The organism is Paracidovorax cattleyae (assembly GCF_900104515.1).
Taxonomy (GTDB): Bacteria; Pseudomonadota; Gammaproteobacteria; order Burkholderiales; family Burkholderiaceae_C; genus Paracidovorax; species Paracidovorax cattleyae.
On record NZ_FNJL01000037.1, the window covers coordinates 1 to 45,974 of the forward strand.

Genomic DNA, 45,974 nt, shown 5'->3' on the forward strand with positions numbered 1-45,974 from the left:
ATCCGGGCCAGGGTGGAGCACCCGTTCCGGGTGATCAAGCAGCAGTTCGGTCACGCCAAGGTGCGCTACCGGGGCCTGGTCAAGAACACGGCGCGGCTGCAGGTGATGTTTGCGTTGGGCAATGTGTGGATGGCACGCCGGCAGTTGCTGGCGCTGCAGGCATGAGTGCGCCTGGAATGCGCCCAAGAGCCGCTGCACGGACCCAATCTGCCTGCTGAATGGGCATTTCGCGCGAGAAATCAGTCTGATCTCGCACATCGCTAGAAGTCGCCCCCGATTCATCCCCGCCGCAGGGCATAGGAAAGGGGTTTTGCAGACCTTCCCTAAGTCGGACCCTTCACATAGGCAGGCTGGCTCAGCGATAACAGTGATTGGCAATGTTCGCCTCATGGGACCGCCGCGGTCAGAATCCGGCCATATCATCGACCGTTTGCAGACCGTCTGGTGTGGCGTGCGGCGCCGCCGACTTGCAGCTACGCCAGTCTTTCTTCAAGCCATTGGAGTTCTCGGCGATGCAAGGCGATGTCTGCAGCGTCTACGGCCTTTGCGTGCGCATCAGGGCGATCATTGAGAAGGTCCATTGCCGATTCAAAGCGGCGCTTGTCGCCAAGAACCTTCTCAAAGTGCGCCCAATGTTTCAGTATTACCACACCAAGTTCGCGCCAATACAACTTGTTTAACAGTGCGTCCCCGGATAAAGACGCTAGTTCGATTCGCTGCTTCTCGGGAAGAGCCCTGAGAACCGCGTCTACCCAGTTTTCTCCAGCCTTGGCCGCAAACTTCAGCGAGAAATAAATGAACTCCCGAAGCTTGCGTTCCATTAAGTTTCGCCTTCTATTAATAACAGAGAGTTCCTCTGCCCACTCTTGAGGCGCCAGCGCTAGCGTGGTGCTGGCATCCTCAAGTTCGAGTGACCGTTGTGCTTGAGGGGCAACATCTCCAAGGGCTGAAAGCCCGGCCTTGATCATGGCACTTGTGACTGACACGCCAACGGGCTTTTGGGTAGCAAGGCCATATCTAAGAAGAAGTTTTCCTTCAATGAGCGGGAGATGCGTAGTTGCTGCGGCCCGCTCCAACAATTCGATTGGTTCCGCAGTCTTTCGTCGCAAATCCTCAAGAGCTACCTTGGCTACATCGACGCCTTCCGCGTCTACAAAGTCCTTGAGCAGGCTTGCCACTAGCTCGGTCTCAAGTGTGCGAGGGCGCCCCTGGATATCTACAGCATGATGCAAGTACGACCCTGCAAGTCGAATCCAATAGGGGAAATCGGCGCAAGTCTCGGCCATGATATCTTGATTCTGATCCGATAAAATCAATCCGCATCTTTTGCACAGATCCTTAATCATCTGTTTTGAAGCGTGGCGGGCGAACGGCGCGAGATAGCCCTCAGGTACGAAGTGGAGAACTGAATTCTCAATTCCGTCGAAACTTTCCACTCTAAAAGCTTGAGACGATACTCCGGATACCAGTACTGAAAGAGGAAATCCCATGCGCTGTGCTTCTTGATAGGCTACCCTAAATTCCCGCCAGAATTGGTTGAATTCCTGTCGCCAAATGGGTCGTGTGGGCGATGCCGGAGTAATATAGTCAATCTCGTCAAAGATCAATGCTAACGGCTTAGGGTCTTTCGTAGACCATAGGTCGTCGAAAACCGGAACCAATTCCTTATCGCTGCGCTTTAGGGCCTCTGTGATGTGTGCGTAGCCGCGCGTGGAGGCCATTTTTGCCACTTTTGCGATGGCTTTAAGTGCATCTCCTGCAGACAGCTTATTGAAGCCATCAACAGAGCAGTCAATCATGGCGATCCTTAGATCGCCACTTTCACGCGCCGCTGCAACAATTCGATTTATCAGGGAGGTTTTTCCAAGTTTTCGAACTCCAAAGATTGAGATGATTCGACCGCTCTGAAGCTGTCGTAGCGTCTCAATAGCTGTATTTCTGCGGCCAAAGAAGTCCGTATCGGAGAGTACCGGACCAGTTAACGAAAACGGGTCGTAAGCAAAAAGATCACGAGCGAGGTTCCGGCGAAGTGATTCCGTTGGTGGAATTGCTCCTGCGGATGGGCGAAAAATAGGAATGATCTTGTATCCCAGCTCGCGTCCCCAGTTACGGAGCTTTTCGTCTCCCGATGCGTCTGCGTGGACGATGATCATGAACGCAGGATCGAGACGTCCTGCACTTTCTGCAATTAGATCTCGTGCGGCGTGCAGCGTACGAACCTGAAGTTCCTTGACATTGATTGCCAAACCGAGCACCTCGCGATCCAATAAAAGGGAATCGGAAATAGTCCTAGTCGGCTTGCAGTGCAGCACTACGTGGTTCTTTCCGTTTGCGGCATGCGTCTTGAAAAACTCGATCGTGAAAAGACCGTCGAGTGCGTTGCAGACTTCCGACGCTAATGAATTGCGTGCGACGTTTGCGCGTATTTCTTCTTTGACATTAAGTAAATGAGCCATTTTTTCTCCCTCACGTGTTAGTGGAATAATGGTATTGATGAGCCTGCGGTGAAAGAACGCCACCGAGATCTGTAGACAGGATGATATGCAAGCCAACGGCCTGATACGGATCTACACTAATTTCCTGTCGAAGCCCCCTTCCGTTGTGAGAATTGATGAGCGACCTGATAGCGATCTTATCGACTGCTCCCAGGCGGACTTTGTCGATTCGGCCATCACTGTCGAATGACGGCTTTCAGCCTGAAGCACCAGTTCAACGTGGCTTCCCACATGCTCTTCAATCCCTCTTCCCCTCCACCACCTTCACCAACACCCACAACGCCCGGTTCACCGGCGTCCCCACCCCCACCGCCTTCCCCCGCGCCACCACATACCCATTGAGGTGATCGATCTCGCTCGGCTTGCCTCGCGCCAGGTCCTGCGCGGTGGACGACATCTGCCCCGGCATGGAGGCCGCGATGCGGTTCACCGCCGCACCCACGTCGCCCGGAATCTGGATGCCGTCCGCTTCGGCCACGGCCAGGCATTCGGCCACCACGTCGGCGATCACGTCCGCCACGCCGGGCGTCTGCACCAGCCGGCCGTAGGGCTGCTGCGCAATCGCGGAGATCGCGTTGTACGCGCAGTTGAGCACCAGCTTGGCCCAGAGCGCGCCGCGCACGTTGTCTGAAATCTCCGTGGCGATGCCGGCGGCGCTGAACTGCTGCGCCACCGTGGCGCTGCGGGGCGAGGGCGCGATCACCAGTTCGCCGCGCCCGTGGTGGCGCACGTGGCCGGAGCCGGCCATTTCGGTGGCCACATAGACCACGGCGGCGGCGACGGGATGGGCGTCATCACCGCCCAGCACGCCGCGCACGCGCTCGTCGTTGTCCACGCCGTTCTGCAGCGTGAGCACCAGCGCGCCGGGGGCGAGGTGCGGCCGGATCTGGCGTGCCGCGTGTTCGGTGTCGGTGGATTTCACGCAGAACATCACCACGTCCGCGCCCCGCACCGCGGCGGGATCGATGTCGGCCGCCATGGGCACCTGTTCGTCGAGCGTGGCGGTCTGCAGGCGCAGGCCGTTCGCGCGGATGGCCTCGACATGCGCGGGCCGGCCGACGAGCGTGACCGCATGGCCGGCGCGCGCCAGCAGGGCGCCGAAGTAGCAGCCGACGGCGCCGGCGCCCATCACGGCGATGCGCAGGGGCGGGGCTGCCGGATCGGGTGGCGATACAGGCAGGACTCCGGCAGGGGCTGCCGATGGGGATGCAGTCATGCGGTTCTCTCTCTCTATCTTCTCTGTCGAGCATGGTACGTGCGGCTGGGGCTGCTGCCTCCAGGGGTTTGCACGATAGGGAGGGCGGATGTGTCATGGCCGTTCATTCGCAGTCGATATTCGTCACCCGATGCCCTTGTCAAGGCGAAAAGGGGCTGCTGTACTGATCGTTCTTCCAGGCGGAACGCTTCCTGGAAACGTCGTTGGGTTAACGCATTGTTGCAAGCGAGCCGATTGGGCAAACCTAGCATTCGCCCCCATCGAAAACGCGACAGCAGGAGAGGAACCATGAGCGCGGAGCTCGCAGCGACGTTTTTCAATATGGGCTATGCCCAGTCCGTGGCGCAGTCCATGGAGCAGAACCGGGTGGATGTGCTGGTGCTCACCCAGGGCCAGTACATGGGCATCCTGCAGGACAAGGCCCGGAACAACCCGGCGCTGGAATTCAGCCTGCGCAAGATCCTCGCCAGTTCAACATTCGGCCAGTACTGGCAGTGCACCTTCAGCCCCAACGCCAGCGAGCCGTGGGTGGGGCCGGCGGCACATGGCGCCAACGATGCGATCGCCATCACCCGCACGTTGAATGCGATCGGCATGTCGGGCATCACCAGCTATGTGAAGACCACCGCGACCGGCACCTACATCATCATCAAGGGCTACTCGGCCCGCCGCAGTTCCGCGCTGCAGGGCACGCGCTACCTCGCCACGCACCCGAAAATGATCCAGCTGGGACTGGGCATGAAGAGCCTGCAGGGCATCGCCAAGGGCGGGTTCATGCTGGGCGTGGTCGTCTCCAGCGGCATCGAGTTGATGGACTTCATGTTCAACAACGAGAAGACGATGTATGACCTCGTGGGTGGGATCGGGGTGGAAGCGGTGAAGGGTGGGTTGGGGGCGTTGGTGGCCTACTCTGCGGCCGCTGCTTTCAGCGGCGTCACGACAATCGCAGTGGCGCCCCTGGTAGTCATGGCGGTGGTCGCAGTCGTTGCCGGTATCGGGATCAATTACTTGGACAACCAATTCGGCGTGAAGGGCAAGTTGGTTGCAGGCCTCAAGATGGTCCCGGAGCAGGCTTCGCAAGGCTTGTACTACATCGACACACAATCCCAAGCGTGGTTGGACGATCTTCGATCCGCGATGGAGCAAAGAAAAGAAGAGCTGAGCCGCTCCATCGAGCGTGGCATGAGGGAGTGGCTCTGCCGAATAAGCTGCGTGCTCTATCACGCGCCTCACCGAACTGATCACATCGCCAAGTCATCCATGCACGACATTCATCAAATCCGAAAGCTTATTCGGTGGGGCATTCCGCTGTATCTCGGGCTCGTGGCATGCGCGTTGCTGATGATCCGCAATGCCTTGGTGCCTATGGTTCACGACATCCTGTCGAAGGCGCGTGTAGTGCGGATCACGCCGGGGATGCACCTCATGCTGTGCGTTGTCGCTTTCGGCTCACTGGCAATCGTCGTCATGGTGATGCGGGCGATCCCTTGCCGCCCCAGCCTCATCAAGAAGTTCGAGCTTGCGGCCAATTTGGCGGTCGCAGCCAGCGCCATTGCGCTCCTGCTGGTCCCCGTGGTCTCCATCGCCCAGCGCTACTACATGCCCAGCATCGGCTACACCCAGTGTCACGTCCTGCAGGGCCAGCCCACGCTGTGGTTCACGGACTGGGTTCGCGATCCGGCATGGTGCGTGAAGGGCAAGAGCCCGGATTGGTTGAACGAGCAGGCGCAGCGGTCCATGTCGCTCGCGCCTCTGTGAACGGTCAAATGGCGCTTGGTGTGCCAGAACAGGTATAGGACTCGATCACCCCGATCTGCCCTCCATGCGTGACGTTGCCGGAATTCGAAAAACTCTGATCTGGGGTATCCCGCTGTACCTGGGAGTGGCCATAGGTTCGATCCTGATGGTCGCCTACATCATGGTTCCGACGATAGAGGGGGTTGCCGAACGCGCCCCAGTAGTTCGCATCGGACCAGCCGTGCTGGTAGCGCCATTTGTCGCTGCGTTTTGTCTCCTCGGCGTCGTCGTCGCTTCCATGCGCGCGATTCCCTGTAGCGACCGCATCATCAAGCCTTTCGAGCGTGCGTTCATCGCCACAGTGCTGGCGGGTGTAGTGGCGATGCTGTTGATTCCGGTCACCGCTGCGTTGGCACGATCGCAGATGCCGAGCATCGGCTATACCCAATGCCATGTCCTGCAGGGCCAGCCCACGCTGTGGTTCACGGACTGGGTTCGCGATCCGGCATGGTGCGTGAAGGGCAAGAGCCTGGATTGGGTCAACGGGCAGGCGAGGGCGCCTGCGCCGCATGGGGCTCCCTGAACCGGGTAGCGGAGCCAGGGACGGGCTGGCCTGGTTTCCTGGATGTGCTCCGGGTGCCCTGCCATCAACCCACCAAACCTGAAATGCATGACATTCCCGCGCTGCGTAAAACCATGCTTTGGAGCACGCCGCTCTTTATCGGTATCTCGGCGAGCTGCGTGTGGGCCACCTTGCATGGAGTCGTGCCCGTGTTCCAGGGTATCGCGGCAAGGGCTCCGGTCGTCCGGATTGCGCCCGCTGCCCAGCTGGCACCGTTCGTTGCCGTCGTCTGCACCATGGCCATTGTGCTCGGCGCCATGCGCGTCGCGCTGTGCAGTGAAGCCGCGATGGCGAAGTTCGAGCGCGCTTTCACCATCGCCGTGCTCGCCAGTGGCTTGGTGATGGTGCTGATCCCTGTGACCTCGTTCATCCAGCGTGTTTACATGCCGAGCCTCGGCTACACGGCGTGCTACGAACTGCAAGGCAACCCGACCCTCTGGTTCACGGACTGGGTGAAAGATCCTGCGTTTTGCGTCAAAGGCAAGAGCCTGGAATGGGTGAACGGGCAACCGCGGGTGTCCACGTCGCGCGCAACTCCCTGACCACTGGAACTGTCTCCCGGTAACCGGCCACCCATGCACGACGTCCATCACATCCGGAAGCTGATTCGGTGGGGCATTCCTCTGTATCTCGGGCTCGTGGCAGGGGCGTTGCTGATGACCCGCCATGCCCTGGTGCCCATGGTTCAAGACATCATGTCGAGGGCGCCCGTGGTGCGGATCACGCCGGGCATGCACCTGATGCCGTTCATCGTCGCTTTCGGTTCGCTGGCGATCGTCGTCATGGTGATGCGGGCGATCCCCTGCCGCAATAGCCTCATCAAGAAGTTCGAGCTCGCGGCCAATCTGGCGGTGGCTGTCAGCACCATCGCGCTCATGCTAAAAAGCCCGCCGTCGCGCACGACAGGCAGGCTTCGTTCGGAGTGCGGCAGCGGGGCCGGGTGGGGCGCGCCGAGCCCAGCGCCGGATCAGCGTTGCGCAGGCAGCGCGTAGGCGATCACGTAGTCCCCCCGGTCGGGCGACTGGCGCGCGCCGCCCGCGGTGATGACCACGTACTGCTTGCCGGTCTTCGCCGACTGGTAGGTCATCGGGCCGCCCTGGCTGCCTACGGGTAGGCGCGCCTTCCAGGCCTCCTGGCCGTTGCTGCTGTCGAAGGCGCGCAGGTAGTAGTCCTGCGTGCCGGCGATGAAGACGAGGCCGCCCTGCGTGGCCAGCGTGCCGCCCAGGGTGGGCATGCCGATGGGGATGGGCATGCGCATCTTGATGCCCATCGGGCCGGTGTCCTGCACCGTGCCCACGGGCACCTGCCAGGCGATCTGGCGCGTCTTCAGGTCGATGGCCGTCAGCGTGCCGTACGGCGGTGCCTGGCAGGGAATGCCGGCCACGGACAGGAAGCGGTTCTTGTTCACCGCGTAGGGCGTGCCCTTGAGCGGCACGGCGCCCATGCCGGTGTTCACGGCCTCGCCGCCCCCGGAAGCGGCACCGCGGTTGGCCGAGGGAATCATCTGCACCCACAGGCCCAGGCGCATGTCGTTGGCGAACAGGAAGCCGTGGACCGGATCCACCGACAGGCCGCCCCAGTTCATGCCCCCCAGCGACCCGGGAAAACTCAGCGACACATCCGTGCCCGGCGCGGTGTAGAGACCCTCGTAGCGCATCTTCTTGAAGGCGATGCGGCACAGCATCTGGTCGAAGGGCGTGGCGCCCCACATGTCGGATTCGGTCAGGGTCTGCGCGCCGATCTGCGGCATGCCCACCGAGCGCGGCTGCGTGGCCGAATACGGCTCGTTCGGGATGTCGGCCTTCTTCACGGGCTGTTCCTGCACGTCGGTCAGCGGTTTGCCGGTGGCGCGGTCCAGCACGTAGATCTGGCCCGCCTTGGTGCCGATGGCCAGCGCCGGCACGGTGCGGCCGCCGTCCAGGGGGAAGTCGATGAAGCTCGGCTGCATCGGCAGGTCGAAGTCCCAGAGGTCGTTGTGCACGGTCTGGTACACCCATTTCTCGGCACCCGTGGTGGCATCCACCGCGAGCACGGAGGCGCCGTACTTGTGGTTCAGCGCCGTGCGCTCGGCGCCGTACAGGTCGGTCGAGGGGCTGCCCATGGGCAGGAAGACGGTGTTCATCGCCGCGTCGTACGACATCGGCGCCCACGAGTTGGGTGTGCTGCGCACGTAGGTCTTGCCTTCGGCGGGCGCCTTCTTGTCCTCGGGGTTGCCCGGATCGAACGCCCAGCGCATCTGGCCGGTCACCACGTCGAAGCCGCGGATCACGCCACCGGGCATGTCGGCCTGCACGTTGTCGGCCACGCGGCCGCCCACCACCACGGTGGTGCCTGCCATCAGCGGCGGGGAGGTGAGCTGGTAGAACGGATCGGGCGAGGCGCCCAGGCCGGCCTTCAGGTCCACCTGGCCATTGGTGCCGAAACCCTGGCAGAAAGCACCTGTGTCGGCATCGACTGCGATCAGGCGGGCGTCGATGGTGTTGGTGAGGATGCGGCGCTGGCAGTTGGCGCCGGCCGGCAGGGCCACCGGCTGCACGGGCGTGGCGCCCGCGGCGGTCACGGCCGGCAGCGGCGCGGCCGCGTCGAAGTAGGCCAGGCCCCGGCAGCGCTGCCACACGGACGATTGCGCGCTGATCTCCCGCTTCCAGATCTCGCGGCCGGTGTCGGCCTCCAGCGCGATCAGGTTGTTGTGCGGGGTGCAGAGGTACAGGCGTTCGCCGATCTGCAGCGGCGTGGTCTGGTCTTCCGCGCCGTTGCCGTTGCTCACGGCGATGTCGCCCGTGCGGTACGTCCACGCCACCTCGAGCTGGCCCACGTTGCCGCGGTTGATCTGGTCCAGAGCGGCGAAGCGGCTGCCGCCGCTGGCGTTGCCGTAATGCTGCCAGTTTGTCTGCGCCTGGGCCGGATCGACAGGCGTCAGGCCCGGGCCGCTGCCGCTGGCGGCCACGGTGGGATGCGGCACGAACATGCCGCCGAAAGCCGCCGCCAGCGCCACGGCCAGCACGGCTGCCAAGCCATAGGCTCCGCGGCCGCGCGGTGCGGCCAAGCCGGGATAGGCCAGCGCCACCAGCAGGCCGAGCACGCCCAGGGCGAAGAGGCGCGAGAAAAGCGGCCAGAACGACCAGCCCGCATCGGCGAGGGCCCATGCCACGCTGGCGATCAGCGTCACGGCATAGAGCCAGGCGCCGGCCGTGCGCCCGCGCCACAGCAGGATGCCGGCCACCAGCATCGCCAGGCCGGCCGGCGCGAAGTACAGGCTGCCGCCCAGGGTGGCCAGGGTGATGCCGCCCGCGAGGAAGGCGAGGCCGAACAGCACGGCCAGGGCACCCACGACCCTGCCGGCCCAGCGCGAACGCCCGGGCCGCGCCGGATCGAGTTTTGCAGTCATTGGAATTCCTTGTTGATGAACGTCAATGGTATTTTCCCGCAAGAGGTGTAACTCTGCTGTAGGCAGGGTCGGCCCATGAAAAAAGCCCCGGCGGGTGGGCACGGGGCTTGAGGGGGAGGGCCGCCGGACAGGGCGGCGGCGCGGCTCAGAGCGAGTCGATGAAGCTGCGCAGCTTGTCGCTGCGGCTCGGGTGCTTGAGCTTGCGCAGGGCCTTGGCTTCGATCTGGCGGATGCGCTCGCGCGTCACGTCGAACTGCTTGCCGACTTCTTCCAGCGTGTGGTCGGTGGACATCTCGATGCCGAAGCGCATGCGCAGCACCTTGGCTTCGCGCGGCGTGAGGCCGTCCAGGATGTCCTTGACCACGTCGCGCAGGCCGGCCTGCATGGCGGCGTCGATCGGGGCGGTGTTGGCACCGTCCTCGATGAAGTCGCCCAGGTGGCTGTCGTCGTCGTCGCCGATCGGCGTTTCCATGGAGATCGGCTCCTTGGCGATCTTCATGATCTTGCGGATCTTGTCTTCCGGGATCTCCATCTTCGCGGCCAGGATCGAGGCGTCCGGCTCGAAGCCGAACTCCTGCAGATGCTGGCGCGAGATGCGGTTCATCTTGTTGATCGTCTCGATCATGTGCACCGGGATGCGGATGGTCCGCGCCTGGTCGGCGATCGAGCGCGTGATGGCCTGGCGGATCCACCACGTGGCATAGGTGGAGAACTTGTAGCCGCGGCGGTATTCGAACTTGTCCACCGCCTTCATCAGGCCGATGTTGCCTTCCTGGATCAGGTCCAGGAACTGCAGGCCGCGGTTGGTGTACTTCTTGGCAATGGAGATCACGAGGCGCAGGTTGGCCTCGATCATTTCCTTCTTCGCGTCGCGCGAGGCCGACTCGCCCTCGTTCATGCGCTTGTTGATGTCCTTGAGCTCGGACAGCGGCACCACCACGCGGGACTGCAGGTCCATCAGGCGCTGCTGCAGCTCCTGCACCGGCGGGATGTTGCGCGCGAGCACGGCGCTCCAGGGCTTGCCGGCGGTGGCCTGCTTCTCGACCCACTGCAGGTTCAGCAGATTGGGCGGGAAGTCCTTGATGAAGGTTTCCTGCGGCATGCCGCACTTGTCCACGATGATGCGGCGCAGCTCGCGCTCCTTCTTGCGCACGTCGTCCACCTGGGCACGGACCATGTCGCACAGCTTCTCGATGGTCTTGGCCGTGAAGCGGATGGTCATCAGCTCGGCCGAGATGGCGTGCTGGGACTTCATGTAGGCCGGCGTGCCATAGCCTTCCTTGTCGTAGATCTTGTGCATCTTCTCGAAGAGCCCGCGCAGGTTGTCGAACCGGCGCAGCGCTTCGTTCTTGAGCTCTTCCAGCTTCTTGGTCAGGGCCTTGGAGCCGCCCTTGCCGTCGTCGTCGTCCTCTTCATCGAACTCGTCGAAGTCTTCCTCGGCCACGTAGTCGTCGGCCTCGTTGGGGTTGGAGAAGCCGTCCACGATGGTGGAGATGACGACCTTGCCCTCGCGGATCTCCTCGCCCATCGCCAGGATCTCGGCGATGGTGGCGGGCGATGCGCTGATGGCTTCCATCATGGCCTGCAGGCCGCCTTCGATGCGCTTGGCGATCTCGATCTCGCCCTCGCGGGTGAGCAGTTCCACCGTGCCCATCTCGCGCATGTACATGCGGACCGGGTCGGTGGTGCGGCCGAATTCGCTGTCCACGGTGGAGAGCGCGGCCTCGGCTTCTTCCTCGGCTTCCTCGACGGTGGTGGCCGTGGGCGTGACGTTGTTCTGGAACAGCGTCTCGGCATCGGGCGTCTGCTCGTACACGGCCACGCCCATGTCGTTGAGCATGGTGACCACGACTTCCATGGTCTCGGCATCGACGAGCTTGTCGGGCAGGTGGTCGGAGATCTCGACCTGCGTGAGGTAGCCGCGCGTCTTGCCGAGCGTGATCAGGGCCTTCAGGCGCGAGCGGCGCTTGGCCAGGTCTTCCTCGGACAGGACGGTGTCGTCCAGGCCGAATTCCTTCATCAAGGCGCGTTCCTTCGCCTTGCTGATCTTCATGCGCAGGGGCTTGACCTTCTCGGCGGCGGGCGCCGCCGCTGCCTCGGCCGGTTCGGCCTCGACTTCGCCCTCGAGCTCGGATTCGATGTCCGACAGGTCGGCGTCGTCGCCCACGGCGCCGTCCTCGGCGGCCTTGGGCTTGCGGCCGCGCTTGGCGGGGGCCTTGCCGGCGGCGGTTGCGGTGGCGGCCTTGGCCGGGCGGCCGGGGCGCTTCTTGGGCGTTTCGTCGTCATCGGCCGCCGCAGGGGCCGCGGCCTTCGCGCGGCTCGCCTTCCTGGCGGTGGTTTCTTCGGAGGCTTCGGGCTTGTCGGCGGACTTGTTCACGGGCACGGATGGAGCTTTCTTTGCGGCAGGAGCGGCCTGGGTCGCGGTTTTCGAGGAGGAGGCGGCCTTCGCGGCGGTATCGGGGGCGGACTTGGGCGACTTCGCGGACTTTTGAGCGGGCATGGACGACCTCAGATTCAAAAACGGACACACAAAGGAAACGCAAGCGCCTCGGTTACCGGCGCGGGTGGCATGGCGAAGGTGGTGCCTCCGCGGTTCGAGGGGCGGGCCCCCGTGGGCAAGATGTGTGGGCGATCATTTGGTGTGCAGTCCTTGCGGTGTGGGGGCGGTGGTGCGTGCGTGTCACGGTTGCCCGGCCCGGAGGTGCTGCTGTCGCTCTTGCCGATGAACCCTATATTATAGCCCGCCCGGTTTTTTCAAGTTCGCGGGCGCGATGCCCAGCAGCGCCTGCCGCCGCTGCTGCAGCGCGCGGTACTTCTCCAGCGCGGCCGGATCGGTCGCCGCCTGCAGGATGAGTTCCTTCTCCTGGCGCTTGATGTCTTCCATCAGCATGCGGTCGAGCAGATCGCGCAGCTCGGCCCGCAGCTCGGCCGCATCACCCTCGGTCTGGGCGTGCGAGCCGGTCATCACCCGCACGGCCAGCGCCTCCGCGTCATGGCCGCGCAGGCTCTCGCGCAGCACCGCCCAGGCCTGCGGGCCGTGCTCGTGCCACTGGGCCTCCAGCCAGGTGAACAGGGGGCCGTGGGGCGCGGGCTGGGCGCAGAGCGTGGCGTGGTCCTCGTGCGAGAGGTCTTCCAGGAATTCCATGTGCGAGAGCAGCAGCCGCGCCGCGTGGTCGTCGCGTCCCGCGGCGGGCGTGGACGGCAGGCGCGGCTGGGGCGGTCGCTCGTCGCGATCGCGCCAGCGGCCCTTCTTCCAGTCGCCTCCGCCGCTTCCCTTGCGCCAGGGCTGCCTGGGGCCCAGGGAGGGCGCCGGGGCGTGGCCGTAGCCGTCTTCTCTCTGGGGCGCCCAGCCGCCGCCGTCGGAAGGGCCGCCCCAGGGCGGAGCGTCATCGTGGGCCGGTGCGCCGGACGGGCCGGAGCCCGCAGCGGCCTGCCGCCCACCGCCGGCCGGGTGCGCCGGCGCGGCCCACAGCTCCGACAGGTCGCTGGCCGCGAGCTGGGCCAGTTCCGCCAGTTCGCCCAGCAGTTGGCGCTTGAGCGCGCCGTCGGGTAGGGCGGTCCACAGCGGCCGGGCATTGGCCGCCATGCGGGCGCGGCCTTCGGCCAGGCCCAGGTCGCAGCCCTCGCCGGCGGCCTCCACCAGAAAGCGGCTCAGCGGCATGGCGCCCTGCACGTGGCGCGCGAACGCGTCGGTGCCGTGGGCGCGCACGAAGCTGTCGGGGTCGTGCTCGGCGGGCAGGAAGAGGAACTTCACGCTGCGCGTATCGGTGGCATAGGGCAGGGCGCCGTCGAGCGCCTTGCGCGCCGCGCGCCGGCCTGCCGCGTCACCGTCGAAGCTGAAGACTACCGTGTCGGTGAAGCGGAAGAGCTTGTGGACGTGGTCCGGCGTGCACGCCGTGCCCAGCGTGGCGACGGCGTTCGGGAAGCCGAGCTGCGCGAGCGCGACCACGTCCATGTAGCCCTCGGTGACGAGGGCGTAGCCGTGCTCGCGGATGGCGGTGCGCGCCTCGAACAGGCCGTAGAGCTCGCGCCCCTTGTGGAAGACGGGGGTCTCGGGCGAGTTGAGGTACTTGGGCTTGTCGTCCCCCAGCACCCGGCCCCCGAAGCCGATGCATTCGCCCTTCACGTTGCGGATCGGGAACATCACGCGGTCGCGGAAGCGGTCGTAGCGCTTGCCGTCTTCCTCGTTCACGATGACCAGCCCGCTCTCGTGCAGCAGCGGGTTGTCGTACTCGGGGAACACGCTGGCCAGCGAGCGCCAGCCCTCGGGCGCGTAGCCCAGGCCGTAGCGCTTGGCGACCGCGCCCGAGACGCCGCGCCCCTTGAAGTACGCGATGGCGCGCTGCGAGTCGCGCAGGTGGCGCCGGTAGGCCTCCCCCGCCTTCTCCAGCACGTCGGTGAGCGTGGCCTGTTTCTGGCGCTGCGCCGCCGCGCGCTCGCGCTCCTGCGGCGAGACATCGTCCTGCGGCACCTGCAGCCCCACCTGCTGGGCCAGGTCCTGCACGGCCTCCACGAAGCCCATGCCCGCATGCTCCATCAGGAAGCTGATCGCGTTGCCGTTCTTGCCGCAGCCGAAGCAGTGGTAGAACTGCTTGGACGGGCTGACGCTGAACGAAGGCGACTTCTCGCCGTGGAAGGGACACAGCCCCATGAAGTTGGCCCCGCCCTTCTTGAGCTGCACGTAGCGACCGACCACATCGACCACATCGACGCGCGAAAGCAATTCCTGGATGAAGGACTGGGGGATGGACACGCGGGGATTTTCGCCGGAATGCCGGCGGTCGGCCCGGTGTATGACCGATGCTATTGAATGAATAGCATGAGAGGTTCGCCGGCCTGGTCTGGGGCGGGGTTCCCAGCGTGAAGGCGCCTCGCACGCAGGGCCTCGCTCCACGCGCGGCGGCGTAGGACGCCACCGCTTGCTGCAGCCACGGCGCCCGCACGGGCGCGCCGCTGCACTAAGCTTCCCCTGGACAACTTCCGGGAACACTCCCCTGACTTCCATGCACGCGCACGCCCCCTCCACTCCCGCCTGCTCCGCGTGCCGAAACGGTGCCGCGGCACTGGATTTCGAATTCACCATGGCCTTCCAGCCCATCGTGGACCTGCGCCACGGCGGCAGCGTGTTCGCCTACGAGGCGCTGGTGCGCGGCACGGACGGCAGTTCGGCCGCATCGGTCCTGGCCCGCGTGAACGACGGCAACCGCTATGCGTTCGACCAGGCCTGCCGGGTGCGTGCGGTGGAACTGGCGGCACGGCTGGGAATCGACTGCCGGCTGAGCATCAACTTCCTGCCCAACGCGGTGTACCAGCCCGAAGCCTGCATCCGGGTCACCCTGGAAGCCGCGCGGCGCAGCGGCTTCCCGGTCGAGCGCATCATCTTCGAAGTGGCCGAGCACGAGAATGCCCATGACCGCGAGCACCTCAACCGCATCCTGCGTGCCTACCGGCGCCAGGGCCTGCGCACGGCCATCGACGATTTCGGCGCCGGCTATGCGGGCCTGGGCCTGCTGGCGGACTTCCAGCCCGACATGCTGAAGATCGACATGGCGCTGGTGCGCGGCATCGGCGCCGACCCGGTGCGCCAGGCCATCGCCCGAGGCGTGGTCGCCATGGGCGAGGCGCTGGGCATCGCGGTGATCGCCGAGGGGGTGGAAACCGAGGACGAACTCCGCCCCCTGCGGGCCATGGGCGTCCACCTCTACCAGGGCTACCTCTTCGCGCGCCCCGCGCTGGAGGCGCTGCCGGCCGTGCAATGGCCCCAGGGCGGCGGGTTCGGCGCCGGCTTGAACGATGCCGCTGACGCGTCGCCCGCCGCCGCCGGTGGCACCGCCGCGCCGCTGGCTGCGGCGCAGCGCGCGCTGTGGGGCTCAAAAGCGCGCGGCGGTGCGGGCAGGGCGCTGGGGTTCGGGCTCGGCTGAGCACCCGGTCACTGGTTGGAGATGATGGTCAGCAGGTCGCCCCGCACCTCGGGGTTGTCGGTGTACTTCTTGTAGAGCGGCGCCATGCGGCGCACATAGGGCGAGAAGTCGGGCACGGGGGCGAACTGCACGCCTTCCTTGGCCAGCGCGGTGCGGGCCGCGAGTTCCCGCTTTTCCCAGAGGCTGCGCATCAGCAGCGCGGAGTCCTTGCCGGCCTGGAGGAACACCTTGCGGTCCTCCGCGTTCAGGCGGTTCCACAGCTGGGTGGAGACCACCAGCGCCTCGGGGGCGATCATGTGCTGGTCCAGCAGCATGTATTTCGCGAGCTTGTACTGGCCAGTGGATTCGTAGGAGACGATGTTGCCTTCGGCGCAGTCGATCTTGCCGGTGCGGAAGCTGTCCGGCACTTCCTTGTAGGGCACGACCACCGGCGTGGCGCCCAGCAGCTTCACCATCTCGATGTGCGAATCGACCTGCTGCACCCGGATGCGCAGCCCCGCCAGGTCCTCGCGCCGGGCGATGGGCTTGTCGGCGCAGTAGAACGAGCGGGCGCCGCCGTTGTACCAGCCCAGCACGACATAGCCGGACGCCTTGAGCTTCTCGGCCAGCCGCTCGCCCATCGGGCCGTCCAGGTAGCGGAACATGTGCGCGGCGTTGCTGAACAGGAAGGGCAGGTTGAATGCCTGCAGCGCCGGCACCGCTTCGGCGAGCGGGCCCATGTTGAATTCCGCGGCGTCGATCTCGCCGGCCTTGAGCATCTGCACGGCCTTGGACTGGTCGCCCAGGACGGCATCGGAAAAAAGCTGGATCCGGTAGCGTCCCTGGGTGCCGGACTGCACCTGGGCGGCAAAGCTCTTCATCGCCTCGGTGACCGGGTAGCCGTCGGGATGGATGTTCCACGCCCGCAGCGGCGCGGCGGTCTGGCTGGTGGCGGGCGCTGCCCAGAACGCCAGCACGGTGGCGAATGCTGCCCAGAAACGCTTGCCCATGTGTTCTCCCCGTCCTCGCGGAAATTGGTGCGTGGCGCAGGCCGGTTGCGCAGGCAGCCGCCGTGTCGCCATCGCCCAGCATTCTCCGGGCGACTCTTCCGTGGGAGCAAGCGATTTCCAGGTGGGCACGCGCCGCCAAAACCACAGCCCTGCCGCGCGGGGCTTGGCACTGCACACGCGATGTGCTAGCTCGGCCGTGGCCGGTCAGTCGCCCATCACGATGCCCTCGCGGCGCGGGTCGGCGCCGCCCAGCCACATCGGCTGGCCGTGCACGTTGGCGCGGGTGATGGCCTGCAGTCCGCTGGTCATGTTCATCTCGCGCACCTCGGCGCCGCGCGTGCGCAGCTGCTCCACGGTGGAGGGCAGGAAGCGCTTTTCCTCTAGCATCGTGGGGCCGTTGAGGTTGCCGAAGTTCGGCAGGTTGATGGCCTGCTGCGGCGTCAGTCCCCAGTGGAAGATGCCGTGCAGCGTCTTGGCGGTGTAGTGGACGATGAGGGCGCCGCCCGGGCTGCCGCCGCTCATCGCGAGCTCGCCGCTGGCCTTGTCGAAGACCAGGGTTGGCGCCATGGAGGAGCGGGGGCGCTTGCCGGGCTCCACGCGGTTCGCGATGGGGCGGCCGGCTGCGTCCCGGGGCGCGAAGCTGAAGTCGGTCAGTTCGTTGTTCAGCAGGAAGCCCTTGACCATCTGGCGGGAGCCGAACTGGTCCTCGATGGTCGTCGTCATCGCCACCGCATTGCCGCGGGCGTCCACGACGCTGATGTGGCTGGTGCCGTGCTCGATCTGGTCGGGCATCGGCGCCAGGGCCGCCTTCACGGCCCCCGGCGTGCCGGGCTGGGCCACCTTCAGGCTCTGCGGGCCGATGAGGCGCGCGCGCCGGGCCAGATAGGCAGGATCGAGCAGGCTCGACCAGTTGCCTGCCGGCGGCTGCACGAAGTCCGGGTCGGCCACGTAGAGCCCGCGGTCGGCGAAGGCCAGGCGCGCGGCCTCGTTGTAGTAGTAGAGCCAGTCGGCGCCTGGCTGCAGGTCCTGGGGACCGTTCGGGCCGGCCTGCAGCGGCAGGCCGGCCGCAGGCGTCTGCTGCAGGATGCCGAGGATCTGCGCCACGGCGATCGCCCCCGAGCCGGGCGGCGGAAACCCGCACATGCGATAGGCATGGGCCGCCACGGAATAGTCGCTACACAGGGCTTCGCGCTTCTTCGGCTGGTAGCCCGCCAGGTCCGCCAGGCTCAACTGGCCGGGGTTCGTCGGGTGGCCCTGCACCTTGGCCACGATGGCCTGGGCGACCTCGCCCTCCAGCAGGGCCCTGGAGCCATTCTGCGCGATGGCCCGCAGCACGGCCGCGAGCTCCGGATTGCGCAGCACGTGCCCCACGGGCCAGGGCTTGCCCGCGGGGTCGAAGAAGTAGGCCCGCGCGGCCGGGTCCTGAGCCAGGTATTTCTCGTTGGCGAGCAGGCTGTTGAGCCGGGCGCTCACCTTGAAGCCGCCCTCGGCCAGGCGGATGGCGGGCTCGAACAGCTGTGCCCATGGCAGCACCCCATGCTCACGGTGAGCCAGCTCCAGCATGCGCACGGCGCCGGGCACGCCGACCGAGCGGCCGCCCACCACGCCGTCGTAGAATGGTATTGGCTTGCCGTCCGGGCCGAGGAACAGGTTTTCGCTGGCGGTGGCGGGGGCGGTCTCGCGCCCGTCATAGGCCTCCACCTTGCTGCCCGCCGCGTGCAGCAGGAAGGCCCCGCCGCCGATGCCGCTGGACTGGGGCTCCACCAGCGTGAGCACCATCTGCACCGCGATGGCCGCGTCGATGGCCGACCCGCCTGCCTTGAGCACCTGGTAGCCCGCATCGGTGGCCAGTGGATTGGCCGCGGCGACCGCGAACTGGCGCGTGGCCCATCCCGGCTTCTCCGTGTACCCCGACGACCCTTCGGGCTGGTCCGGCACCGAGTAGGCGAGCTGCGGGGCGGTGGAGCAGGCGGCCAGCAGGGCCGTGGTGGCAGCCAGGGTCAGAACGGTGCGGCGGGTGGATGGGAATTGCATGCGGGTACGCCTCCTTCGTGTCGTGCAGATGGGAAATCGTCGGGGTAACGCCGGGCATCCTATCGGCCCGCCTCCGGCAGCGGCGGCTTTGTTACAAGCGGGTACGTCAGTCCCGCACCGGGCCCGGGCGGCCGTCTTCCACCACGAAGCGCGCCAGGGTGGAGCAGGCGCTGTCCGGCCGCAGCGGGTCGTCCACCGTGCGCAGCACCGTGGTCCAGCGCTGCGGCGTGACGTCGGCCAGGCCCCATCCGCGCAGATCGCTGCGCGCGAGCAGCACGTGGGGGTTGAGCCGCGCGATGGCGTCCACCCGGTCCTGCGTGGTGCCTGCCCGCGAGCTGATGGACGTGCCGCAGAACTCGCTGGCCAGGATGGGGCCGTGCGGCGCGGGGCCGCGCACCTCGCAGACGTAGTTCTGGTGGATGTCGCCGCCGAGGAACACGCCATTGCACGGCGCCCGCTCCGCGAGGGAAGCAAGGAGCCGCTCGCGCGCCGGGGGATAGCCGTCCCAGCTGTCCGTGCCCTGTCGTCCGGCAGGCGTACGGCGCGGCGAGAACAGCGTCTGCTGCGCGATCACGCTCCAGCGCGGCGTGCTTCCGTCGCCGGCCGGCGCGGCATCCTCCGCCAGCCCCGCGTCCAGCCAGCGTTCCTGGTCCATGCCGAGGAAGCTGCGCGCCGGGTCCGCCAGTTCGGCGCATGCGGCGGGCCGCACCGCGCCCGCACCGCCTGCGCCCGGCGGGCGGCAGGCCTGGCGGCTGCGGAACTGGCGCGCGTCGAGCAGGTGCAGCCGCGCCAGCCGCCCCCAGGGGAGACGCCGGTACAGCTGCAGGCCGCCGAAGCCGCCCCGGGCCTGGAGCACCGCCGCGCGCAGCGGCATGTGCTCGTAGAACGCCTGGTAGGCCGCGGCCCGCAGGGCGGCGAAAGTGGCGGCGTCCGGCTCCCGCCCCGACAGCCCGGCGTAATCGTTCTCCACCTCGTGGTCGTCCCAGGTCACGGCCCAGGGGGCCGCGGCGTGGGCCGCCTGCAGGGCCGGGTCGCTGCGGTGCAGCGCGTAGCGGTCGCGGAAATCGGCCAGCGTGCGCGCGTGGCGCAATGCATGCACGCGCGCCAGGCCCGATGGATCGGCGGGGCTCGCGTATTCGTAGATGTAGTCGCCCAGGAACAGCACGAGGTCGGGCGCGTGGCGGCAGACGTCGTTCCAGGCGGCGTAATGCCCGTGCTCCCAGCGCTGGCACGAGGCGAACGCCAGGCGCAGATGCGGCTGCGGGTCTGCGAGGGATGGCGCGGTGCGCGTGCGGCCGGTGGGACTCGAGGCGTCGCCGTACAGGAAGCGGTAGAAATACCAGCGCCCCGGCTCCAGCCCGCGCAGTTCCACGTGCACGCTGTGCGCCAGCTCCGGCAGGGCCATGGCCGTGCCCTTGCGCACGATGCGGCGGAACCGGTCGTCGTGTGCCAGCTCCCACCGCACCGTCGCCGGGCCGGACGTGCCACCGGGCTCCGGCGACAACAGCCGGGTCCAGAGCACGAAGCCGTCGGGAGCCGGGTCGCCGGTCGCCACGCCGAGCCCGAAAGGGTCGTTTCCCCAGCCGGGGGACGACCAGGCCCAGCGGGGCAGGGGGCCGGCCGCCGCCAGCGCGGCAGCGAGCCGCAGCAGCGCTCGGCGGTCGACGGACTGCAGGGGCGGGTCAGGCCGCCATGACACGGTTCTTGCCCGAGCGCTTGGCGAGGTACATGCCCTGGTCCGCCCGCCGGATCGCTTCCACCGTCGTCTCCTGCGGCGCGAGCTGTGCCACGCCGGCGCTGAAGGTAATGAGCACCTTCTCCTGGTCCTTCAGGAAGTAGCGCGTGGTCAGCTCGCGCTGCAGGCGGGCCATGGCCTCCACGCCCTGGGCCAGGGCGGTGTCCGGCAGGATGATCACGAACTCCTCGCCTCCGTAGCGGGCGAGCTGGTCCTGCGGGCGCATCACCTCGCGGGTCACGCCCGCCAGGTGCTTGAGCGCCTCGTCGCCGCCCGTATGGCCCAGCCGGTCGTTGATGGCCTTGAAATTGTCCAGGTCCAGCAGGGCGACGCACAGCGGCGCGTCGTTGCGCAGCGCGCGGGCCACCTCGCGGTCCAGCGCCTCGTCCAGGCCCTTGCGGTTCAGCGAACCGGTCAGCGGATCGTGCCGCGCCTGGGCGCTGGCCCGATCCAGTTCCTCCTGCAGCTTGGCGATCTCGGCGTGCCGGGCCTCGGAGCGCTCGCGCAGTTCCTCCAATTCGTCGCGCGTCAGGCGCGTGTCGAGTGCCATGGCGCGGGTTGCGCCCATCACTTCCTCGAGCAGCGGCGCGATCTGGTCCAGGCTCGTGGCCTGCCCGATCTGCTCGGCGCAGCGCTCCATCTTCTCGTGGTAGGTGCTGCTGGACGCGGTGATCTGCGCGAGCCGCTCGATGAACGTGGCCAGCAGCTCCTTCATCTGCTGCTGTGCCTGCACGGAGCGTTCGCGCGCCTCGTTCTGCTTGAAGATGACGTCCTTGAGCCGGCGCTGCACGTCGTCCAGCCGCCGCAGCGTGAGCGGCGGCGTGGAGGCTGCCTTGAGGGCCTCGGCCTGGCCCTGCAGCCACTGGTCGTCCTGGCTCAGCACCGAGATGTTCTCGAACACCATGTGCAGCAGGGTTAGCAGGCCGGAGCGGATCGCGGCCTGGTCCTCGGTGGCGAAGGAGAGGCGGTAGCTGAAGTTGTTGAGCATCAGCACCAGCGTGGAAACCGGCGGCCCGGGCTGGCGCAGGAACTGCGTGAGCTGCGCCGCGAGTTCATGCACCCGCGCGTCGTCCTCCCCGAGCGCCGGCAGCGTGTTGTCGACCAGGCGGGCCAGCTGCTCCGCCATGTCGTCGGGCAGCACCGTAGCGGGGCCGGCCGGGGCGCCCGTCAGCGGGGCCGGGGCCGTCTCCACGGGGGTGGCGCCGCCGGCATGCAGACCGAGGTTCGCATAGCCCACCAGCACGCCCTGCAGCAGCGACCAGTCCGCCTGATCGATGGCCGCCTCGAACTGGCCCAGCAGCCGCTTCTGGGCAGGCGTCTGGCCGGGGAGCACGCGCAGGATGTGGCGCAGCGGTGCATCGGGGAAGACCGGGGCCGTGCGCGCGCCGGCGATCTCCTCGTACAGCGCCTGGTAGTTGTCCGGCGTGGGGGCGAGTCGGCGGGCCGCCAGCTGTTTGAGTGTTTCTCGCGCGATCTCTGAAGGGGGGCGGTCGGCCATCGGGCGTGCACGGCTGATGAGATGGAGCCCCGAGTGTGACAGACGGCGCAGGCGTTGAACAGCACGGCCCGCGCGGCCTCGCTGCATGCCGCACCGGTTCCGCGGGGTGGCATGCGGCAAGGCCGCCAATCCCCCCGGCTCAGTTCACCAGCACCAGCTTGCCCTGCACGGCCCGCGACGCCATCCGCTCGTAGGCTGCATGCAGCTGGGCCATGGGCATGGTGCGGTCGATCACCGGCTTGACCGCGCCTTCGCCGTACCAGCGTGCCAGTTCCGCCATCATGGCCGCGTTCGCCTTCGGCTCGCGCCGGGAGAACTCGCCCCAGAACACGCCGACGATGGATGCGCCCTTGAGCAGCGCCAGGTTCAGGGGCAGCGAGGGAATCGGGCCGGCGGCGAAACCCACCACCAGATAGCGCCCGCGCCAGGCGATGGAGCGGAAGGCCGGCTCGGTGAAGTCGCCCCCCACGGGGTCGTAGATCACGTCCGGGCCCTTGCCGTCCGTGAGGCCCTTGATCGCCTCGCGCAGGTTTTCGGCGCTGTAGTTGATCACGGCGTCGGCGCCGGTCGAAAGGCACAGCGCGCATTTCTCGTCCGAGGAAGCCGCCGCGATCACGCGCGCGCCCATCTTCCTGGCGATCTGGATGGCCGCGGTGCCCACGCCTCCGGCCGCGCCGAGCACCAGCACCGTCTCGCCGGCCCGCAACTGCGCCCGGTCCACGAGGGCATGATGCGAGGTGGCATAGATCATGATGAAGGCGGCGGCGTCCACGTGCGGAAAGCCGTCCGGCAGCGGCATGCACAGCGCCGCGGGCGCGATGGCATGGGTCGCGAAGCCGCCGGTCCCCGTCAGGCAGGCCACGTTCTGGCCCACGCGCAGCTGTTCCACGCCTTCGCCCACGGCCTGGACCACGCCGGCGTACTCCGAGCCCGGCACGAACGGCGGATCGGGCTTCATCTGGTACTTGTTCTGCACGATCAGCAGGTCGGGGAAGTTCAGGCCCGCGGCGCGGATCTCGATCAGCACCTCGCCACGCTTCGGGACGGGCGTCGGCAGCTCGGTCCAGGCGAGGTTGTCCACGCCCGTGGGCTGGGTGCAAAGCCATGCATGCATGCGGGGTCTCCTTCGGTGGTTGCGCGGGCATCATAGGCGCCCGGTGCGCGGAGCCGATGTCCCTCGAGCGACGGGCACCTGCCGGCGGCCGGCCGTGGGACGGAGCCTACAATCTTCGCGCATTCCGCCCTCAGCGACCCCATGAAGATCCTTCTTTCCAACGATGACGGCTACCAGGCGCCGGGCATCGTGGCGCTCCATGCCGCACTGCGCGAGATCCCCGGCGTCGATGTCGATGTGGTGGCTCCCGAGCACAACAACAGCGCCAAGTCCAATGCGCTCACGCTGCATTCGCCCCTGTACGTCCACCAGGCGGCCAACGGCTTCCGCTACGTGAACGGCACCCCCGCCGACTGCGTGCACATCGCGCTCACCGGGCTGCTGGGCTACCGGCCCGACCTGGTCGTCTCCGGCATCAACAACGGCGCCAACATGGGCGACGACACCATCTATTCCGGTACCGTGGGCGCGGCCATGGAGGGCTACCTCTTCGGCGTGCCAGCCATCGCCTTCTCCCAGGTGGACAAGGGATGGGGCGAGATCGAAGCGGCCGCGCGCAAGGCCCGCGAGATGGTCGAGCAGATGCATGCGCAGCACCTCGTGGGGGAAGTGCCCTGGCTGCTGAACGTCAACATTCCCAATCTCCCGTTCGATCAGCTGCGCCCGGTGAGGGTCTGCCGCCTGGGCAGGCGCCATGCGGCCGAGCGGGTGATCGAGCAGGAGAGCCCGCGCGGCGAGCGCATGTACTGGATCGGCGGCGCCGGCCCTGCCAAGGACGACTCCGAGGGCACGGATTTTCACGCCACCGCGCTGGGCCACGTAGCGCTTACGCCCCTGAAGGTGGACCTGACCGACCACGAGGGACTGGCGTACTGGTCCGACACGGCGGGGCGCCTCGCCCAGCCATCGGCCGAGGCCGCCGGGGCGATCTGATGCAGCGGCGGCCCGGTTTTCCCGCGCGTCTCGACATGCCGCCCGCGCCCGGCGCGCCGCGCTCCGCAGCGCCTGCGCGCGCGCCGCTGGCCGGCGGTGCTCCGGCGGCCGGACCGGTGCCGCACGGCCTGGGCCTGGACTCGGCCGCCGTGCGCGCGCGCATGGTGCAGCGTCTCGCCGCGGGCGGGATCATGTCGCCCGCCGTGCTCCAGGCCATGGGCGCGGTGGAGCGGCATCGCTTCGTGGACACCGCGCTCGTCAACCAGGCCTACGAGGACACCAGCCTGCCCATCGGGCTCGGGCAGACGATCTCCAAGCCCAGCATCGTGGCCCGCATGACCGAGCTGCTGCTGGGCGCCGAGGGGGCCCGCGCAGGCGGCCTGGGGCGCGTGCTGGAGATCGGCACCGGCTGCGGCTACCAGGCCGCAGTGCTCGCCCGGGTGGCGCGGGAGGTGTACACCATCGAGCGGCTGCGCGCGTTGCATGAGAAGGCCCGCGACAATCTGCGTCCCTGGCGGCTGACCAATGCGCACCTGATACTGGGCGACGGCATGGCCGGCTACGCCAGGGGCGCGCCCTATGCCGCCATCATCGCCGCCGCGGGCGGTGAAACCATTCCCGACGCATGGGTCCAACAACTCGCCGTGGGAGGGCGCCTCGTCGCCCCCATGGCCGCGGCGGGCGGGCGGCAGGTTCTCGTCGTGATCGACAGGACCCCCCACGGGCTTCAGCAGAGCGCGTTGGAGGCCGTACATTTTGTCCCCCTAAAATCGGGGATTGCCTGAAGGAATTGCTTATGCTGGTATCGCGTGGTCTTGTGGCTTGGAGTTCGGTGGCGTTGGCGGTCGTGGTGCTGGCCGGCTGCGGAACCCGCGTCAACAGGGCTCCGGTGGAGGACCGCGGCACCGCCGCATCCTCCTCGTCCACATCGCCGCAGTCCGGCGTCGTCGTCGGCACGCCGCCGAAACCCCTCCCCGGGGCGGAGAACGCGGGCAAGCCCGGCTACTACAGCGTGAAGCCCGGCGACACCCTCATCCGCATCGGCCTCGAGTCCGGCCAGGGCTGGAAGGACATCGCCCGCTGGAACAATCTGGACAATCCCAACCTCATCGAGGTCGGTCAGGTGCTGCGGGTCGTGCCACCCGGCACCACGCCGCCCGCGCAGGTGGCATCCGACACCGGCGTGGTCACGCGCCCCGTGACTTCCACGGCCATCGCGCCCGCCCCGGCGGCGTCCGGGGCGAGCGCACCGCGCAGCGGTGCATCCGCCGTGGCGGCGGCCCCCGCTCCGGCGCCCGCCCCAGCCCCGGCTGCCGGCGGCGGCGATGACGACATGGCCTTTATCTGGCCGGCGTCCGGCTCTCTGTTGGCCGGCTTCGACGAGGCCCGCAACAAGGGCTACGATATCGCCGGCAAGGCGGGCGACCCGGTCCTGGCCGCCGCCGACGGCCGCGTGGTGTATGCCGGCGCGGGCCTGCGCGGCTACGGCAACCTGGTGATCCTCAAGCACAACAACACCTACCTGACGGCGTACGCCCACAACCAGACGCTGCTGGTCAAGGAAGACCAGTCGGTGCGGCGCGGCCAGAAGATCGCCGAGATGGGCAGTTCCGACACCGACCGCGTGAAACTGCACTTCCAGATTCGCCGCCAGGGCAAGCCCGTGGACCCGGCGCGCTACCTGCCCGCGCGTTGAATCCCGTCGTGCTCCCATCCGCCAGCGGCCTCCCCGAGGGTCTGGCGGACGATCCGGCCGAAGCGGAAGACGGTTCCGACGGTGCGGAAACCCGGGTCGTGCAGGCATCGCCCGCGCAGCACGGGGTCCGGCTCGACAAGGCGCTGGCCGAGCTGGTGCCCGAGTTCTCCCGCAGCTATCTCCAGCAGTTGCTGGGCGAGGGCGGGGTGCTGGTCAACGGCCGTGCGGCAGCCAAGCCGTCTGCGCGCGTCCAGACCGGCGACGTGCTTTCGGTCGAACTGCGGCCCACGCCCCAGAGCCAGGCATTCCGCCCGGAAGCCATGGCGCTGGACACCGTGTACGAGGACGAGCACCTGCGCATCGTCAACAAGCCGGCCGGCCTGGTCGTCCACCCCGCTCCCGGCAACTGGAGCGGCACGCTGCTCAACGGCCTGCTCGCGCTGGATCCTCGGGCTGGCAACGTGCCGCGTGCGGGCATCGTCCACCGGCTCGACAAGGACACCAGCGGCCTCATGGTCGTCGCCCGCGAGCGCGCCGTGATGGATGCGATCGTGCGGATGATCGCCGCGCGCGAGGTCAGCCGCCAGTACCTGGCCGTGGGTCACCGTGCCTGGCAGGGCCCCCCGACCCGCGTGGTGCAGGAGGCCATCGGGCGCGATCCGCGCAACCGGCTGCGCATGGCTGCGGTGGACCTGGCCGTGCATGCCGGCAAGCCGGCGCGCACCGACATCGCGGTGCTCGACACGCGCGAAGACGGCTGCCTGGTGCATTGCACGCTGCACACCGGGCGCACCCACCAGATCCGCGTCCACATGGCGTGGCTGCGGCATCCGCTGGTGGCCGATGCGCTTTACGGCGGCGAGCCGGCGGCGGGCCTGTCCCGGCAGGCGCTGCATGCCTACCGCCTGGCGTTCGCCCACCCCGTCACCGGGGAGCCCCTGCTTTTCCATGCGCCGCTGCCCGGCGACATGGCCAGCGCGCTCCAGTCCTGGGGCCTACGCTACAATCCGGCCTGAACGCGGCCTTCCGGCCGCCCGGCCTCCTCGGGGCCCTGCCGCGCGCCGCGCCGTCCCGATCGAACGCCCCGCCGCTCCCGCGGCCCACGCCTGCCCCCAGAGCGGCTGACAAAACTGTATCGCTGCCTTCCCGTCCGCACCCTTCGCGGGCCGCGCCCACTCCGGCATGGCCCTGCATGGCGGACCAGCAGAGTTCTGCCAGCCGCCGGAGCCTCCCAACCTCGTGCGGTGCCCCGCGGCCAGCGGCACCGCCAACCGCCATCGCTGAACCATGAATACGGTGGATGCCAAACGGGTCCTCGAAACCGCGCTGATCTGTGCGCCGCAGCCCGCGACGCTGCGGGAGCTGCGCACGCTCTTCCAGGACGCGCTGGGCGCCGACACCATCAAGCAGTTGCTGGTGGAGCTGCAGCAGGAATGGACCCAGCGCGGCGTCGAACTCGTGCAGGTCGCATCGGGCTGGCGGTTCCAGAGCCGGCCCGAAATGCGCGAATACCTGGACCGGCTCCATCCCGAGAAGCCACCGCGCTACACCCGCGCCGCCCTCGAGACGCTGGCCATCATCGCCTACCGGCAGCCCGTCACCCGTGGCGATATCGAGGAGATCCGCGGCGTGACTGTCAACAGCCTGATCCTCAAGCAGCTCGAGGACCGGGGCTGGGTGGAAGTGATCGGGCACCGCGAGACCGTCGGCCGTCCCGCCCTGTTCGCAACCACCCGCCAGTTCCTCGACGACCTGGGGCTGAAATCCCTGGACGAGCTGCCCATGCTCGAGAATCCCGCCGTTCAGTCCAGCGTGCTGGAGGCCCTGGAGCGCGGGGCGGCAGTGCCTGGGGTCGAAGGGCCGCAGGAGCCCGCCGGCAGCGATACCCCCTCCGCAGTCCCGGAAGACGCCGCACCCACAGAATCACCGACGACCGCCGAGGACGATCCGGAGCCCCGGCGCCCCGAACCTCCGGTCCCTCCCGAAAGCACGCCATGAATCCATCCGAGCCCGACAACGACGGGGCTGCCGCTGCCCCGCAACCCGCAGCCGAAGACGCCTCTGCGGCCAGGAAGCCCGCCCGCCGCGCGCCGCGAAAGCGGTCCGCGGCCCCGGCTGCCGAGTCCGAGCCTGCCACGGCTCCCGATCCCGTGCCCGGTGTGGACGCCGGTGGCTCTGCCATCGCCCAGGCCGCTCCCGAACCCGCTCCGCCGGAATCCGACCCGGACGCAGACGGCACCGGTGCATTCGAGGAGCGCTCGGCCGCACCTGCCTCCCGTTCGCCCCGGGAGCGCAGGGAGCAGGCACCGCGCGGGCCGCGCGGCCGCCCGAACCCGGCCGCGCCGGAGGGCTACCGGTTCGACGACGTAGTCTCGGGCCAGCTGGATGCCGATGAAGACCGCACCGATGTCGCGCCCGCCAAGCGCGTGCTGCCGCCACAGGTGGAAATGCCCAAGCTGCACAAGGTACTGGCCCAGGCCGGACTGGGCTCCCGGCTGGAGATGGAGCAGCTCATCCTCGAAGGCCGCATCTCCGTCAACAACGAGCCCGCCCACATCGGGCAGCGCGTCCAGTACGGGGACCAGGTCAAGGTCAATGGGCGGCCCATCCGCTACCGCATCGATCCGCCTGCACCGCGGGTGATCGCCTATCACAAGCCCGTCGGCGAAGTCGTCACCCACGACGATCCCCAGAACCGGCCTACCGTGTTCCGCAAGCTCCCGCGGCTGGCCCATGGCAAATGGCAGTCCGTGGGCCGCCTGGACCTGAATACCGAAGGGCTGCTGCTCTTCACCAGCGCGGGCGAGCTGGCCAACAAGCTCATGCACCCCCGCTTCGGCCTGGAGCGAGAGTACGCGGTGCGCGTGCTGGGCGCCCTGAGCAACGAGGAAAAGCAGCGCCTGCTCGACGGCGTCCAGCTCGAGGATGGCACGGCCGCCTTCGGCTCCATCGAGGACGGCGGCGGCGAAGGCTCCAATTGCTGGTACCGCGTCACCATCTCCGAAGGCCGCAACCGCGAAGTGCGGCGGATGCTCGAGTCGGTGGGGCACGCCGTCAGCCGGCTCATCCGCATCCGCTACGGCTCCATGATGCTGCCGCGCGGCCTCAAGCGCGGCGCGTGGCTGGAACTGGACGAGCGCGACATCCGCGCACTGATGCAGGCCGCCGGCGCCGACATGCCGCGCCCCGCCGGGCCGGGTGCCGCCACGGGTGACCGCAAGGGAGGCGGTCCGCGCAAGGGCGGTGGGCGCGGCCAGGGTGGCCCCGGTGGCCCGGCGCCCCGGGGTGACTATTTCAATCCACCCGCAGGCGGGCGGGGCAAGCGTGCCGAGCCGTCCTCCAGCCAGCCCGATCCGATGAAGACCTCGGTGGGCTACATCGGCAGCGACAGCCTCGCACGGCACCGGCAGGACCAGAAGCAGAAGCGCAAGGCCTTCCAGAAGCGCGGCGGGCGCTGAGTGCCCTGCCACATTGTGGACAAGTCCTGCCGATTAGAATCGAGGGCTTTGTCCACAGGGCAAAAGTCTTTCTCACCATCCAAGGAACAACCATGGCTATCGAACGCACCCTCTCCATCATCAAGCCCGACGCAGTCGCCAAGAACGTGATCGGCCAGATCTACGCCCGCTTCGAAGCCGCCGGCCTGAAGATCGCCGCCGCACGCATGGCCCACCTGTCGCGCCAGGAAGCCGAGCAGTTCTACGCCGTCCACAAGGAGCGTCCCTTCTTCAAGGACCTCGTGGACTTCATGATCTCCGGCCCCGTGATGATCCAGGTGCTCGAAGGCGAGAACGCCATCCTGAAGAACCGTGAGCTGATGGGCGCCACGGATCCGAAGAAGGCCGCCCCCGGCACCATCCGCGCCGACTTCGCCGACAGCATCGACGCCAACGCCGTGCACGGTTCGGACGCTGCCGAAACCGCGCAGGTGGAAGTGTCCTTCTTCTTCCCCGGCCTGAACATCTACGCACGCTGATCCTGCCGGCGGCCCGGCATGGCGCCTGCGCCATGCCCCGGGGCCTGCCAGCCGGAACGGCTTCCCGACGATGACCAAGAACCTTCTCGACTTCGACCTGGACGGGCTCGCCGCTTTCTGCGAGCAGCTCGGGGAGAAGCGTTTCCGCGCGGTCCAGCTTTTCCGCTGGATCCACCAGCGCGGCGCCAGCGATTTCGCCCGGATGAGCGACCTGGCGAAATCGCTGCGCGAGAAGCTCGCGGGCTGCGCCCATGTCGCGGCCCTGCCGGTCATCAGCGAACACGTGTCCTCCGATGGCACCGTCAAGTGGCTCTTCGACGTCGGCGACGGCAATGCGGTCGAGTCCGTGTTCATCCCCGAGGACGACCGCGGCACGCTGTGCATTTCCTCGCAGGCCGGCTGCGCGGTGGGCTGCCGCTTCTGCTCCACGGGGCACCAGGGCTTCAGCCGCAACCTCACCAGCGGCGAGATCGTCGCCCAGCTGTGGTTCGCCGAGCATGCGCTGCGTGCGCGCCTGGGAACCCAGGAGCGCGTCATCTCCAACGTGGTCATGATGGGCATGGGCGAGCCCCTGCAGAACTACACCGCACTGGTGCCGGCGCTGCGCACCATGCTCGACGACCATGGCTATGGCCTGTCGCGGCGGCGCCTGACGGTGTCCACCTCCGGTGTCGTGCCCATGATGGACCGCCTGTCCCAGGACTGCGCAGTGGCGATGGCCGTGTCCCTGCACGCGCCGAACGACGCCCTGCGGGACCAGCTCGTTCCCCTGAACCGCAAATACCCCCTGCGCGAACTGCTCGACGCCTGCACGCGTTACCTGGAGCACGCGCCGCGGGATTTCATCACCTTCGAATACTGCATGCTCGATGGCGTCAACGACCAGCCCGAGCATGCGCGCCAGCTCATCGACCTCGTGCGCCCCCGCGGCGGCGAGGGCGTGCGCTGCAAGTTCAACCTGATTCCCTTCAACCCGTTCCCCGCTTCCGGACTGCACCGTTCCAACCCTGGGCAGGTGGCGGCTTTCGCGAAGATGCTCAGCGATGCGGGTATCGTTACGACCGTGCGCAAGACCCGCGGCGATGACATCGACGCGGCCTGCGGGCAGCTCGCGGGCGATGTGAAGGACCGCACCCGGGCGGCCGAACGCATGGCCAGGCAGCGCACGATCGTTCTCAAACCGGTGGCATGAAGGCCGCCCCGTTCTGGAGGCTTGAGATGGTGGAACCCCGATCGTTCCTGCGGCGTGCATCCCGCGGCGTTCTCGCGGCCGGCGGAGTCCTGTGCCTGGCGCTCGTCCTGGGCGGCTGCGCCGCCCGGCCGGATGCCGGTGCCAGCACGGCGGCCGCCCTGGCGCCCGAGGCCAACCCGTCGTCCGAGGCGGCGGAACTGCGCCGGCGCGCACGCATCCGGCTGGAGCTCGCCGCCAACTACCTGGAAATGGGCCAGACCCAGGTCGCGCTGGAAGAAGTCCAGCAGGCCATCTCCACCGATCCCTCGTTCGGGGACGGCTACAACCTGCGCGGCCTGGTATTCATGCGCCTGGGGGACTGGCCGGCCGCGGACGACAGCTTTCGCCGGGCGCTCGACATCAATCCGCAGGAGCCCTACCTGCTGCACAACTATGGCTGGCTGCGCTGCCAGCAAAAGAACTACGCAGAGGCCGGCCGTTTCTTCGAACGCGCGCTGGCCGTGCCGTCCTATACCGCCCGCGCGAAGACGCTCATGACGCATGGGCTCTGCCAGGAACGCGCCGGGGATGTGGCCGAGGCCGAGAAGACACTGGCCAGGGCCTACGAACTCGACGCCGGCAATCCGGTGGTGGGCTACAACCTGGCGTCGCTGGCGTTCCGTCGCGGTGACGCGAAGCGGGCCCAGTTCTACAGCCGGCGCCTGAACAACAGTGAACTGGCCAACGCGGAATCGCTCTGGCTGGGTATCAAGATCGAGCGCGCCCTGGGCAATGGCCTGGAGATGCGCCAACTGGGTGAACAATTGCACAAGCGTTTCCCTGACTCCAAGGAAGTGCTGGCATTCGATCGGGGGGCATTCAATGAGTGAGCCGGTGGCGCAGGACGCACAGATTTCCAGCGCGGAAGTGGAGCGGGCCTTGGCGGACGCCGCCACGGCGGGGGCGATGCTGAGGCAGGCACGCGAGCAGGCGGGCATGCATGTGGCCGCGCTGGCCGTGTCGCTCAAGGTGCCGGTGCACAAGCTCGAGGCCCTGGAGGCCGGCAACCTTGGCGTGTTCCCGGACGCCGTCTTCGTGCGTGCGCTGGTGTCCAGCATCTGCCGGACCTTCAAGATCGATGCGACGCCCGTGCTGGCGCTGCTGCCGCAGAACCAGGCACCCCGGCTTTCGTCCCACGAGGGCATCAACGCATCGTTCAAGCCGGGGTCCGCCAAGCTGGCCTCCTCGTCCGCCGCGCCCGGTTCGCGCAAGGTTGCCTTCGCCGTCGCGTTCCTGCTGGTGGCTGCCGTGGCCCTGGTCTTCGTTCCCCGGGAATGGTTCGACCGGCTGCAGGGTGGAGCGTCGGCCATGAGCGGCGAGTCATCCGCGGATGCGCAGGACACCGCGCAGGCCGGCGGCGCGCCTGCAGCACCGGCCGGGAGCGTGTCCGAGCCGGTGCTGCTGCGCCAGGAAACCCTGGTGGGCGGCGCACCGCTCCCGCCCGCCGCCGTTGCGTCGTCGGTCGTGGCTGCGTCCAGCGCACCTGCCGCGGCGCCGCTCATCGCTGCCGCCCCTTCGGCACCCGCCAGCGCCGAGGCAGCGCAGAGCGCGCTCGTCATCCGTGCGCGTGGAGACTCCTGGGTCCAGGTGCGCGCGGCGACGGGCGGCACCGTCCTCCAGAAGCTGGTGCGCGCCGGAGAAACCGTGGCGGTTCCCGGCTCGCCCCCATGGTCGGTCGTGGTCGGCAAGGCCGACGCCACCGAGGTCCTCGTGCGTGGCCAGCCCATGGACCTGGCGCGTGTCGCGCGCGAGAACGTTGCCCGGTTCGAGGTGAAATAAGTGATCCACACTCCCAACGCCGAATCCCCCATTCCCATGGCATCGCCGCTTCCGCGGCGTTCGCGCCAGGCCCGCATCGCCTGGGGCGAACGGGTGGTGACGGTCGGTGGCGATGCGCCCGTGCGCGTGCAGTCCATGACCAACACCGACACCGTGGATGCGATCGGCACGGCCATCCAGGTCAAGGAATTGGCGCAGGCCGGCTCCGAGTTCGTGCGCATCACCGTCAACACGCCCGAAGCGGCGGCTGCCGTTCCGTACATCCGCGAGCAGCTCGACCGCATGGGCGAGACCGTGCCGCTGGTGGGCGATTTCCACTACAACGGACACCGCCTGCTCACCGAATACCCGGATTGCGCCCAGGCGCTCTCCAAGTACCGCATCAACCCCGGCAACGTGGGCAAGGGCGACAAGCGCGACCGGCAGTTCGGCCAGATGATCGAGGCCGCCATGCGCTGGAACAAGGCCGTGCGCATCGGCGTGAACTGGGGCAGCCTCGACCAGGAGCTGCTCGCCGGCCTGATGGATGCGAACAGCCGGCGCGCGGTCCCCTGGGATGCCCGGCAGGTCATGTACGAGGCCCTGATCACCTCCGCCATCGAATCGGCGCAGCGCGCCGAGGCCATGGGCCTCGATGGCAACCAGATCATCCTGTCGTGCAAGGTCAGCGGCGTGCAGGACCTCATTGCCGTCTATCGCGAACTGGCCCGCCGCTGCGACTATGCCCTGCACCTGGGCCTGACCGAAGCGGGCATGGGCACCAAGGGAACGGTCGCCTCGGCGGCCGCGCTGTCGGTGCTCCTGCAGGAGGGCATCGGAGACACCATCCGGGTGTCGCTCACGCCCCAGCCTGGCGAGGCCCGCACCCAGGAGGTCGTCGTGGCTTCCGAGATCCTGCAGGCCCTGGGGCTGCGTGTCTTCGTGCCCAGCGTCACCGCCTGCCCCGGCTGCGGACGCACCACCAGCACGACCTTCCAGGAACTGGCCAAGCAGATCGACGATTTCCTGCGCTCGCAGATGCCCGTCTGGCGCACCCGCTACCCTGGCGTCGAGAAGATCAAGGTGGCCGTGATGGGCTGCATCGTGAACGGTCCTGGTGAAAGCAAGCACGCCGACATCGGCATCAGCCTGCCCGGAACGGGCGAGGCGCCGTCCGCGCCGGTATTCATCGATGGAGAGAAGGCGATGACCCTGCGCGGAGAGCACATCGCCCGCGACTTCCAGCAGGTGGTCGAGGACTATATTTCCCGCCGCTTCGGCAGCACCGCCGAGGTTCTCTGATCCGTTCAGGGCAGCAGCGCCACATCCTCCCGTGGATGCAGGCCATGCCCGCACCGGGGCCAACGCTCCCATTTTCCGACGTATGTCCGCAAGCAACTCCTCCAACCCGTCCCAGGCCTCCCGGCCCGCCAAGCTCGCCGCCGTCAAAGGCATGAACGACATCCTGCCGCCCGAGTCGTCCCGCTGGGAATGGCTGGAGGGCAAGGTGCGGGGCCTCATGGGGCAGTTCGCCTACCGGAACGTCCGTACGCCCATCCTGGAGCACACCGCACTGTTCGTCCGCGGCATCGGCGAGGTCACCGACATCGTCGAGAAGGAGATGTACTCCTTCCACGACCGTTCCGACAAGTACGGCGACAACGACCACCTCAGCCTGCGGCCCGAGAACACCGCCGGCGTCGTGCGCGCGGCCATCGAGCACAACATGCTCTACGACGGGCCTAAGCGCCTCTGGTACACCGGTCCCATGTTCCGCCGCGAGAAGCCGCAGCGCGGTCGCTTCCGCCAGTTCCACCAGATCGGCGCCGAAGCGCTGGGCTTCGCCGGTCCCGACGTCGATGCGGAATTGATCCTTCTGGCGGACGCGCTCTGGAAGTCCATCGGACTCACCGACGTGCGGCTCGAGCTCAACAGCCTCGGCCAGCCCGCGGAGCGCGCACGCCACCGCGAGCAGCTCATCGCCCACTTCGAGCGGCACGCGAACCTGCTCGACGAGGACGGCAAGCGCCGCCTGCATGCCAATCCGCTGCGCATCCTGGACACCAAGAATCCCGCGATGAAGCCCGTGGTGGAGTCGGCCCCCCGGCTCATGGATTTCCTCGGCGAGGAGTCGCTCGCCCACTTCGATGGCCTGCGCGCCATCCTGGACGCCAACGGCATCGCCTACACCATCAATCCGCGCCTGGTGCGCGGCCTGGACTACTACAACCTCACGGTGTTCGAGTTCATCACCGACCGCCTCGGCTCCCAGGGCACGGTCTGTGCCGGCGGGCGCTACGACGATCTCATCGTCCAGGTGGGCGGCAAGCCGGCCCCCGCCGTCGGCTGGGCCATCGGCGTCGAGCGCGTGCTGGAACTGCTCCGGGAGCAGGGGGCAGCCATTCCCGAGGCCCGGCCCGATGTCTATGCCGTCGTGCCCGATGCAGCCGCCGCGCCGGTCGTGCTCCGCACCCTGCGGCAGTTGCGCGAGGCGGGGGTCAGCGTGCAGATGCATGCCGCCGGCGCCGAAGGGCAGGGCAGCTTCAAGTCGCAGTTCAAGCGCGCGGATGCGAGCGGTGCGGCATTCGCCCTGGTGTTCGGTGCGGACGAGCTCGCCCGGGGCGCCGTCACCGTCAAGCCGCTGCGGGAGCAGGGCGCAGAGCAGGTCGAGCGGCGTCTCGACGACATCCCCGCCTGGGCCGCCATCCTACAATCCTCCCGCTAATCCTGTCGCGAACCCTTATTCATGGCAAAACACCTCGACCTCGAAGAACAAGAACAGATCGACCAGCTCAAGCATTTCTGGAATGCCTGGGGCACGCTCATCAGCGGCGTGCTGGTCGTGATCTTTGGCGGCGTGGCCGCCTGGAACGGCTACCAGTACTGGCAGAACCGGCAGGCAGGACAGGCCGCCGCGCTGTCGGATGCCGTACAGGCCGCAGTGCAGGGCGGCGACGCAGCCCGCGCCACGCAGGCCTTCGACGACCTCAAGTCCCGCTACGGCGGTACCGTGCAGGCCGCGCAGGCGGGGCTGCTGGCCACGAAGGCCATGGTGGACAGCGGCAACCCCGAAGGGGCAAAACCCATCCTTCAATGGCTGGCCGACAACGCGTCCGACGACGGCTACAAGGCCATCGCCTCGCTGCGGCTGGCGGGCCTGCTCATCGACCAGAAGGCCTATGACCAGGCTCTGGCACGCCTTTCCGGCAAGTTTCCCCCGCAATTCGATCCGATGGTCGCTGACCGCAGGGGCGACGTGCTGGCGCTGCAGGGCAAGAAGGCCGAGGCGATCGCCGAGTACCAGAAGGCATACAAGGGCCTCGAGGACGGAACCGAATACCGCCGCGTCGTCGAGGTGAAGCTGGGCAGCCTGGGCGTCCAGGCGCGTGCAGACGGAGAGGCCGCAAAGTGACACAGCAGCACAACTTCGAGCGCGGCGCCCGCCGTGCGGGCCTGGCCCTTTTCGTGGCCGCCGCCACCCTGGCTTCCGGCTGCTCCCTGTGGGGTGGATCTTCCAAGCCCAAGCCCGCCGAACTGGGCCCCGTAGTCCCCGTGATCGGCGTCCGGCAGGCCTGGACGTCCAAAATCGGAGAGATCGGCCGCCTGCCCCTGTCCGTCCACGTGAACGGCACCCAGGTCACCGTGGCATCCGCCGAAGGCACTGTCGCCGCCATCGATGCCCGCACCGGTGGGGACGTCTGGCGCGCCACGATCGGCGAACCGTTGTCCGCGGGCGTGGGCAGCGACGGCAAGTGGACCGCGGTCGTCACGGGTTCCAACCAGCTGGTCGTCCTGGCCGGCGGCCGCGAGCTGTGGCGCAAGCCGCTCGCGGCGCAGGTCTACACGGCGCCGCTGGTGGCCGGCAACCGCGTCTTCGTCCTGGCTGCGGACCGCTCTCTGTCCGCCTACGATGCGGCGGGCGGAGCCAGGCTATGGAACCAGCAGCGTCCTGGCGAACCACTGGTGCTGCGCCAGGATGGCCTGATCACTGCCGTCGGCGACACCCTGGTCGCCGGGCTGTCGGGCCGGATGGTGGGCTTCAACCCCGACAACGGCACGGTGCGCTGGGAAGCGCCGCTGGCCAGCCCGCGCGGCACCAACGACGTCGAACGCCTGGTGGAATTGCTCGGCCGCGTGAGCCGCGAAGGCGACAGCGTCTGCGCCCGGGCCTACCAGGCCACGGTGGGCTGCGTGGACACCTCCCGCGGCACGGTGGCATGGACCCATCCCGCCAGCGGCTCGGAAGGCATCCATGGCGACGCGACCATGCTGTTCGGTACCGAGAGCAATGGCACCGTCGTGGCCTGGAAGCGTGCCGACGGCGCCCAGGCCTGGTCGCTGGACAAGCTGCGCTACCGCAAGCTGAGCGCGCCCCTGCTGCTGGGGCGCTCGGTGGTGGTGGGCGACGATTCCGGCCTCGTGCACCTGTTGTCCCGCGAGGACGGCTCCTTCCTGAACCGTCTCACGACCGACGGCTCGGGCGTGGCCGCTCCCCCGGTGGCTGCCGGCGACACGCTGGTCGTCGTCACGCGCAACGGCGGCATCTACGGGTTCCGTCCCGAATGACCGGCTCCACGCCAACGAGGAAAGTGTCCGGATGAAGCCAGTCATCGCCCTGGTGGGCCGCCCCAACGTGGGCAAGTCCACCCTGTTCAACCGGCTCACGAAGTCGCGCGACGCCATCGTTGCCGATTTCGCGGGCCTCACGCGTGATCGGCACTACGGCAACGGCAAGCTGGGCAAGCACGAGTACATCGTCATCGATACCGGGGGCTTCGAGCCCGATGCCTCGGCAGGCATTTACCGCGAGATGGCCAAGCAGACGCAGCAGGCCGTCGCGGAAGCGGACGTGGTCATCTTCGTCGTGGACGCGCGCGCGGGCCTCTCGGCGCAGGACCACGACATCGCCAACTACCTGCGTCGCCTCGGCAAGCCCTGCCTGCTGGTGGGCAACAAGGCCGAAGGCATGCGCGAGGGTGCGCAACTGGCCGAGTTCTACGAACTGGGCCTGGGCGAGGTCCTCCCCGTCTCCGCGGCCCACGGCCAGGGTGTCCGCAGCCTGCTCGAAACGGCCCTTGAAACGCTGCAGCTTCCCGAGCCCGAGGACGAAGAGGACGACGGCGAGGACAAGCCCATCCGGCTGGCCGTGGCCGGCCGGCCGAACGTGGGCAAGTCCACGCTCATCAATACCTGGCTCGGCGAGGAGCGCCTCGTCGCCTTCGACATGCCGGGCACGACGCGGGATGCGATCTCCGTACCCTTCGAGCGCAACGGCCAGAAGTTCGAGCTCATCGACACCGCAGGCCTGCGGCGCAAGGGCAGGGTGTTCGAGGCCATCGAGAAATTCTCGGTGGTCAAGACCCTGCAGGCCATCGAGTCCGCCAACGTCGTGCTGCTGCTGCTGGACGCCACACAGGGCGTGACGGACCAGGACGCGCACATCGCCGGCTACATCCTCGAGAGTGGGCGGGCGGTGGTCCTCGCGGTGAACAAATGGGATGCCGTGGACGATTACGGCCGCCAGATGCTCGAGCGCTCCATCGAGACCCGCCTGTCGTTTCTGAAGTTCGCCTCGCTGCACTTCATTTCCGCCAAGAAGCGCCAGGGGCTCGGCCCCCTGTGGACTTCGATCGCCCAGGCGCACAAGGCCGCCACCTGCAAGATGCCCACGCCGGTGCTCACCCGCCTCCTGCTGGAGGCCGTGCAGTTCCAGGCGCCCAAGCGTTCGGGCATGTTCCGCCCCAAGATGCGCTATGCCCACCAGGGCGGCATGAACCCGCCGGTGATCGTCGTCCACGGCAACTCGCTGGAACATGTCACCGATGCGTACAAGCGCTTCCTGGAGGGCCGTTTCCGCAAGGAGTTCGACCTCGTGGGCACGCCTCTGCGCATCGAAATGAAGACATCCCGCAATCCCTTCGCCGAAGACTCCGACGCGTAGGTGCACATCCCGTCAATGTCCCGTTTCGTCCTGGGCGACGGAAGGCTGTGGTAAGGTGCAGCTTTACAACAATATTCCTGAACACGGAGAATATCGTGAGCAACAAAGGTCAACTTCTTCAAGATCCCTTCCTGAACGCACTGCGCCGCGAGCACGTGCCTGTTTCCATCTACCTGGTCAACGGTATCAAGCTGCAGGGGCAGATCGAATCCTTCGACCAGTATGTCGTGCTGCTGCGCAACACGGTCACCCAGATGGTCTACAAGCACGCTATCTCCACCATCGTTCCGGGCCGTGCCGTCAATTTTTCGACGGCCGAACCCGCGGACGCCGAATCCGGCAATTGACACTCCTGCGCCCGTGTAGGTACACCCTGGACAGGGCGCATGCCCCGTCCAGGCTGCTGTCTTGAGTTCTTCCTCATCCCCTGAACCGAAATCCACTCCCGTCATACTGGTGGGGGTGGATTTCGGCCTTCCCCATTTCGATGCCGAGCTGGAAGAGCTGGGCCTGCTGGCGCAGACCGCGGGCCTTGCTCCCGTGGCCCGGCTGACCTGCAAGCGCAAGGCGCCCGATGCCGCACTGTTCGTCGGCAGCGGCAAGGCCGATGAAATCCGCATGCTCGCGCAGATGCACGGCGCGGTGGAGGTGCTCTTCGACCAGGCCCTCAGCCCCGCGCAGCAACGCAACCTCGAGAGGCATCTGGAGCTGCCGGTCACCGACCGCACCCTGCTCATCCTCGAGATCTTCGCGCAGCGCGCCCGGAGCCACGAGGGCAAGCTCCAGGTCGAACTGGCGCGACTGCAATACCTGAGCACCCGCCTCGTCCGCCGCTGGTCCCACCTGGAGCGGCAACGTGGCGGCATCGGTGCGCGCGGCGGCCCTGGCGAAACGCAGATCGAGCTCGATCGCCGCATGATCGACGACGCGATCAAGCGCACCCGCGAACGCCTGCAGAGGGTCAAGCGCCAGCGCGCCACCCAGCGGCGCCAGCGTGCCCGCCGGGACACCTTCAACATCTCCCTGGTCGGCTACACCAATGCCGGCAAGTCGACGCTCTTCAACGCACTCGTGAAGGCGAGGGCCTATGCCGCAGACCAGCTGTTCGCCACGCTGGACACGACCACCCGCCAGCTGTACTTGACCGAGCTCGGCGGCACCGTGTCCCTGTCCGACACGGTGGGCTTCATCCGCGACCTGCCCCACGGTCTCATCGATGCCTTCCAGGCCACCCTGCAGGAAGCTGTCGATGCCGACCTGCTCCTGCACGTCGTGGACGCGTCCAATCCCGATTTCCCCGAGCAGATCGCAGAGGTCGAGAAAGTGCTCGGCGAGATCGGTGCCGGCGAGATTTCGCAGGTTCTGGTCTTCAACAAGCTGGATGCCGTGCCCGCCGACCAGCAGCCGGTGGCCATGCAGGACACCTACGAATGGGACGGGCGCCAGTTGCCGAAACTGTTCGTCAGTGCCCGCACCGGGCAGGGGTTGCCTGAGCTGCGCAGCCAGTTGACCGCTTCGGTACTGGCCGCCCGCGAAAACCCCATGACCCCAGGCACCGATGCTGAATTTCCAGCGCATTGAGGCCAGTTGGGCACAATGCCGCGAGACCCATCTTCTCGAAAACCAGAGATCTATCGCATGAATCATCCTTTCAGAGCCTGGCGTCCGGCATCGCTGCCCGGGCGGATCCGGGGCATGTTCAATCTGAATGATCCCCGCTGGGGCCGCGGCGATGACAAGGCTGATGGTGCGAACCGCCCGGATTCCGATCGTCCGAACCCTCCACCCGGGGGGAACCGGGGCCGGGATCCCCAGGGCCAGCCGCCCGACCTGGACGAACTGTGGCGCGACCTCAACCGCAAGCTCGGAGGCCTCTTCGGCGGGCGCAACGGCGGCGGGCGCGGTCCTGGCAACGGATCGGGCGGTGGATTCCAGCCCGACATGAAGAATACCGGCGTGGGCGTGGGCCTGATCGCCGCGGTGGCCGTGCTGATCTGGCTCGGCTCCGGCTTCTTCATCGTCCAGGAAGGGCAGCAGGCCGTCATCACCCAGTTCGGCAAGTACAAGACCACGGTCAACGCCGGCTTCAACTGGCGCCTGCCGTACCCCATCCAGCGGCATGAACTGGTGTTCGTCACCCAGATCCGCTCCGCCGACGTCGGCCGGGACAGCATCATCAAGAGCACCGGCCTGCGCGAGTCGGCCATGCTCACCGAAGACGAGAACATCGTCGAAATCAAGTTCGCCGTCCAGTATCGCCTGAACGACGCCCGGGCCTGGCTGTTCGAAAGCCGCAACCCCGGTGAAGCCGTGATTCAGGTGGCCGAGACGGCCGTGCGAGAGATCGTCGGCAAGATGCGCATGGATACCGCGCTGGCCGAGGAGCGCGACCAGATCGCCCCCCGCGTCCGCACCCTCATGCAGACCATCCTGGACCGCTACAAGATCGGCGTCGAGGTGGTCGGCATCAACCTGCAGCAGGGCGGCGTGCGCCCGCCCGAGCAGGTGCAGGCCGCGTTCGACGACGTACTGAAGGCCGGTCAGGAGCGCGAGCGCGCGAAGAACGAAGCCCAGGCCTACGCCAACGATGTGATCCCCCGTGCGGTCGGGTCTGCTTCCCGGCTCACCGAGGAAGCCGCTGCCTACAAGGCGCGGATCGTCGCCCAGGCGCAGGGCGATGCCCAGCGCTTCAGCTCCGTGCTCACCGAGTACCAGAAGGCGCCGCAGGTCACCCGTGACCGCATGTATCTCGAAGCCATGCAGCAGATTTACTCTAACGTCACCAAGGTGCTGGTGGACTCGCGCCAGGGCTCGAACCTGCTCTACCTCCCGCTGGACAAGATCATGCAGAACGTCTCGCAGGGCGGCGCTGCGGCGGCAACCGCCCCGGAAGCTCCTCCGGCGTCGTCGTCGTCGTCCATACCTTCCAGTACCACCCAGGCATTTCCCATCGATTCCCGCGCGCGCGACACCAGCCGCACCCGGGACCGTGACGCCCGCTAGCCCGAGGGAGAGACAGTCGTGAACAGAGTCGGATTCATCGTTTCCTCCCTGCTGGTGGTGCTTGCCCTGCTCAGCTCCACGTTGTTCGTCGTGGACCAGCGCCAGTTCGGCGTGGTCTACCAGCTCGGGCAGATCAAGGAAGTCATCACCGAGCCGGGCCTCAACTTCAAGCTGCCCCCGCCGTTCCAGAACGTGCGCTACATCGACAAGCGGCTGCTCACGCTCGACAGTACCGACACCGAGTCCATGCTGACTGCCGAGAAGCAGCGGGTGGTAATCGACTGGTACGTGCGCTGGCGCATTTCCGATCCTTCGGAATACATCCGCAATGTCGGCCTCGACGAGAATGCCGGCGCGCTGCAGCTCAACCGGGTCGTGCGCAACGCCTTCCAGGAAGAGATCAACCGCCGCACCGTCAAGGAACTGCTGTCCGCGAAGCGCGATGCGCTCATGTCGGACGTGAAGAAGGAAGTCCTGGAGGTCGTCAAGGGCAGCAAGCCCTGGGGTGTGGATGTCGTCGATGTCCGCATCACCCGCGTGGATTACGTCGAGGCCATCACCGAGTCGGTCTATCGCCGCATGGAAGCCGAACGCAAGCGCGTGGCGAACGAACTCCGCTCCACCGGCGCAGCCGAAGGCGAGAAAATCCGCGCCGACGCCGACAGGCAGCGTGAGATCACCATCGCCAACGCCTACCGTGATGCCCAGAAGCTGAAGGGGGAGGGTGATGCCGAGGCTGCGCGCATCTATGCGGATGCGTTCGGGCGCGATGCGCAGTTTGCCCAGTTCTACCGGAGCCTCGAAGCCTACAAGTCGAGCTTCAGCAAGAAGAGCGACGTGGTGGTGGTTGATCCGTCATCCAGCGAATTCTTCAAGAACTTCCGCGGAAACGCGGCGTCCCCCGCTCCCCGCAACTGAGTCATTCCGATCAGGAGGGCCGGCCGCTGCGTGCCAGTGCCTCCAGCTGCCCAGGCTGACAAAAAACGGGCGATCCCATCGCCCCGTCACGCCTGCGCCGCACTCCGCGCGTCCTCTGCGAGACGGCCGTGCCGACAGTGACCGGTAGAATTGCATTTTTAACAGACCCCCCCTTCCCATGTCCGCTTGGGTCCTGCCGGATCACATTGCCGATGTCCTGCCTTCGGAGGCCCGGCACATCGAAGAACTGCGTCGAGGCCTCATCGACACTGCCCGGGGCTATGGCTATGAACTGGTCATGCCCCCGATGCTGGAGCACCTGGAATCCCTGCTGTCCGGAACGGGCGAGGCGCTGGACCTCCAGACATTCAAGCTGGTGGACCAGTTGTCCGGTCGCTCCATCGGCCTGCGTGCCGACATGACCCAGCAGGTCGCGCGGATCGACGCCCACCTGCTGAACCGCTCCGGTGTCACGCGCCTGTGCTACTGCGGCCCCGTGCTGCACACCCGGCCGGACCGTCCTCGCGCGACCCGCGAACCCCTGCAATTCGGAGCGGAAATCTATGGTCACTCCGGCATGGAGGCAGACCTGGAGTCCGTGCTGCTGGCACTCGACTGCCTGCATCTCGCGGGTGTCGAGGGCGTCAGCGTCGATCTGTCCGATGCCCGCATCGTCCGCACGCTGCTGGAACCCATCGCCGCTGATGCCGCCACGGTCCGGAGAATCTACGCGGCACTCGCCGCCAAGGACGCCTCCGAGCTGTCGCAGGCGTCGGCCGGGCTGCCGTCCGATACCCGGCATGCGCTGTCGGCCGTGCTGGAGCTCTATGGCGATGCCCGCGTCCTGGACGAGGCCCGGACCGCGCTCAGCGGCGTGGCCGGTGTCGAAGAGGTGCTCGCCAACCTGAAATCCATCGCCGCGCACCTCGAGGGCCGCGCGGTGTCGTTCGACCTCGCCGATCTCCGCGGCTATTCCTATTACAGCGGCGCCCGCTTCACCATCTACGCCCGCAACGCGACGGATGCGGTGGTGCGGGGAGGGCGCTATGACGAAGTGGGCGCAGCCTTCGGCAGGACCCGGCCTGCCGCGGGCTTCAGCCTCGATATCAAGCAGTTGGTCGGCATCGTGCCCCCGCGGACGCTGAAAGCGGCGATCAAGGCCCCCTGGGCTGCCACGCCGGACGCCCACCGCTTCATTGCACAGCTCCGCAGCGCGGGCGAAACCGTGGTCTGCGTATTGCCGGGCCATGAAAGCGAAGTGCAGGAATTCCAGTGCGACCGTGAACTGGTGCTCGAGCAGGGACAGTGGGCGGTGCGGCCTCTTCCATATTGATGAACATTGAATCCAGGCAGGTTTGACATGCAAGCAGCGATCAAAGGGCGAAACGTCGTCGTGGTGGGTACCCAGTGGGGTGACGAAGGCAAGGGCAAGCTCGTGGACTGGCTCACCGAAAGCGCCCAGGGCGTGGTGCGCTTCCAGGGCGGGCACAACGCAGGCCACACCCTCGTCATCAACGGCGTGAAGACCGCCCTGCACCTCATCCCGAGCGGCATCATGCGGCGCGGGGTCAAGTGCTACATCGGCAATGGCGTCGTGCTCTCGGCGGCCAAGCTGTTCGAGGAGATCGAAGGCCTGGAGAAGGCCGGGGTGGAAGTGCGTTCCCGCCTGCGCATCAGCGAGGCATGCCCGCTGATCCTGCCGTTCCATGCCGCACTGGACGTTGCCCGCGAGGCCGCACGTGAACATGGCGGCAGCGAGAAGATCGGCACGACCGGCCGTGGCATCGGCCCCGCCTATGAAGACAAGGTGGCCCGGCGTGCCCTCCGCGTCCAGGATCTCAAGCACCCAGAGCGCTTTGCCGCGAAGCTCAAGGAACTGCTGGCGCTCCACAACCATGTGCTGAAGTCATTCCTCCACTCCGAATCCTTCCAGTTCGGCAGCACGCTGCAGCCCTACCTGAAGGATGGAGAGGTGCAGTTCGATGCGGTATATCAGGAGGCAATGCGCCACGCCGAACTGCTCAAGCCCATGATCGCCGACGTATCGCGCGAACTGAACGAGGCCCACAAGGCGGGAGCCAACCTTCTGTTCGAAGGTGCGCAAGGCACGCTGCTGGATGTGGACCATGGCACTTATCCCTATGTGACTTCCAGCAATTGCGTTGCCGGCAACGCGGCGGCGGGATCCGGCGTGGGGCCTGGCATGCTGCACTACGTGCTGGGCATCACCAAGGCCTATTGCACCCGGGTGGGCGGCGGACCGTTCCCGACCGAACTGGAATGGGAAAAGCCGGGCACTCCCGGCTACCACATGAGCACCATCGGAGCGGAGAAAGGCGTGACCACCGGTCGCAGCCGCCGCTGCGGCTGGTTCGATGCTGCATTGCTCAAGAGAAGCGCCCAGGTGAACGGCCTGACGGGTCTGTGCATCACCAAGCTGGATGTGCTGGACGGCCTGGATGAGTTGAAGCTCTGCGTCGGTTATGACCTTGACGGCGAGCGCATCGACATCCTGCCCATGGGGGCAGAGGAAATTGCCCGCTGCGTGCCCGTGTACGAAACCCTGGCGGGCTGGAGCGACTCCACTGTCGGCGTGACCCAATACGCATCGCTTCCTGCCAATGCGCGCCGCTATCTGGAGCGCATCGCCGAAGTCACTGCCGTGCCCATCGCCATGATCTCCACGAGTCCTGACCGGGACCATACGATCATGATGCAGCATCCCTACGCCGCGCAGTAAGCGCGGTTCGGCACATCCGTTTTTCCTGAAAGCGCCCTCCGGAGCCCCCCACCCATGTTGACTGAAGACGGCAAGCACCTCTATGTGAGCTACGACGAGTACCACGGCCTGACCGAAAAGCTGGCCCTGAAGGTGCACCAGTCCGGCTGGCAATTCGACACCATTCTTTGCCTGGCGCGTGGCGGGCTGCGGCCGGGCGACATCCTGAGCCGCATCTTCGACAAGCCGCTGGCCATCATGTCCACCAGTTCCTACCGCGCAGAGGCCGGGACGGTGCAGGGCCATCTCGACATCGCGCGGTTCATCACCACGCCCAAGGGCGAAATTGCGGGTCGCGTGCTCCTCGTCGATGATCTGGCGGATTCCGGCCACACCTTGAACGCCGTCATCTCGCTCCTGAAGTCCAATTACGCTCCGATCACGGAACTGCGCAGCGCGGTCATCTGGACGAAGGCGATGTCCACCTTCACGCCCGACTACTCCGTGGAGTTCCTGCCCACCAATCCGTGGATCCATCAGCCGTTCGAGGGGTACGACCACCTCACTCCGGAAAAATTGATGGAAAAATGGACGCTGTGAGCAAAAAACTGTGTACACTAGCGGGCTTCGCTACTGAAGATTGCTGTGAGTCCTGAGGGGTTTGCGGTGGATGTAGGTGGCGAGAGAGGTGGAAGAGAAAAGTTGTGCTGAGAGTTGCGCTGGTGATAAAAGCTGGTGTAGAATTCGAGGCTTCGCTGATCTGAGGTGCTGCAAGAGATTGCGGTGGTTGAGGTTGGTGGGTGGTTGGAAGCTGAAAGGCAAATAACCACAGAGTTTGACAGGACTTTAAAAAACCTGTTAGAATTCAAGGCTCCGCTGATTGCAGCGAGTCGAGAAGAAAAGAGAAAATCTGATCTTCTGGTTCCTTAAAAATATACAGCCGATAAGCGTGGGCGTTTGATGGCGAGTGCCAAGTTCTTCGGAACTAGTGCTTAGCACTACAAACGCTCATGAGAATAGAAGTGAAGTTCACTTCAATTCCGTTTTTAT

General features: G+C 67.1%; 38 protein-coding genes. 28 read left to right on the forward strand and 10 right to left on the reverse strand.

Annotation, left to right across the window (positions count from 1 at the left end; genetic code table 11):
• Positions 1-165 (forward strand): transposase (locus BLR05_RS22310; RefSeq protein ID WP_143015983.1); only part of this gene is annotated, 165 nt, incomplete at its 5' end.
• A 308-nt stretch (positions 166-473) separates the two neighbouring features.
• On the opposite strand, the gene BLR05_RS26150 is transcribed toward BLR05_RS22310, so the two are convergent.
• Positions 474-2,456 (reverse strand): P-loop NTPase family protein, encoded by a 1,983-nt coding sequence (locus BLR05_RS26150; protein ID WP_143015984.1) that lies wholly within the window; start codon positions 2,454-2,456, stop codon positions 474-476.
• 277 nt (positions 2,457-2,733) lie between these two features.
• Complete coding sequence (locus tag BLR05_RS22320) at positions 2,734-3,711, reverse strand: ketopantoate reductase family protein (protein ID WP_192883883.1); 978 nt, start codon at positions 3,709-3,711, stop codon at positions 2,734-2,736.
• A gap of 288 nt (positions 3,712-3,999) precedes the next feature.
• Here BLR05_RS22320 and BLR05_RS27790 point away from each other — a divergent pair, with 288 nt between their 5' ends.
• From BLR05_RS27790 to BLR05_RS22345, 4 genes are all read left to right on the forward strand, one after another.
• Positions 4,000-5,469 (forward strand): hypothetical protein, encoded by a 1,470-nt coding sequence (locus BLR05_RS27790; RefSeq protein WP_434802844.1) that lies wholly within the window; start codon positions 4,000-4,002, stop codon positions 5,467-5,469.
• A gap of 64 nt (positions 5,470-5,533) precedes the next feature.
• Positions 5,534-6,031 carry a DUF1240 domain-containing protein gene (locus tag BLR05_RS22335; RefSeq protein WP_092839134.1) on the forward strand — a complete coding sequence of 166 codons (498 nt, stop codon included), beginning with the start codon at positions 5,534-5,536 and terminating at the stop codon, positions 6,029-6,031.
• A gap of 83 nt (positions 6,032-6,114) precedes the next feature.
• Complete coding sequence (locus BLR05_RS22340) at positions 6,115-6,612, forward strand: DUF1240 domain-containing protein (protein ID WP_167361327.1); 498 nt, start codon at positions 6,115-6,117, stop codon at positions 6,610-6,612.
• A 33-nt stretch (positions 6,613-6,645) separates the two neighbouring features.
• Positions 6,646-7,062 carry a hypothetical protein gene (locus tag BLR05_RS22345; RefSeq protein ID WP_225979183.1) on the forward strand — a complete coding sequence of 139 codons (417 nt, stop codon included), beginning with the start codon at positions 6,646-6,648 and terminating at the stop codon, positions 7,060-7,062.
• Here BLR05_RS22345 and BLR05_RS22350 read toward each other — a convergent pair.
• The 3 genes from BLR05_RS22350 to dnaG form a co-directional block, all read right to left on the reverse strand.
• On the reverse strand, positions 7,038-9,458 hold the full coding sequence (locus BLR05_RS22350) for a glucose/quinate/shikimate family membrane-bound PQQ-dependent dehydrogenase (protein ID WP_092839140.1): 2,421 nt from the start codon (positions 9,456-9,458) through the stop codon (positions 7,038-7,040). The genes BLR05_RS22345 and BLR05_RS22350 overlap by 25 nt on opposite strands.
• Before the next feature lie 145 nt (positions 9,459-9,603).
• On the reverse strand, positions 9,604-11,958 hold the full coding sequence (gene rpoD, locus BLR05_RS22355) for an RNA polymerase sigma factor RpoD (RefSeq protein ID WP_092839143.1): 2,355 nt from the start codon (positions 11,956-11,958) through the stop codon (positions 9,604-9,606).
• Between the two features lie 234 nt (positions 11,959-12,192).
• Positions 12,193-14,211: a DNA primase gene (gene dnaG / locus BLR05_RS22360; protein WP_092839146.1), complete on the reverse strand. Its 2,019-nt coding sequence runs from the start codon at positions 14,209-14,211 to the stop codon at positions 12,193-12,195.
• A gap of 250 nt (positions 14,212-14,461) precedes the next feature.
• Here dnaG and BLR05_RS22365 point away from each other — a divergent pair, with 250 nt between their 5' ends.
• Entirely contained in the window at positions 14,462-15,379 is a 918-nt protein-coding gene (locus BLR05_RS22365; protein WP_092839149.1) for an EAL domain-containing protein, read from the forward strand.
• An 8-nt stretch (positions 15,380-15,387) separates the two neighbouring features.
• Here the strand turns inward: BLR05_RS22365 and BLR05_RS22370 are convergent, their stop codons facing one another.
• From BLR05_RS22370 to BLR05_RS22390, 5 genes are all read right to left on the reverse strand, one after another.
• Entirely contained in the window at positions 15,388-16,368 is a 981-nt protein-coding gene (locus BLR05_RS22370) for a TRAP transporter substrate-binding protein (protein WP_092839152.1), read from the reverse strand.
• Between the two features lie 204 nt (positions 16,369-16,572).
• The gene (locus tag BLR05_RS22375; protein WP_092839155.1) at positions 16,573-18,402 is read right to left on the reverse strand and encodes a gamma-glutamyltransferase family protein; all 1,830 of its coding nucleotides are present in this window, start codon (positions 18,400-18,402) and stop codon (positions 16,573-16,575) included.
• A 106-nt stretch (positions 18,403-18,508) separates the two neighbouring features.
• Entirely contained in the window at positions 18,509-20,101 is a 1,593-nt protein-coding gene (locus BLR05_RS22380) for an alkaline phosphatase D family protein (protein WP_092839157.1), read from the reverse strand.
• On the reverse strand, positions 20,085-21,635 hold the full coding sequence (locus BLR05_RS22385) for a GGDEF domain-containing protein (RefSeq protein WP_092839160.1): 1,551 nt from the start codon (positions 21,633-21,635) through the stop codon (positions 20,085-20,087). The genes BLR05_RS22380 and BLR05_RS22385 overlap by 17 nt, the downstream gene beginning before the upstream one ends.
• A gap of 139 nt (positions 21,636-21,774) precedes the next feature.
• Positions 21,775-22,749, reverse strand: a complete 975-nt coding sequence (locus BLR05_RS22390) for an NADPH:quinone oxidoreductase family protein (RefSeq protein ID WP_092839163.1) — start codon at positions 22,747-22,749, stop codon at positions 21,775-21,777.
• A gap of 141 nt (positions 22,750-22,890) precedes the next feature.
• Between BLR05_RS22390 and surE the strand changes: the two genes are divergently transcribed.
• The 22 genes from surE (at position 22,891) to BLR05_RS22500 (ending at position 45,524) form a co-directional block, all read left to right on the forward strand.
• Positions 22,891-23,682: a 5'/3'-nucleotidase SurE gene (surE, locus tag BLR05_RS22395; RefSeq protein ID WP_092839166.1), complete on the forward strand. Its 792-nt coding sequence runs from the start codon at positions 22,891-22,893 to the stop codon at positions 23,680-23,682.
• Entirely contained in the window at positions 23,682-24,467 is a 786-nt protein-coding gene (locus BLR05_RS22400; RefSeq protein WP_092839169.1) for a protein-L-isoaspartate(D-aspartate) O-methyltransferase, read from the forward strand. The genes surE and BLR05_RS22400 overlap by 1 nt, the downstream gene beginning before the upstream one ends.
• 11 nt (positions 24,468-24,478) lie before the next feature.
• Positions 24,479-25,378, forward strand: coding sequence for a peptidoglycan DD-metalloendopeptidase family protein (locus tag BLR05_RS22405; protein ID WP_092839172.1), 900 nt, complete (start codon positions 24,479-24,481; stop codon positions 25,376-25,378).
• Positions 25,375-26,394, forward strand: a complete 1,020-nt coding sequence (locus BLR05_RS22410; protein WP_092839175.1) for an RluA family pseudouridine synthase — start codon at positions 25,375-25,377, stop codon at positions 26,392-26,394. Before BLR05_RS22405 ends, BLR05_RS22410 begins: the two co-directional genes overlap by 4 nt.
• A gap of 271 nt (positions 26,395-26,665) precedes the next feature.
• Positions 26,666-27,376: an SMC-Scp complex subunit ScpB gene (scpB, locus tag BLR05_RS22415; RefSeq protein ID WP_092839178.1), complete on the forward strand. Its 711-nt coding sequence runs from the start codon at positions 26,666-26,668 to the stop codon at positions 27,374-27,376.
• On the forward strand, positions 27,373-28,836 hold the full coding sequence (locus tag BLR05_RS22420) for a pseudouridine synthase (protein WP_092839180.1): 1,464 nt from the start codon (positions 27,373-27,375) through the stop codon (positions 28,834-28,836). The genes scpB and BLR05_RS22420 overlap by 4 nt, the downstream gene beginning before the upstream one ends.
• 92 nt (positions 28,837-28,928) lie before the next feature.
• Positions 28,929-29,354, forward strand: a complete 426-nt coding sequence (ndk, locus tag BLR05_RS22425) for a nucleoside-diphosphate kinase (protein ID WP_011794561.1) — start codon at positions 28,929-28,931, stop codon at positions 29,352-29,354.
• Positions 29,355-29,424: 70 nt separating this feature from the next.
• Entirely contained in the window at positions 29,425-30,546 is a 1,122-nt protein-coding gene (gene rlmN, locus BLR05_RS22430; protein ID WP_092839183.1) for a dual-specificity RNA methyltransferase RlmN, read from the forward strand.
• 26 nt (positions 30,547-30,572) lie between these two features.
• Positions 30,573-31,415, forward strand: coding sequence for a type IV pilus biogenesis/stability protein PilW (pilW, locus tag BLR05_RS22435; RefSeq protein ID WP_092839186.1), 843 nt, complete (start codon positions 30,573-30,575; stop codon positions 31,413-31,415).
• Positions 31,408-32,364, forward strand: coding sequence for a helix-turn-helix domain-containing protein (locus BLR05_RS22440; RefSeq protein WP_092839189.1), 957 nt, complete (start codon positions 31,408-31,410; stop codon positions 32,362-32,364). Before pilW ends, BLR05_RS22440 begins: the two co-directional genes overlap by 8 nt.
• 36 nt (positions 32,365-32,400) lie before the next feature.
• Positions 32,401-33,645: a flavodoxin-dependent (E)-4-hydroxy-3-methylbut-2-enyl-diphosphate synthase gene (gene ispG, locus BLR05_RS22445; RefSeq protein ID WP_192883885.1), complete on the forward strand. Its 1,245-nt coding sequence runs from the start codon at positions 32,401-32,403 to the stop codon at positions 33,643-33,645.
• An 82-nt stretch (positions 33,646-33,727) separates the two neighbouring features.
• Positions 33,728-35,068 carry a histidine--tRNA ligase gene (gene hisS / locus BLR05_RS22450; RefSeq protein ID WP_092839194.1) on the forward strand — a complete coding sequence of 447 codons (1,341 nt, stop codon included), beginning with the start codon at positions 33,728-33,730 and terminating at the stop codon, positions 35,066-35,068.
• A gap of 21 nt (positions 35,069-35,089) precedes the next feature.
• On the forward strand, positions 35,090-35,755 hold the full coding sequence (locus BLR05_RS22455) for a YfgM family protein (protein WP_092839197.1): 666 nt from the start codon (positions 35,090-35,092) through the stop codon (positions 35,753-35,755).
• On the forward strand, positions 35,752-36,909 hold the full coding sequence (gene bamB, locus BLR05_RS22460; protein WP_092839201.1) for an outer membrane protein assembly factor BamB: 1,158 nt from the start codon (positions 35,752-35,754) through the stop codon (positions 36,907-36,909). Before BLR05_RS22455 ends, bamB begins: the two co-directional genes overlap by 4 nt.
• Positions 36,910-36,940: 31 nt before the next feature.
• Positions 36,941-38,284: a ribosome biogenesis GTPase Der gene (gene der / locus BLR05_RS22465; RefSeq protein WP_092839204.1), complete on the forward strand. Its 1,344-nt coding sequence runs from the start codon at positions 36,941-36,943 to the stop codon at positions 38,282-38,284.
• Positions 38,285-38,379: 95 nt separating this feature from the next.
• On the forward strand, positions 38,380-38,631 hold the full coding sequence (hfq, locus tag BLR05_RS22470; protein WP_011794570.1) for an RNA chaperone Hfq: 252 nt from the start codon (positions 38,380-38,382) through the stop codon (positions 38,629-38,631).
• A 61-nt stretch (positions 38,632-38,692) separates the two neighbouring features.
• Positions 38,693-39,865, forward strand: a complete 1,173-nt coding sequence (hflX, locus tag BLR05_RS22475; RefSeq protein ID WP_092839207.1) for a GTPase HflX — start codon at positions 38,693-38,695, stop codon at positions 39,863-39,865.
• A 57-nt stretch (positions 39,866-39,922) separates the two neighbouring features.
• On the forward strand, positions 39,923-41,287 hold the full coding sequence (gene hflK, locus BLR05_RS22480; RefSeq protein ID WP_092839210.1) for an FtsH protease activity modulator HflK: 1,365 nt from the start codon (positions 39,923-39,925) through the stop codon (positions 41,285-41,287).
• An 18-nt stretch (positions 41,288-41,305) separates the two neighbouring features.
• Positions 41,306-42,205, forward strand: a complete 900-nt coding sequence (gene hflC / locus BLR05_RS22485; RefSeq protein WP_013593917.1) for a protease modulator HflC — start codon at positions 41,306-41,308, stop codon at positions 42,203-42,205.
• A gap of 178 nt (positions 42,206-42,383) precedes the next feature.
• The gene (locus BLR05_RS22490) at positions 42,384-43,538 is read left to right on the forward strand and encodes an ATP phosphoribosyltransferase regulatory subunit (protein WP_092839213.1); all 1,155 of its coding nucleotides are present in this window, start codon (positions 42,384-42,386) and stop codon (positions 43,536-43,538) included.
• Between the two features lie 27 nt (positions 43,539-43,565).
• Complete coding sequence (locus BLR05_RS22495) at positions 43,566-44,945, forward strand: adenylosuccinate synthase (RefSeq protein ID WP_092839216.1); 1,380 nt, start codon at positions 43,566-43,568, stop codon at positions 44,943-44,945.
• Positions 44,946-44,999: 54 nt separating this feature from the next.
• Positions 45,000-45,524: a phosphoribosyltransferase gene (locus BLR05_RS22500; RefSeq protein ID WP_092839219.1), complete on the forward strand. Its 525-nt coding sequence runs from the start codon at positions 45,000-45,002 to the stop codon at positions 45,522-45,524.
• The last annotated feature ends 450 nt before the right edge of the window (positions 45,525-45,974 follow it).

Coding starts and splice junctions, on each gene's coding strand:
- BLR05_RS26150 (WP_143015984.1), bottom strand. CDS start 2,456: ATGGCTCATTTACTTAATGTCAAAGAAGAAATACGCGCAAACGTCGCA.
- BLR05_RS22320 (WP_192883883.1), bottom strand. CDS start 3,711: ATGACTGCATCCCCATCGGCAGCCCCTGCCGGAGTCCTGCCTGTATCG.
- BLR05_RS27790 (WP_434802844.1), top strand. CDS start 4,000: ATGAGCGCGGAGCTCGCAGCGACGTTTTTCAATATGGGCTATGCCCAG.
- BLR05_RS22335 (WP_092839134.1), top strand. CDS start 5,534: ATGCGTGACGTTGCCGGAATTCGAAAAACTCTGATCTGGGGTATCCCG.
- BLR05_RS22340 (WP_167361327.1), top strand. CDS start 6,115: ATGCATGACATTCCCGCGCTGCGTAAAACCATGCTTTGGAGCACGCCG.
- BLR05_RS22345 (WP_225979183.1), top strand. CDS start 6,646: ATGCACGACGTCCATCACATCCGGAAGCTGATTCGGTGGGGCATTCCT.
- BLR05_RS22350 (WP_092839140.1), bottom strand. CDS start 9,458: ATGACTGCAAAACTCGATCCGGCGCGGCCCGGGCGTTCGCGCTGGGCC.
- rpoD (WP_092839143.1), bottom strand. CDS start 11,958: ATGCCCGCTCAAAAGTCCGCGAAGTCGCCCAAGTCCGCCCCCGATACC.
- BLR05_RS22365 (WP_092839149.1), top strand. CDS start 14,462: ATGCACGCGCACGCCCCCTCCACTCCCGCCTGCTCCGCGTGCCGAAAC.
- BLR05_RS22370 (WP_092839152.1), bottom strand. CDS start 16,368: ATGGGCAAGCGTTTCTGGGCAGCATTCGCCACCGTGCTGGCGTTCTGG.
- BLR05_RS22375 (WP_092839155.1), bottom strand. CDS start 18,402: ATGCAATTCCCATCCACCCGCCGCACCGTTCTGACCCTGGCTGCCACC.
- BLR05_RS22385 (WP_092839160.1), bottom strand. CDS start 21,635: ATGGCCGACCGCCCCCCTTCAGAGATCGCGCGAGAAACACTCAAACAG.
- BLR05_RS22390 (WP_092839163.1), bottom strand. CDS start 22,749: ATGCATGCATGGCTTTGCACCCAGCCCACGGGCGTGGACAACCTCGCC.
- surE (WP_092839166.1), top strand. CDS start 22,891: ATGAAGATCCTTCTTTCCAACGATGACGGCTACCAGGCGCCGGGCATC.
- BLR05_RS22400 (WP_092839169.1), top strand. CDS start 23,682: ATGCAGCGGCGGCCCGGTTTTCCCGCGCGTCTCGACATGCCGCCCGCG.
- BLR05_RS22405 (WP_092839172.1), top strand. CDS start 24,479: ATGCTGGTATCGCGTGGTCTTGTGGCTTGGAGTTCGGTGGCGTTGGCG.
- scpB (WP_092839178.1), top strand. CDS start 26,666: ATGAATACGGTGGATGCCAAACGGGTCCTCGAAACCGCGCTGATCTGT.
- BLR05_RS22420 (WP_092839180.1), top strand. CDS start 27,373: ATGAATCCATCCGAGCCCGACAACGACGGGGCTGCCGCTGCCCCGCAA.
- ndk (WP_011794561.1), top strand. CDS start 28,929: ATGGCTATCGAACGCACCCTCTCCATCATCAAGCCCGACGCAGTCGCC.
- rlmN (WP_092839183.1), top strand. CDS start 29,425: ATGACCAAGAACCTTCTCGACTTCGACCTGGACGGGCTCGCCGCTTTC.
- pilW (WP_092839186.1), top strand. CDS start 30,573: ATGGTGGAACCCCGATCGTTCCTGCGGCGTGCATCCCGCGGCGTTCTC.
- BLR05_RS22440 (WP_092839189.1), top strand. CDS start 31,408: ATGAGTGAGCCGGTGGCGCAGGACGCACAGATTTCCAGCGCGGAAGTG.
- ispG (WP_192883885.1), top strand. CDS start 32,401: ATGGCATCGCCGCTTCCGCGGCGTTCGCGCCAGGCCCGCATCGCCTGG.
- hisS (WP_092839194.1), top strand. CDS start 33,728: ATGTCCGCAAGCAACTCCTCCAACCCGTCCCAGGCCTCCCGGCCCGCC.
- BLR05_RS22455 (WP_092839197.1), top strand. CDS start 35,090: ATGGCAAAACACCTCGACCTCGAAGAACAAGAACAGATCGACCAGCTC.
- der (WP_092839204.1), top strand. CDS start 36,941: ATGAAGCCAGTCATCGCCCTGGTGGGCCGCCCCAACGTGGGCAAGTCC.
- hflK (WP_092839210.1), top strand. CDS start 39,923: ATGAATCATCCTTTCAGAGCCTGGCGTCCGGCATCGCTGCCCGGGCGG.
- BLR05_RS22490 (WP_092839213.1), top strand. CDS start 42,384: ATGTCCGCTTGGGTCCTGCCGGATCACATTGCCGATGTCCTGCCTTCG.
- BLR05_RS22495 (WP_092839216.1), top strand. CDS start 43,566: ATGCAAGCAGCGATCAAAGGGCGAAACGTCGTCGTGGTGGGTACCCAG.
- BLR05_RS22500 (WP_092839219.1), top strand. CDS start 45,000: ATGTTGACTGAAGACGGCAAGCACCTCTATGTGAGCTACGACGAGTAC.